This is a genomic window from Pantoea nemavictus, from assembly GCF_037479095.1.
GTDB lineage: Bacteria > Pseudomonadota > Gammaproteobacteria > Enterobacterales > Enterobacteriaceae > Pantoea > Pantoea nemavictus.
On record NZ_JBBGZW010000001.1, the window covers coordinates 1,440,118 to 1,497,788 of the forward strand.

Consider the following 57,671-nt stretch of genomic DNA (forward strand, 5'->3'; position numbering starts at 1 on the left):
ATCAAGTTCAATCGCAAGCCGCTTTTCAATACAAGCAAAATCTAATATGTAGGTACCAACGGCATATTGGCGGCGAAATCGCATTCCGCCACATTGTTGGGCACGCAGTAAAGACCATAACTTCCACTCTGCTGAGGTCATATTATTTCTCAGCTCGCGGCAGCGCTGCACATGATGTCGCATCGTGTTTCATCCTGAAAAGCGCATCCTGTTCTCTAAAATTCCCTGGCTCAATGCTTTCACGACATACTTGAGTAGCAGATTCCAACTGTTATAAAAAAACACAGCAAATCTGTCTCTAATTCGCTTCACTGTTATGTGCTTTACTGGCAGGCAGTGATAATTAGAGGTGAACAATGGACGCGATTAAACAAATTCTGCTCGACGAAATCGCCACGCTGAACCGTGAGGGGCAGCGCGATAACTTGCCGCGCTTTAGCTTTTCCTTCCTCAAAACCCATCCGGGACTCTGGGCCATCATGTACCTGTGCTACGCGCTGTGCGTGGCGCTGATCTTCTCGACCGACATGCTCGGCTGGCCCGCCTTCTGGTTTGCTACGGTGTTTGTGGTGGTGATGAGCGTGCTGATGCTGATGGATATCAATCCCAAATATCGCTTCGAAGATATCGATACGCTGGATTTACGCGTTTGCTATAACGGCGAGTGGTATTACGTGCAGCCGGTTTCGCAGCAGGCGCTGGATAAGATTCTGGATAACCCACAAACGCCCGATCGCGTGCGCAGCGGCATCGATCGTCTGATGAAGCAGAAAGGTGAAGTGGATTTCTACGATGTCTACTACCTCACCTGGGGCCACCAGCAGGCGGCTCAGGTTTAGTGGTTTAGCCCGGCAATCAGTTTGCCCAACGTTTCGACGGCCGCTTCGGCACGGCTATCCCACGGCCAGGCGGTGTTAAAGCGGAAACAGTGACTGAAGCCCTCGCTGCTGGAAAACAGCTGGCCGGGGGCAATGCTGATCCCTTGCTGCAACGCCAAATGATAAAGCTCAGTGGTATTGATCTGCGCAGGCAGCGCAATCCACAGGAAATAACCGCCCGGCGTGTCGCTGATGCTGGCATCAGCAGGCAGCACCCGCCGCAGCGCCTGCTGCGCCAGCTGTTTGCGTTTCGCTAACGTCTGGCGCAGCTTTTTCAGATGCGCATCATAGCTGCGCGTGCTGAGAAAATCGGCTAAGGCCAACTGCATCGGCGCGCTGGTCGACAGCGTGCTCATCAGCTGGATACGCTGTACGCGCTGCGCATGACGCCCAGCCGCCACCCAACCTACGCGAAATCCCGCCACCAGATTCTTAGAGAAACTGCCGCAGTGCAGCACGTTGCCATCACGATCAAAGGCTTTGGCCGGCAGCGGCTTGTCGTGGCCCTCATACAGATCGCCGTACACATCATCCTCAATCATCGCTACGTTGTAGCGCGCCAGCAACGCCACCAGCTGCTGTTTGCGCTCGGCGCTGAGCGTAAAGCCGAGCGGATTTTGCCGATTGGTCATCAGCCAGCAAGCTTTTACCGGCCAGCGCTGTAGCGCCTGCTCCAGCTCATCGAGATCCATGCCGTGTTCCACATCGCTGGCAATGGCGATGGCGTTCAGCTTGAGGCGTTCAATCGCCTGCAGGGCGCCATAAAACGAGGGATTCTCGAGGATCACCCAATCGCCGGGTTCGGTGACGGCTTGCAGGCTCAGGTTGAGCGCTTCCATCGCGCCGTTGGTAATCACAATGTCATCCGGCGACAGCGTAATACCCTGCTGCGCGTAGCGCTGCGCCAGAATTTTGCGCAGTTCTTCATTGCCCGGCGGCAGGTTGTTGAGCGCATCGGTGGGTTTAAGATTGTGCGAGACTTTTACCAGTGAGCGCATCAGCTGTCGCTGCGGGAACAGTTCGGGATCCGGGAAGGCTGAGCCAAACGGCATAATGGCGGGATTGCGCGTGGCTTGCAGCACGTCAAACACAAAGCTGTTGGTGTCGGCCTGATCGGTTTTGGCAATTTCCTGGGTGGGCAGCCGGGGACGACTTTCGGCAGCGCGCGGCGCCACGTAGTAGCCGGATTGCGGTTTCGATACGATCCAGCCCTGACTCTCCAGCACCTCGTAGGCGTGCATTACCGTCATCAGGCTGAGCCCGCTCTGCTCCGCCTGCTGGCGTAGCGACGGCAGTTTTTCGCCTGGCGGCCAGATGCGTGCCTCAATTTGCGTGCGAAGCTGCTCGACCAACTGCTGATATTTCGCCACCCGAACTCCGATGTAGAAGATTTGGCGGCTAGTTTCCCTCACCCTAACCCTCTCCCGCAAGCGGGAGAGGGAATGAGTCGGAAGGGACCGCGTGCTGGATCGGCTCCTTCTCCCGCTTGCGGGAGAAGGTTGGGATGAGGGGAAGCGTCGCCGGACTAAGGCATGCGCTCCAGCTCTAACACTTCCTCGTAAAAATTCGGCAGCTCGTTGATGCGATCCGGCGGCACCGGTTTACCCAGCAAATAGCCCTGCAACGTATCGCAGCCCAGGCCCGTCAGAAACGCCTGCTGATCCTGCGTCTCTACCCCTTCAGCGACCACTTTAAGATGCAGCGACTGCGCCAGCGCGACTATCGCTGACACAATGGTGGCGTCTTCCGAATGCGCCTGCAGTTCATTAACAAACGCGCGATCGATCTTCAGCTCGCTGGCCGGTAAACGCTTGAGATACAGCAAGCTCGAGTAGCCGGTGCCGAAGTCATCAATCGATGCCTTGACGCCCATATTGGTCAGCTCGGTGAGAATACGCACGCTCTCCTCCGGATCGCGCATCGCGGTGGTTTCCGTCACTTCCAGCGTCAGCAGCTCAGCCGGGATTTGGTGCTGCGCCAGCGCATCGGTCACCGTTTCAACCAGGTTGCTCTGTTCAAACTGCAGTGCCGACAGGTTGACCGCCACCGACCAGTGCGGATGCCCCTGTAAATGCCAGGAACGCAGCTGGCGACAGGCTTCGTTAATCACCCAGTTGCCGATACTCACAATCATGCCGGTCTTTTCCGCCATCGGCAGGAAGGTATCTGGCGCCAGTAGACCGCGTGTCGGATGCTGCCAGCGCAGCAGCGCTTCAAAACCGAGGATCGGCCCGCGCGGTGCGCAGTATTTTGGCTGATAGAACAGCCGTAGTTCATGGTTATCCAGCGCTTGCCACAGATCGTTATTCAGCTGCAGCTGGGACTGCGCCAGCATATTCATCGACGGCTGGAAGAAGGTGTAGCCGTTGCGACCGTTGTTTTTGGTGTGATACATGGCGGCATCGGCGTTAAACATCAGTTCGCGCTCGTCTTTGCCATCGCCCGGATAAACCGCAATGCCAATACTCAGCGACACCACCAGCTCGTAGCGCGAGATATCAAAAGGACGATCTACCGCTTTCACCAGCGAATCTGCCACCGCCGCCGCATCGTTGGGATCGTCAATTTCCAGCAGCAGGACAAATTCGTCGCCGCCCATGCGCGCCAGCGTATAGTGCCCTTTCATCTGGTCGGTCATGCGTTCGGTGACGCCGATCAACAGATTGTCGCCGACGTGGTGGCCAAAGGCGTCGTTGACGGCCTTGAAGCCATCGAGATCCATAAACATCAGCGCAAACTGTGATTTCTCACGGTTAGCTTTATTGATGGCTTGCTCAAGGCGATCTTCAAGCAGAATACGGTTGGGCAAGCGCGTCAGGTTATCGTGCAGCGCCAGCTGTGCCAGCTCGCGGTTGGCTTCGGCTAGCGAGTGGGCAAGGATTGAGGTGCGAGCCTGCAGGCGGGCATCCAGCATCGATACCAGCAAGGTAATGCCGAGGATCGCCAGCGTCACCACCGTCACCACCACCGCCAGCCAGTTGCTGTTCACGCCCATGTGCGTCGCGTGGCTCTGCATCGGGAAGTTGGCCGCGACCATGCCGGTGTAATGCATGCCGGCTATCGCACAGCCCATCACCACCGATGCGCCCAGCCGCAGGACGGTAACGCGTCCGTGTCCTTCACGCAGGTTGAACGCCAGCCATAATGCGGCGCCTGAAGCCACCAGCGCGATAGCCACCGAGGCCGCCACCCAGCCCCAGTTCCAGGTGATACCCGGCGAAAACATCAGCGCCGCCATGCCGGTGTAGTGCATGGCCACCACGCCGGTGCCCAGCACCAGCGCACCGCCGCACAGCCGTCGCCATGGCAGCGTCGGGGTTGAGCACACCAGCCACAGCGCAAACACCGAAGCCAGCACCGCCACCACCATCGAGGCGACGGTGAGCGTGGGGTCGTAGCTCATGACCATATCGAGGCTCATCGACAGCATGCCGATAAAGTGCATCGCCCAGATGCCGATGCCCATAGCGAATCCACCGCCGAATAACCAAACCAGCGCCACCTTGCCAGTTGAGGAAGCCACGCGTCCCGCCATATCCAGCGCGGTAAACGAAGCCAGCATTGCCACCAGGATGGAGACGATGACGGTAAACGAATCGTACGAAGTCACTAACATAGTGATTTCCCAAGTTAAAGCCGGGTTAAGTCAGCTGTGGTGTTGTGAAAAGTGAGGAATCTATTGGTTTTATTGTAGGAATTATCGGCAGAATACCTGCCGATCTGAGTCTATGAACGATGAAACCTTCCGATGCGGAAGAAAAGAAAAATGGTTTATCACGCCCTGGCCAGCGGTACGACGCTATTCGGCAACACCAGCGGAAGATTAAGCGCAGCGGTAAATTCGCCGATGCGCTCCGCCGGTGTTGGCTTACCGAGCAGATAGCCCTGCAAGGTATCGAAGCCTAATCCCGTCAGCAAGCGCTGCTGCTCCTCGGTCTCAACGCCCTCGGCTACCATGCGCAGGTTGAGCGTTTGCGCCAGCGATAACATCGCGCTGACCACGGCAGCATCTTCGCTGCCGGCGCGCAGGCTATTGATAAAGGCCCGGTCGATTTTCAGCTCGCTGGCTTCCAGATGTTTCAGATGCAGCAGATTGGCGTAGCCGATGCCAAAGTTATCGATCGCCACTTTTACCCCCAGCCGATGCAATTCGGCAATGCGCTGCTGGCTAAATTGCGGATCGCGCATGGCGATGCTCTCGGTGATCTCCAGCATCAACGTCCCGGCGGGTATCTGATGGTGCAGCAGTGCCTGGCGCACGCTATCGATCAGATCGCGCTGTTGGAATTGCAGGGCGGAAAGATTAACCGACACCGTCCAGTCAGCGTTGCCGGCATCGTGCCACTGTTTTAGCTGGCGGCAGGCTTCGTTAATCACCCAGTTACCCAGCGCGACAATCTGCCCGGTTTTCTCTGCTCGCGCCAGGAATGTGTCCGGCATCAGCAGGCCGCGACGCGGATGCTGCCAGCGCAACAGCGCTTCAAAGCCGATCAATACCGTGCCGCCCGCGCGGAATTTAGGCTGATAGAACAGGCGCATTTCTTGATATTCCAGCGCGTTCCACAGATCGTTGGCCAGCGCCAGCTGATGCTGAGCTACCGCGCTCATCGCCGGTTCAAACACGCACCAGCCGTTACGCCCGCTGTGTTTGGTGTGATACATGGCGGAATCGGCGTTGAACATCATCTCCTGCTGGCTGCGACCGTGCAGCGGGAAGATGACAATGCCGATACTGAGCGACACGCGCAGCGAATAACGATCGAGATCGAAAGGTGCATCAATCACCTGCACCAGCCGCTGCGCCAGTTGTGTCGCCTGATGGAGATAGCATTGCGGACACAGCAACACAAATTCGTCGCCGCCCAACCGCGCCAGTAAAATCTCTTCGCTCAACTCCACACGCAGGCGCTCGGCCACCGCAATCAGCAAGCGGTCACCAACGTGATGGCCCCAGGTATCGTTAACCGCCTTGAAGCCGTCGAGATCCATAAACATCAGCGCGAAGTTCTCATCCTGCAGCGTCGCCTGTTTGATCTGCGCAGTGAGTTCTTGTTCCAGCATCACGCGGTTCGGCAGCGCGGTCAGATTATCGTGCAGCGCCAGCTGGCGCAGTTCACTGTTGGCGCGCTTGAGTTTGGCCGCGAGACGCGCCGCGCGCAGCTGCGCATCCAGCATCGAAATCAGTAACATCAGCCCCAGAATGGTCAGCGTAATTATAGTGACCCACACCGCCAGCCCCTCTTCACTGGCGCCGTGATGCTGCATCATAACCGGCATGCTGAATTCTGCCGCCGCCATGCCGGTGTAGTGCATGCCCGCAACGGCAATGCCCATCACCAGCGCCGCGCAGGCGCGTAATAGCAGCAGGCTTTTGCCCTGACGCAAATGGAACGCCAGCCACAATGCCGCGCCAGACGCGGCATAGGCAATCACCACCGACAGCAGCACCAGCGGCATATTCCAGTAGATGGGGGTTTCAATCATTAGCGCGTTCATGCCGAGGTAGTGCATGACAATCACGCCGCTACCGAGGATGAGGGTGCCGCGCAGTAAACGCCGGCGCGTGAGATGGCTGCCCTGCACGCCCTGTGCAAAGGCAAAGATGGCGGCAACAATCGCCACCAGTAGGGAGATGGCGGTGAGCTGCATGTCATAGCGCATGGTCATCGGCATTTTCATCGCCAGCATGCCAATGAAGTGCATCGCCCAGATGCCGATGCCCATGGCGGTACCGCCGCCGATTAACCACAATTTTGCCAGCGTGCCGCGTGATACGGCCACGCGTCCGGCGCTGTCCAGAGCGGTAAAAGCGGCGATGAAGGCCACAATCAGTGAAACGGTAACCAGAACGCTATCCCAGGTAACCAGCAGCATGTGCGCTCCTAAACTCAACCCGCTGCGCAGCAGGTTCGGTGTCGTCAAATATCAACAAGGATGATAAAACGCCGATCAAGCGTGCTTAATGACCGCCTGTGGCGAAGTTCAACAAAAAGCCGTTCCAGACAAATCTGGAATGGTGGGGCTGGTTTTTTTTATATTCATCGTCAGTCTTTAATAGAAAAATTAATAATATCTGATTAATGCACGAACATATCATCGAACCGAAGCGCGTGGTAGAGGGGGGAATCACCGCTTGTTTAGTTTTTTTAACCACTCGCCACCCCTTGTGTTTACTGCGTTATCGGCGAAAAGTGGCAATTGATTAGGGAAAAAAGTGAACATTGGCGCACAAGGCCCGATTTGCTGATCTATAGTAAAGAAAACTGATATAAATCATTAATCCACCATCTAAGAATTTTCTTAGATAGCGGGCGCTTACGCTGTCGGGCTGCATGCGGCTCTTGTTTGATTTCGGATGTATTTGCATAAATGTATAACCAGGTGAAAAAGCACTGACCTTGGATAATCAGTAAGGAATGATTATGAAACTCAAGCTTTTTCTTGTGGCTACCAGCCTAAGCGCCGCACTTGCCCCTACTGCTGTTTTTGCCGCCACCACAACGGGAACCATCAATGCCACCTTGACGCTGACCACCGGTTGCTTAGTCAACGGTCAGTCAGCAACGACAGGGGTTAACTTTGGTACCCTGAACTTTGGTAGCAGCGCAGCAACCTTCGATACCCTGAACGCCACTTTAGTGGGAGCTTCGGGTAACGGCATCTTTGTCCGCTGCACCACCGGACAAACCTTCAACGTGCAGGTCACCAGCAGTAATACCGCACCGGCGACCATTTACGGTACGGTGAGCGGCCAGCCGCGTTACCTGACTCTTGGTTCTGATAATACTCAAGGCATTGCCTATACGCTGTATAGCGACGCCGCGTTTACCACCGCCATCGCTAATAACACCAACATCGCCGCCAGTGGCACCACGGACCCGACGCTCGGGACTAACTACGCCATTTATGGTCGCGTGGTGGGCGGCGGCTTTAACCCGTTGATTCCCGCAGGCACCTACACCGATACCATCAACGTGGCGGTGAATTACTGAGGGAAAGGATAATCAGGGTGGCCGTGGTGCAGCGGTTGATGCACAGTGCAGGCGGCCTCGCCCTGCTGATAGGGAGTGTCTCCGCCTGGGGGTTGCCGACAGCCACCTTTCAGGTCTCAGCATCAGTAGTGGCAGGCTGTGTCGTCTCCGGAACCAATACCGGGGTATTCGGCACGCTCAATTTTGGTACCCAATCTGGCGTGGCTTCCAGCAGCGTCAGCGCTAGCTATGTGCAAAGCACCACCATCAGGCTTGCCTGCACGCCAGGCACCGCCGTCAGCATGAGCATTAACGGCGGCAGCAACTACACCTCTAGCCGCAACCTCAAACACACCAGTAACACCAACACCGTGGCCTATAGCCTCTACACCAATGCCGCGCATACCACGGCGATCCCGGTAAACAGCGCCGTGGCGCTGAGTTACAGCAATGCCAACAACATTACTTTGCCAATTTATGGCCTGTTAACGCTGCCCGGCCCGACGCGCGCCGGGACCTATACCGACACCTTAACCGTCACGCTCAGTTGGTGACGTCAGTGATAAGAAGGATGATATGAAGATGAACCTGCGCGCCCGATTACTGTTGCTGCTTGTGGTACTCACGCCCGCGGTGCACGCCGCCAACTCGCTGATGGTCTGGCCCATCGATCCCGCCATCAATCCCGACGAAAAAGCCAGCGAGCTGTGGCTGGAGAATCGTGGCAATGCCACCACCATGATGCAGGTGCGCATCTTCAGCTGGCAGCAAATTAACGGCCAGGAGCAGTATCAAACCCAGCAGCAGGTGGCGGCGAGCCCGCCGATGGTGCGTCTTGAGCCGGGACAGCGCCAGCTGGTGCGCTTAATTAAACAAACCCCGCCGACTGCCGGACGTGAAATGGCGTATCGCGTGGTGCTGGATGAGATCCCCACGCCACGCACGCCAGGCGAAAACCAGGCGGGCCTGACTTTCCAGATGCGCTATTCGGTGCCGTTATTCGTGTATGGCGACGGCGTCACGCGCGATACGGCAAAACCGCAGCTGAGCTGGCAGGAAGTGAACAGCGGCGGCAAACGCTGGCTGGAGCTGACCAATCGCGGCAGCGGTCACGCGAGGTTAAGCAACGTCACCATTGGCGGACGCAAAATGGGCAATGGCTTGTTCGGCTACGTGCTGGCGAACAGCAGCAATCGCTGGCCGTTAACCAGCAGCGTGAGCGGTGAGCTGGCAGCAGATATGAATAAAGGCCACTGGAGCAGCGCTGCCGCGCGTTGATGAAGTTAACGCCGCATCCCTGCGCGCTGGCGGTGGCCAGCGTGCTCTGTATCAGCCCAATTACCAGCAGCGCGGAGACCTTCTCCGAGCTGCCACCGCCGCCTGCGCTGGAGAATAACGCCAGCGGCCAGCAATACATGCTGGAACTGGTGGTGAACCAGGGCGAACGTGGCGACATCGTCCCGGTGGAGCGCAAAAATGGGGCGTTCTGGGTGCGTCGTGGCGATCTGGAGCGCGCCGGTATTCCGGCCGGGAAACTGCAAGGGCAGCAGATCGACGTCAGCAATCTGAGCGGAGCGAAAGTGGAGTATGACGAACGCCGTCAGCGCCTGTTATTGACGGTGCCGCCCGCCTGGCTGCCGGGCCAGACTATTGGCCAACAGCTAAACGCGCCGCGCTTTCCCGGTCGCGCCAGCAACGGCGCCCTGCTCAACTATGACTTCTACGCTACGCGCACCGATAACGCCGGTTCGCGCCTCTCCAGCTGGAACGAACTGCGTCTCTTCGGCCCGGCTGGGCAGTTTTCAACGAACGGCGTGTACGTACAGCAACTGGAAGGCGGCGTCTCCGGCCAGCAGGAAGGCTACATTCGCTACGACACCTGGTTTAGCAACGAAAACGAGAACGCGGCAATCAGCTGGCGCGCCGGGGATTTGGTCACTGATGCGCTGAGCTGGAGCAACAGCGTGCGCCTCGGCGGGGTGCAGATTGGCCGCGACTTCAGCGTGCGTCCGGATCTGGTGACCTATCCGTTGCCGGCCTTTTCGGGCCAGGCGGCGGTGCCTTCGTCGGTCGATCTGTTTATCAACGGCTACCGCAGCGCGCAGGCGGATGTTCAGCCCGGTCCGTGGTCGCTCACTAACGTGCCGTTTGTGAACGGTGCGGGCGATGCGGTGATCACCACCACCGATGCGGTAGGACGGCAAATCACCACCACGCTACCGTTTTACGTCTCCAGCAGTTTGTTGAAACAGGGCTTATCCGATTACTCGTTCTCTGCCGGTGCGATACGCGAAAACTACGGCATTAAGAATTTTGATTACGGTGCCGCCGCCGCCAGCGGTTCTTACCGTTACGGCCTAACCGACTGGCTAACGCTGGAGAGCCATGCGGAGGGCAGCGACAGCGTGGCGATGGGCGGCGCGGGGGGATTGGTCAAGCTTGGCAGCCTGGGCGTGGTCAACGGCGCGTTGGCGCAGAGCCAGATGGCGGGCAGTGCCGGCACGCAATACAGCTGGGGTTATCAATACAACAACAGCTGGTTCAGCCTTGGCACGCAGCACACCATTCGTAGTGCCGAGTTCGGTAATCTCGCGCTGGTTGGCAGCCGTGGCGACAGCACCAATACCAGCTACTCGCTGTCACGCCGCAGCGCGCAATACACTGCCAGCGTGTCGCTCAGCGATTATGGCAGCCTTGGGCTGGCCTATTTCGATATCTCCGGCGGCAATGGCGATCGCACGCGTTTGATGAACCTGTCGTGGAGTAAAAACCTGTGGGGTAACAGCAGCCTGTACATCTCCGCCAGTCGCGATCGGGATCAGGGCGACTGGAGTGGCGCGATTTCTCTGGTGATTCCGTTTGGCGAACAGAGTAGTGCTTCGGTCAGCATGGAGCGCGACCAGCAGGGCAACAACAATCAACGCCTGTATGTGTCACGCGCGATGCCAACCGACGGCGGCTTCTCCTACGATGCCGCGTGGGCCAATCAAGGCAGCGACAGCGGGGATTATCGTCAGGGCAGCCTGCGCTATCGCAATAACAAAATCGATACCTCGGCCGGCTTTTACGGTGATAACGACAACACCACGCAGTGGGCCGATTTCACCGGTTCGGTGGTGTTAATGGATAACCGCGTGTTCGCTGCCAACGATATCAATGACGCCTTTGTGGTGGTGAAGACCGATTATCCCGACGTGACGGTGCGCTATGAAAACCAAACCATGGGCCGCACCGATAACGAGGGCTATCTGCTGGTGCCGTCCATCAGCAGCTATTACGGCGCCAAATACGATATCGATACGCTCGATCTCCCCGCCGATCGCACTGCGCCAAAAGTGGAACAGCGCTTTGCCGTGAAACGTAAAAGCGGCTATCTGCTTAACTTCCCGGTTGAGCGGTTACGCGCGGCCAGCGTGGTGTTGCATGACAGCAATCATCAGCCGCTGCCGATCTCCAGCCAGGTGTTACGTCCGAATCAAGCCACTGAATACGTTGGCTGGGACGGCATTGTGTGGATGGAAGATCTCGGCGCTAACAATCCGATTCACGTGGTGACGCCGGATGGGCGCAGCTGTGATACGCAGCTGGCGATTGCCGACGGCCAGCCAAAAGCGCTGGAAACCTACGGGCCGCTTACCTGTGCGCTGCCACCGCCACCGCAGGGTGCCGCGGTGAGCAGCGCGGATAATTCACAGTCAGGAATTTCACCATGAGAACGCTTCTGCTTCTGCTGGCGCTGTTGTTACTGCCTGGCGTTGGCTATGCCGCCTGCGGATTATCCGCACCGACCGCCACCTTCGGCTCTGTCACTACCTTTTCGGTTGGCTCAACCGTTAATCCCACATCCAGCACCACCAACGTCAACTGCGGTACCGGCGGCTTGTCTCTGTTGGGAACGGATTTCATTACTTATGCCTTCACCACCGCCACCAACCTCAGTGGCACGCGCGCGGCGCTAAAAACCTCGAGCGGCGGTACCGACAGCATTCCGATTCAGATGTGTATCGACAGCGCCTGTGCGACCGAATTACAACAGGGTGGCAGCTATCGCTGGAACTCATCATCGCTGCTGGCATTGGGGAACAGTCTCAACTTCAATATTCCGCTCTACTTCCGCACCGTGCCCGGCCAGGTGATTGCGGCGGGCACCTACACCACCACCATTACACTCACGGTGAGTTATAACGTCTGCGCAGGCGTGAACCTGCTGGGAGCCTGTGTGGGGACGCTGCAGACCAGCGCCGGCACAGCAATGCCAATTACCGTAAACCTGGTGGTCACCAATGACTGCACCACTATCACCGCGCCCAACGTCAGCTTTGGCAGTGCGCCGTTAGTCGGCAGTTTTTCAACGGTGCAGCAGACGATTAACGTGGTGTGTTCGAAGGGCAGCACTTACACCGTGGGCTTAAGCAACGGCAGCTACTACAGCGGCACCACGCGGCAGATGGCGAGCGGAACTAATCGGCTGGCGTATGACATCTACAAAGGTACGACGACGACTGCACGCTGGGGGCCGACCGGCACCGATCGCTGGAGCAGCACGACGTCGACCTCGTTAAATACGGATACCGTGACGCGCAACTTTACCTATACCGCACAAATTTTGACGACGCAGAATACGCCGGCAGCGGGGAATTATACCGATAGCGTGGTGGTGGATGTGTCGTTTTAGGTTTTGGGTTTTGGGTTTTGGGTTTTGGGTTTTGGGTTTTGGGTTTTGGGATAGTGCGTGCTGTCCCTCATCCCAGCCTTCTCCCGCAGGCGGGAGAAGGAGCCGATCGAGCGGTTTGTAGATTTGGTTATTACCTGACTATCCCCCTCTCTCGCTTGCAGGGGTTTACCTAACTATTCCCTCTCCCGCTTGCGGGAGAGGGTTAGGGTGAGGGGAACGATGCTCAGCCCGGTACTGCTTCACCCTACGGCCAATCAGCAGCGTACCCACCAGCCCGCACACCGCCGCGAATGACAGCCATACGCCCGGCATGGCTTTATCGCCAGTCGCATGAATCAGATAACTCGACACCGCAGGGGTAAAACCGCCGAACAGCGCCGTCGCCAGGCTATAGGCCAATGAGAAGCCGGTGGCGCGCACTTCTGCCGGCATAATCTCTGCCAGGTACACCACCATCGCCCCGTTGTAGCTGGCGTACAGGAATGAGAGCCACAGCTCGGCTTCAACCAGGTGGGCAAAGGTCGGCGATCCGACCAGCCAATGCAGCACCGGCCAGGTGGTGAGAATCATCAGGATAGTGCAAATAATCAGCAGCGGACGGCGCCCGACGCGGTCCGACAATGCGCCCATCACCGGCAGCCAAAACAGGTTCGAGATGCCGACAAACAGCGTCACCAAAAAGCTCTCTTTATCGCTCATCATCAATACCGTTTTACCGAACGTCGGGGTAAAGGCAGTGATCATGTAGAACATCACGGTGGTGGTGACCACCATCAGCATGCCTGCCAACACCAGCCCCCAGTTCTGGCCGACTGAGCGCATAATCTGGCTCATTGAGGGATGATGCTTACGCTGGCTGAAGGCTTCGGTCTCCTCCAGCATACGGCGGATGTAAAACAGGAACGGCACAATCATACAGCCCACAACAAACGGGATACGCCAGCCCCATTCGGTCACCGCGTCTTTCGCCAGCAGATGGTTTAAACCCAGGCCCAGCAGCGCCGCAAAGATCACCGCCACCTGTTGGCTACCTGATTGCCAACTGACATAAAAGCCCTTGCGCCCCTTTGGCGCCACTTCCGCCAGATAAACTGACACGCCGCCTAATTCAACGCCCGCCGAGAAGCCCTGCAGCAAGCGGCCGAGCAGAATCAGAATCGGTGCGGCGGCACCCAGCGTGGCATATCCCGGCACCAGCGCGATGGTCAAGGTACCGATGGCCATTAAGCCCAGCGTCAGCAGCAAACCTTTGCGTCGACCATGATGATCGATGTAAGCCCCGAGGATAATCGCGCCCAACGGACGCATTAAAAAGCCCGCGCCGAAGGTCATCAGCGTGAGCATCAAAGAGGCAAAAGGATCATCACCGGGGAAAAAGGTTTTGGCGATCGCCGTAGCGTAATAGCCAAACACCATGAAATCGTACATCTCAAGGAAGTTACCGCTGGTAACGCTAAAGATAGTTTTGGCACCGCCCTGCGGCGACTTTTGTAAAGAGTGACTTGCGCTCATATTGTCCTTCCTGGTTTTTCTTCCGTTTTAACGTGCTGAGCCAGGAATAAACGTGATCTTCTTCACCATTGCAGTTTACAAAAACATGATCAATGGTAACCAAAAATTAACAATCATATTTCATAAGCTATAGGAATAATATTAAAATTATTATTGATTGGCGAATTCAACCCTAAAAGAGCTATCGCCTTTTTAATTTATCAATTTCATTATTAATCATAAGCTAACTGAAAATACGTGGCGAAATGACCTATTGCTTTTAATGTGAAATTAATTAGCCCTATAAATAAGATTCTGCTCGATTCCGAGACAAGTCCCGTAGGATATTCGTTACCCGCGCTTTTATTCTTGGCCCGCTTAACGGCAATTCGGCCGTGGCTAATTCCGGTGGAGAACACTCATGCCAACACCTCTCAGCTTTGATCCTATCTCAGGTGGTAAATCAATTCGCGTCGGTACGCCTTATCAATTCTGGCAAGGTAATTTGCCCGATGAAGCCGGTACCGTGATTGAATTCATCATTAATGAACGTATCTTCAGCACCACAGTCGGCGAGGATGGTAATTGGTCATTTCAGCCGCCGCTGTTTTTCAATGAAGGCAGCCATAACGTCACCATGCGCGGTTTTGATCTCGCTGATAATCATGGAGAACCGCACCAGTTCTCACTGGAGGTCGACCTTTCAGCCCCCTTTAAACCCGCGATTACTTCAGCGATAGATGATGTCGGCAAGGTTACCGGCGGAATTGGCAATGGTCAGATCACTGATGACACAACCCCTACGCTAAAAGGCTATGCCCAACCCGGTAGCATTGTGCAACTTTATGACTTTGAGCAATGGGTAGGCAGCACCGTAGCGCTACAGAATGGTGAATGGACGATCAAGGCACAGCTTGGCAACGGCGAGCATCAGCTGAAAGTGACCGCGACTGACGAGTTTGATCGCGTCAGTGAATCTTCAGATCGCTACGTATTACAAGTCGATGATTCACCGGGGATTCCCGCTACCATCAGCTATGCCATAGATGACGTGGGTACCGTACAGGGCAAACTGAACTCTGGCGCAAGCACCGATGACTTCGCGCCAATTATTGTCGGTCGGGCTGAGCCAAATAGCATGGTTTATCTGTATGCGCAGAATAGCCACGGCGGCATCGGCTATAAAGGCAGCGTGCTGGCAGATGCTAATGGTGACTGGTCCATTCAGTCGCGCTCAATGATCAGTGGCGACGGCCTTTACACCTTCCATGCAACCTATGTGAATAGCATCGCCGATTACCGTCCCGATTTTGCGCTCAATATGAAAGCGCTGAAGGACATCGAGCCAACCATTGAATTTGCCCACGATGACGCCGGGGCGATGACCGGTGCGGTTTATCACCGTGGCACCACCGATGATAAAACGCCGACGCTAGAGGGCAAAGGCGCGCCAGGAAGCGTGGTAGAAATTGAGTACAAGCTCAGTAACGGTAGCTGGCAAAGTGCGGGCAGTGCAACGGTTGATCAGCAGGGAAATTGGCAGGTTAAGTCCACTGAGCTGAGCAATTATGGCGAGTGGGCGTTTCGTGCGCGCGGCGTGACTGCAGGGCAAACCAGTGACTGGAGCGATAACTTCGAGCTGATCATGATCCCAGGTGCCCCGCTGGCACCGAGCATCAATTTTGCCAACGATGATGTGGGTCTGGTGCAGGATCCTGTTTTCCACAACGGCACCACTGACGACAACACACCTACGCTGCAAGGCACGGGTACACCTGGCCAGATCATTGAAATTGAGTTTGGTCTGCAGGGAGAAAGTCTGCGCAGCAACGGCACTGCACGCGTGGGCGAAGACGGTAAATGGAGCTTTACCTCGCCGCAGCTGGATCAACCGGGCATCTGGGAATACCAGGCTCGCGCCTCCACCGGGGAGATGAAAAGTAACTGGAGCGATAAATTCCACATCAACCTTGTTGAGGAGGCGCAGATCAGCAGTGTCGAGCCAGAAGAGAACAGCAACCTAACGCTGCAGCAGTTGCTGGTCGAGGAAGGCGAAGGTCTGTTTATTGACAGCTCGCAGCTTGAGCTTCAGGACACTACTGCCGTGGCGTTACAGTTGGAAGATATTCTGCCGCAGGGAACAGAGGCCAGCGACTGGATGCAAGAAACTGCTACGGCCAATACTGCTGCGCAATACCACGTTTATAGCCATGACAACAGCGAACTGCTGCTGCAGGATGGCGCTGGCTCTTACGCCGCCTAACACTGCTTCTCAGTAAGGCAGCCATAAAAAAGGGTCGCTGTGTAAGCGACCCTTCTATTCAAGACATCAACATATGAAACGAAATTACTTCTTCACCGTTTCCATGCCCATCAAACCAATCTTCAGGTAACCGGCTTCACGCAGCTGATCCATCACTTCCATCAGGGTGGCGTAATCAACTGATTTATCCGCCTGGAAGAAGATGGTGGTGTCTTTCTTGCCTTCGGTTTGGGCGGTCAACGTATTCACCAGCGTCTCTTTGGTCACCGCATCGTTACCGATGTAGATCTGCTTATCTTCTTTAATCGACAGATAAACCGGTTTTTCCGGACGCGGCTGTGGCGCGCTGGTCGACGCTGGCAGGTTAACGCGCACATCGACCGTGGCTAACGGTGCGGCGACCATAAAGATGATCAGCAGAACCAGCATGACGTCGATAAACGGCGTCACGTTGATTTCGTGCATTTCGCCATCGCCTACCGAGTCATCGTTTAAACGCATCGCCATAATACTTATCCTACGCGCAGTTTCTGTGCCGCCGCTGGACGGTTGGCTTCTTTCGCCGTATCGACGTTGCCGAGGTCAAGATCGCGGCTCTGCAGTAACATGACCTGCGCGGCGACGTCGCCCAGCGACGCTTTGTAGCTGGCAATCATGCGCGCGAAGACGTTATAGATAACCACCGCAGGAATCGCCGCAACCAGACCAATGGCCGTGGCCAGCAGCGCTTCAGCAATGCCGGGTGCTACTACAGCAAGATTGGTGGTTTGTGTTTTCGCGATACCGATGAAGCTGTTCATGATGCCCCAAACGGTACCGAACAGGCCGATAAATGGCGCAACGGAACCGATGGTGGCCAGGAAGCCATTACCGCGGCCGGCATGACGGCTGAAGGCGGCAACGCGGCGATCGAGACGGAAGCTGGTGCGCTCTTTAATGCCGTCCAGATCTTCAGTGCCGGCTGACAGCTCCAGTTCATTGTGCGCATCGTTGAGCAACACAGCGCTGTGGCTGTTGCCTTTGAAGTTTTCAGCAGCACGGTAAGCATCGTTTAACGATCGGGCTTCGCCCAGCGCCTGCTGCTCGCGCTTCAGGCGACGTTTCGCCCCGCTCAGCTCAGCAAACTTACCGAAGAAAATCGCCCAGGTGACGACGGAAGCCAGTAACAGGCCAATCATCACAATCTTTACCACGATATCGGCATGCTGATACATGCCCCAAACGGAGAGATCCGTTTGCATCAAATCACTGGCTACCACGCTGCATCTCCAACTTCTGTTGCACAGTTCACGATTGAAGCGCGGATCATAGCAAAAAACACCACCGAAGTGATAGTGGTTCTCATTACTATTTACAAAGGAAAGATGCCTGTCATTTCCACAATTTAGCCGATGTTATGCGCAATACTGGCCTCACTCTGATAATCGGCATTCAGGCTCAACCCGCCATAGCGATTCGTGGTAACGTGAATGTTTTGTGGGAAATGTCAGGAAAGGCAGTGATGGCAACGAAAAAAATAGACACCAGGCTGGTCACCGCGGGACGCAGCAAACGTTACACTCAGGGCTCAGTAAACAGCGTGATTCAACGCGCTTCCTCACTGGTTTTTGACAGCGTCGCCGACAAAAAACGCGCCACCGCCGGTCGCGCAACAGGCGAACTGTTTTATGGCCGTCGCGGCACCCTCACCCATTTCTCGCTGCAGGATGCGATGACCGAGCTGGAAGGCGGCGCGGGCTGTGCGCTTTATCCGTGCGGCGCGGCGGCGGTATCCAACGCCATTTTGTCCTTTGTCGAAGCCGGCGACCACATTCTGGTGAGCGGCGCGGTGTATGAACCGACCCAGGATTTTTGCTCTAAAATTCTCAGCAAGCTGAATGTCACCACCACCTATTTCGATCACTGCATCGGCAGCGAAATTGGCGAACTGGTGCAGCCGAATACGCGCGTGGTGTTCCTGGAATCTCCGGCTTCGATCACCATGGAAGTGCAGGATATCCCGGCCATCGTTGCCGCCGTGCGCGCGAAAGCGCCTGACGCGATTATCATGATCGATAATACCTGGGCGGCGGGCGTGTTATTTAACGCGCTGGAGCACGGCATCGATATTTCGATTCAGGCCGGCACCAAATACATCATTGGTCACAGCGATGCGATGATTGGCACCGCGGTAGCCAATGCGCGTTGCTGGCCACAGCTGCGCGAGAATTCGTACCTGATGGGCCAGATGGTTGACGCCGATACCGCTTATATGGCGAGCCGTGGCCTGCGCACGCTGGGCACGCGCCTGCGTCAGCACGAAGAGAGCGGATTGCAGGTCGCCGAGTGGCTGGCCGCGCAGCCGGAAGTGGCGCGCGTTAATCACCCGGCGCTGGCGCAGTGTAAAGGCCACGCATTCTGGCAGCGCGACTTCAGCGGCAGCAGCGGTTTGTTCTCCTTTATCCTGCATGAAAAATTAAGTCGCGAGCAGTTGGCAAATTATCTCGATCACTTTCACCATTTCAGCATGGCCTATTCGTGGGGCGGCTATGAATCGCTGATTCTGGCGAATCAGCCTGAGGAATTGGCGGCGATTCGTCCGGCGGGCGGCGTTGATTTTGATGGCACCTTAGTGCGTCTGCATATTGGTCTCGAACACGTTGATGACTTGCTGGATGATTTGAAAGCTGGCTTTGCGCGCTTAAAAAACTAAACAGAAACTCAACCACGCTGTGGCGGCGATGAGAGATCAACGAATGCAGTGCCACAGAAGGTTAAAATTAGAATCCTTGTGACTCGATGGAATAGCTGATGGGTGTTTTACATGAGATTGTCCAGGCGCTTTGGCATCAGGATTTTGCCGCGCTAGGTAATCCGGATGTCGTGTGGATTGTCTACGGCGTGATGTTTTTGACGCTGTTTCTGGAAAACGGTTTATTGCCCGCGTCGTTCCTGCCGGGCGACAGCCTGCTGTTACTGGCCGGCGCGATGGTGGCCAAGGGCGTGATGGATTTCGTGCCGACCATCGTCATTTTAACTACCGCAGCCAGTCTCGGCTGTTGGTTGAGCTACTTACAAGGGCGCTGGCTGGGCAATACCAAACTGGTGAAAAGTTGGTTATTACACCTGCCGGCACAATATCACCAGCGCGCGTGGACGATGTTTGACCGCCATGGCTTGATGGCGCTGCTGGTTGGCCGCTTCCTCGCCTTTGTCCGCACGTTGCTGCCCACCATGGCCGGCATTTCTGGACTGAAAAATGGACGTTTTCAGCTATTTAACTGGCTGAGCGGCCTGTTGTGGGTTGGGATCGTGGTGACGCTGGGCTACGGCATCAGCCATGTGCCCTTTATCAAACGCCATGAAGATCAGGTGATGGCGATCCTGATGATCCTGCCGATTGCCCTGCTGTTTATCGGTCTTGCCGGCAGCATTGTGGTGGTGTGGAAAAAACGCCGCCAGAAAGTCTCCTGATTACGACGCGGCGTCAAACGGTAATAACGGTACGGTTTGACGCACGCGGCTCGCCTCTTCTCCCGGCGTCACGCCGAAATAACGCTTAAACTCGCGCGAAAATTGCGAAGGACTTTCATAGCCGACGCGTACTGCCGCGGCGCTGGCCTTCATGCCATCCTGCAACATCATCAGGCGCGCCTGATGCAAGCGATAGCGCTTGAGATATTGCAGCGGCGACGTTTGCGTCACCGCTTTAAAGTTGTGATGAAACGCCGAGATGCTCATGTTCACTTCGGCGGCCAGCATGTCGACGCTCAGGCTTTCAGCAAAGTGATTTTCGATGCGACGCAGCGCGCGGGCAATCTGGCTGAACTGCGTCTGACGATTGACCAGCGACAGCAGCGCACCGCCAATCGGCCCGATTAACACGTAATAGATCATCTCGCGCACCAGCTGCGGCCCCAGTACGCGGGCATCGCGCGGATTGTTCATCACATCCAGCAAGCGCTCGGCAGCGCACAGCATCTCGTCGCTCATAAAGGCTGAATGAATGCCGGAGGTTTGCGCCTGCGGCTGGAACTGCTCGTCATCGCCAATATCCAGCAACAAATCCTGCAGGCTGGCGATATCAACACTCAAACACATGCCCGCCAGCGGCTCTGCCAGCGTGGCTTCGGTTTCACACTCCACCGGCAGCGGCACGGTGAGCATCAGATATTTAGTGGCGTCGTAGTGAAAAACGGTGCTGCCGAGGTAACCGGTTTTGCGCCCCTGAAACAGAATCACAATCCCAGGTTGATACATCATCGGCGTACGCGGCAGGGTTTCGCAGGCATAGATAAGCTTGACGTTTTCCACCGTGCACAGCGGCTTACTCAGGTCGCTCATCAACGCAACCACACGCTGCGCCAGCTGGCGACAAAGGGCGTCGTTTGACATGTTTTTCTCTCAGGCAGCAAAAAAAGCAGTTTGCCGTAACGCTGCTTAAAACTCCATCAGACTGGAGAATCAGGCAAGATTCTTGCAGAAATTGCCCAGGCAAAAGTGCTGCATGCTTGCCACACTGATCCGCAGGCAAGGTTTGTTGACTAGACTTAAGCACATCTTTTCTACGGTAAGTCACTGCAACGGATAAGGAGCAATTATGGCAGAGCAACCCATTATTAAATTACGCGACGGCAACATGATGCCGCAGCTTGGACTTGGTGTCTGGCAGGCGAGCATTGACGATGCACGTAACGCTATTCTGGAAGCCTTAAAAGTGGGCTATCGCTCCATTGATACCGCCGCCATCTATAAAAATGAGGAGGCGGTTGGACAGGCGCTGCAAGAGACCGATGTCGCGCGCGAAGACATTTTTATCACCACCAAGCTGTGGAACGACGATCAGACCAACTGGCAGCAGGCGATGGAAACCAGTCTGAAGAAGCTGCAGCTGGAGCAGGTCGATTTGTATCTGATGCATTGGCCGTGCCCGGAGAAAGATACCTATGTCGACGCCTGGAAAGGGATGATTGAGCTGCAGCAGCAAGGCTTAACCAAAAGTATCGGCGTATGTAATTTCCATGAGGCGCATCTCAAACGTTTAATCGATGAAACCGGAGTGTCGCCGGTGGTGAACCAGATTGAACTGCATCCGATGCTGCAGCAGCGCACGCTGCATGCGTGGAATGCGCTGCACCAGATTCAAACCGAATCCTGGAGCCCGCTGGCGCAAGGCGGTAAAGGCGTGTTCGATCAGGAGATTATCCGCGAGCTGGCGAAGAAGTACGGTAAGACGCCGGCGCAAATCGTTATTCGCTGGCATCTGGATAGCGGTTTGGTGGTGATTCCGAAGTCGATTACGCCGGAGCGTATCCGCGAGAATTTCCAGGTGTTTGATTTTAGGTTAGATAAGACTGAGGTGAGTGAAATCAGTAAGCTGGATAGCGGTAATCGTCTGGGGCCGGATCCGGAAGCGTTTAACGGCTAGGTTGGTGCGGTCTTCCCCTCACCCTAACCCTCTCCCACACGTGGGAGAGGGAATTGTTAGGTGCCAAATCTGCTCGATCTGCTCCCTCGCCCGCTTGCGGGAGAAGGCTGGGGTGAGGGCATTACAACGCTGGATTCACCAGCATCTGCCCCGCCGTACCGCGATCCGCCATCTCTAACGTTTGGCTGTAATAGACAAACGGGAAATGCTCTGACGAACTCTGCGGGAAACTCACCAGCAGCTCTACGCTACCATCAACCCACACGGTATCTTTCCAGCCGCGATCTTCGCCCATCGGCTGCGCGCCATTCACGTTCTTAATCAGGAACATCACGCCCTGAATATGCAGCGACTGCGGGCGATCGGCGTGGATGATCCAGCGTTCAAAGGTGCCTTGTTGCACGGTGGTGTCAATGCGGTTCATGTCCCACAGCACGCCGTTAATGCCCGGCTCGCTGTCACCAATGCGGAACTCACGCGTGCGCACCGCTACGCCATCAAGAATCTGATCCGCCAACAAACGCATCGGCAGGTTATCCGTCACCAGCGGCAACAAACCGGTTGGGCGCAAGCTCAGCACCAGCGTGTTGGTCAGAATTGAGGACGGCTCAAACAGACCGCGCAGGCGATCCATCAAGCCCGCCGCCGTTCCGGCGGTAATCGATACTTCATCGCCCTGCGACATATCCACCAATATTTCACGACGTTCGCCCGGCGCCAGCGTCAGCAGCTGTACCGCAACTGGCGCAGGCAGGAAACCCTGATCGCTGGCAATCACCGTGAAGGGACGATTGTCGGAGAAGCTGAGATCGAAGCGGCGCGCGTTGGAAGCATTCAGTAAACGCAAACGTACCCAGCCGCGTGAGACTTCGACATACGGATTTTGCACGCCGTTCACCAACAGCACATCGCCAACAAAACCGCCGCTGGAGGGTGGGTTGTAAACCGGCGTGGCGAAGTTATCGAGCCGCTTATCCTGAATGATCAACGGGAAATCATCGACGCCGTAATGTTTCGGCAGCGGCAGCGATTTGCTGACATCATCTTCAACCAGCCACATGCCGGCCAGGCCGTTATAGACGTGCGGCGCCATGCGGTTTGGCGTGTTGGCGTGATACCACAGCGTGCCCGCGCCCTGGCGAATCGGCAATACCGGTGCCCAATCGGCACCCGCCGACATCATGCGCGGCGCACCGCCCATCAACGCGCCCGGCACCTGCAAACCGCTAACGGTCATTGAAACCGGTTCGTTAAGGCGGTTGCTGTAAATCAGCTTCACATCGTCGCCGCTGTAAACGCGCACCGTTGGGCCGAGATACATACCGTTAAGACCCCACACCGGCACTTTATTGCTGTTGCCGCTGAACGACCAATGGCTGCGCTGCAGGGTCAAAAATAGCGGTTGTCCGCGACGTGATTCAATCAGCGGCGGAATAGGAAGTGGCGTATCGCCCAATGGCGCGGCGGCGCGGGCGGCGTAAGGCATGGCACTGGAAGCCAGCGCGACACCGGCAGAAAGTTGAATAAACTGACGTCTGCTGCAAGACATAAAACTTCAGACCTTTTGAGCGTGGCGTTGAGACGCCGTGTCCATGTTGTTTTAATTGATTATTGGTTGCTGTGTGGCTTGAGAACGGGGCAGATGATTATCTGCCCCTTTTTGCTGGTCAGAGTTTACCGCTTTTTTCACGCTCGGCGACTTCGGCGTTCAATTCTTCCAGTTTAGTCGACATTAATTCACGGCAGTGCGTAGCGAGCTTGCGTACCGACGTGGTGGCAAACTGCGACGTATCGACCGGTGGCAACATCTCGACAATCACTAAACCGTTGTTCCAGCGGTTCAGCTTGATCTTATCGTGGGTGTTGGAAACCACGATAGGAATGATCGGGACACCGGCCGCCACCGCCGCATGGAACGCGCCGGTTTTGAACGGCAGCAGACCGCGACCGCGACTGCGCGTCCCTTCCGGGAACATCCAGAACGAGATGCGCTTTTTGTTGAATTGATCCACCAGCTCACCAATGGTGCCGTGCGCTTTCGAGCGGTTATCACGGTCAATCAATAGGTTACCGGTCAGCCAATAGAGCTGGCCAAAAAATGGAATCCACAGCAGGCTTTTCTTACCGACGGTCACCGTGGTGGGCTGCACAATCTTGGCAGCGGTGATCATGTCGTAGTTGTTCTGGTGGTTGGCGATATAGATCGCGTTGCCATAATGCGCGGCTTCCGGCGGCTTGCGCAGTTCTACTTTGAGACCAAACACCGTCGACAGCCGACCCAGCATATGGCCGAACGTCGCCACGTGACGCGGATTACGCGGTGAAAAAAGACACCAGATAATGCCGATAATACTGACCACAATTGAATAAACAATAACAATAATTGCTCGTAAAATTAGTAACATAGATTCCTCAAATTGGGCATTCCATCGCCTGAATTACAGCGTTACTCTTCACTCGCGTCAGCTTTTGGACGCGCTGGTGCATTCACTTCTACGCTATCAATGCGTTGCAGTCCACGCGCTACACTGCCGCGACGACCGCGATCGGCGCGGACTTTCTGCAGATCTTCATCACGCATAATCAGCTTACGCTTGCCAACGTACAGGGTGATCGACGCGCCTGGCGGCAGAATCAGCAACCATTGTAGTTTGTCGGTGCCCGCTGCAGCATCCGCCGAAGGGATTGAGATGATTTTGTTGCCCTTGCCTTTCGACATCTGCGGCAGATCGCCGACCGGGAACATCAGCATGCGTCCGGCCTGCGTGATCGCCAGCAGCATATCATCACCCGAATGCACCGCCATTGGCGTCATCACTTTGGCGTTTTCCGGCAGCGTCAGCAACGCTTTACCGGCACGATTGCGCGACACCAGATCGGCAAAGGTACAGATGAAACCGTAACCGGCATCCGACGCCATCAGCAGTTTCTGATCGTCAGGCTCCATTAGCACCTGCTCCATCACCGCGCCCGGCGGTAGCGTTAGTTTGCCGGTGAGCGGTTCGCCCTGCCCACGCGCTGACGGCAGCGAAGTGGGATCCAGCGTGTAGCTGCGCCCGGTTGAGTCAATAAAGGCCACCGGCTGATTGCTCTTACCCCGCGCGGCAGCCAGATAGCTGTCACCCGCTTTGTAGCTCAAACCGGCAGGATCGATATCGTGACCTTTGGCGCTACGCACCCAGCCCATCTGCGACAGCACGATGGTGACCGGCTCGGCGCTGACCAGCTCGGTTTCGCTCAGCGCTTTCGCTTCTTCACGCTCGCGCAGCGGCGAACGGCGATCGTCGCCGTAGGTTTGGCTATCAGCCAGCAGCTCTTTCTTCAGCAGGTTGCTCATCTTGCGCTCTGACGCCAGAATCGCCTGCAGCTGGTCGCGCTCTTTTTCCAGCTCCGCCTGTTCACCGCGAATCTTCATCTCTTCCAGCTTGGCGAGATGGCGCAGTTTCAATTCGAGAATCGCTTCGGCCTGGGTGTCGCTGATGTCAAAGCGCGACATCAGCACCGGCTTCGGCTCATCTTCACTGCGGATAATATGGATGACTTCATCAATATTGAGGAACGCTACCAGCATACCTTCAAGGATATGCAGGCGACGCAATACGCGATCCAAACGATAGTTGAGGCGGCGCGTCACGGTTGCGCGACGATAAACCAACCACTCAGTGAGGATTTCCAGCAGGTTTTTCACCGCCGGACGGTTATCCAGACCGATCATGTTCAGGTTAACGCGATAGCTTTTTTCCAGATCGGTGGTGGCAAACAGATGGTTCATCACCTGCTCCACGTCCACGCGATTAGAGCGCGGCACAATCACCAGACGCGTCGGGTTTTCGTGGTTAGATTCATCACGCAGATCTTCCACCATCGGCAACTTTTTGTTGCGCATCTGGTTGGCAATTTGCTCCAGCACGCGCGCACCGGAAACCTGATGCGGCAGCGCGGTGATCACCACATCGCCATCTTCCTTTTTCCACACCGCGCGCTGGCGGATGGAACCGCGACCGCTTTGATAGATCTTACGGATTTCGCTGCGTGGCGTGATGATTTCGGCTTCGGTCGGATAATCCGGCCCCTGCACAACATCCAACAGCTCATTCAGCGTGGTTTTGGGATTGTCGATCAGTTTAACCGCGGCTTCAGCCACTTCGCGCAGGTTGTGCGGCGGAATGTCGGTCGCCATCCCCACGGCAATGCCGGTGGTGCCGTTCAGCAGAATGTTCGGCAGGCGCGCCGGCAACATTTTCGGCTCCTGCAGGGTGCCGTCAAAGTTCGGGATGTAATCGGACGTGCCCTGACCCAACTCACCCAGCAGGATTTCAGCGTATTTAGACAGGCGCGATTCGGTATAACGCATCGCAGCGAAGGATTTCGGATCGTCCGGCGCACCCCAGTTTCCCTGGCCATCCACCAGCGGATAGCGATAGGAGAACGGCTGCGCCATCAACACCATCGCTTCATAACAGGCGCTGTCGCCGTGCGGATGGTATTTACCCAGCACGTCACCCACGGTACGCGCCGATTTCTTGAATTTGGCAGTGGAATTGAGGCCCAATTCCGACATGGCGTACACAATGCGGCGCTGCACTGGTTTTAGACCGTCGCCGATATACGGCAGCGCACGATCCATGATCACGTACATGGAGTAGTTCAGGTACGCGTTTTCCGTAAACTTGTGCAGGGCAAGACGCTCTGCACCATCCTGCGTCAATTCGCTCATTAAGCTCGCATCCTCACTTCGTGGCCCGCAACGGCGGGACATCCGGCGCTCATTTGGCGAGGATATTACCTTATTCGTGCGGTTTAGTCACAAAGAAGCCAGTGCAGCGAACAGATTCGTCTCATATTAAATAACGTGATATTGGTTGGAAATTTAAAAAGGAATGGGAGCTATATCACACTGAATAAGGCAAATAATATGTGAGCAGCTTCGCAATTAACGCCACACCGACAATACCCTATTAATAATGTCCGCTCGCGCGGACAACATTTAGTATTGTTGCTTGCCGATGACTCTCCTAAATTCATACTCCACAAGACCCACATTTTTGCGCTTCTGATTTCTGGCATGGAATAAATATAAACATCAATTCGCCATTAACGTTTTGCCGAAATAAGGGTGACCGCATGCAAATACTGACTTCGCGACAACACCGATTAGTGAAATTGCTGCTGCATCATGCCGCACCGCAGCCCGGTAAAGAGTTAGCGTCACAGCTTGGCGTGTCTGAGAAAACCATTCAGCGCGATTTGCAGTGGCTTGAGAGCTGGCTCAGCAACTGGTCGCTGCAGCTGGAAAAAACGCCGGGACGCGGCGTACGTTTGCGAGTGGATGATATTCAGCAGCGCTTGCTGCTGGAGCAGCAGCTTAACGGCGATGAAAGCAGCCCGGATGCGCTGGGCCATAATAGCCGCCGGGTGAAAATCGCCTCGCAGCTGTTGAGCGACGCACCGCGCGCCACCTCGATCAGCAAGCTTTCGGAGCGCTACTTCATTAGCCAGGCCTCCATCGTCAATGATCTGAAGGTGATTGAGGAGTGGTTGCAGCCGTTAGGTTTGCAGCTGCAGCGCGGCCCCGGCGGCACACACATTGAAGGCAATGAGCAGGCGCTGCGCCAGGCGATGGTGTCGCTGATTAACGATGTGATGCAGCAAAACGTTGCCGGCACGCCGCTGCTACCGCGGCTCGACCCCGGCAGCCAGCAAGCGCTGGTGCACTATTTTGGCGATGAGGATGTGGCTTTTGTGCAGGCACTGCTTCAGCACATGGAGCAGCAATTGAGTTATCCGCTGGGCGATGCGTGGTACCTCAATCTCTGCACCCATATCCTGATCATGATGCATCGCATGGCGCAAGGAAACGCGCTGGCGCTGGAAACCCTGACCAGCGCGCAGGATCTCGATCAACGAATTCTCACCATCGCCAGGCAGATGGTGACCCAGATTGAGCAGCGTATGTGCTGCGCGCTGCCGGCCGATGAGGTGGGCTTTATTTATCAATATATCGTCTCATCCGGCATTGTGGTGGAAGAGCGCGGTGATAATGCACCGCTACATAATCAATTTTCCACTGCTGAATCGGTAAAAATAACCTGTGAATTAATTGATCGTTTCTCATCCTTTATTCAGCAGGATTTAGTGCAGGACCGATTATTATTTGAAGGATTGCTGGTACATATAAAACCATTATTAAATCGACTCAAATACCATATTCATATTCGCAATCCGCTGCTGGAAGATATTCAGCAGGAGATGAAAGAGATATTTTCTTTGACTAAACAGGCGATGCAATTAACTGCACGCAGCCAGGGACTTTCATCGGTGGCGGATGACGAAATAGGTTATCTGTGCGTGCATTTCCAGGCCGCGCTGGAGCGACAAATCGCTCACAAACGCATTCTGGTGGTGTGCTCCAGCGGCGTTGGCACCTCGCATTTGCTTAAGAGCCGCATCCTGCGCGCCTTTCCGGATTGGGAAATTGTTGGCGTCGTCTCGGCCAGTAATCAGGCTGACTTTTGCCAGCGAGAAACGGTGGATTTGGTGATTACCACCATTCACCTTCACGCCGGCGCTGTTCCGGCAGTGTATGTCAGCGCCTTCTTTAACGATGACGATATCCGGCGGGTGACTGACGCCATGATTGGTAGCCAGCTACCTGACGGCGCCTTCTGCGCCTTGGCTGAACATTAATTGCTTGAGGATTCACCATGGATATTTCCCGCATTCTGACGCCGCGCCGCGTTAACCTGGCGCTGACCGCCACCAGCAAAGAAGAAGCGATTCTTGAGCTGACCGATTTGCTCTACCACGACGGCGCCATCAGCGACCGCGCCGCCTTTATTGAGGACGTCTGGCTGCGCGAAGCCGAAGGTTCTACCGGCTTCGAAAACCACATTGCCATCCCGCACGGTAAATCTGCGGCGGTGAAACAAACCACACTCGCCATCGGCCGCACCCAACATGACATTCCGTGGGAAACGCTGGATGGCAGCCAGGTGCGCTGCATCATCCTGTTCGCGGTGCGGCTGGAAGATCAGAACACCACCCATATTCGCCTGTTGTCGCAGGTGGCCAGCGCGCTGGCCGATGATGAGGTGATAGCCCAACTGCTGGTGGAAAACGATGCCAGCAATATCATCCGGCTGTTTAGTCAGTACGCCGAAACCGACCTCTGTTAACCGCCTAACTCTCTGAGGTGACACATGAATATCGTCTGTGTAGCGGCCTGCACGGCAGGCATCGCGCATACCTATATTGCGCGCGAAAAACTGATTAAGGGGGCCCACACGTTGGGCCACACCATCCACGTGGAAACGCAGGGCACCATCGGCACCGAAACGCCACTGACGGCGGAGGAGATTGCCGCCGCTGACGTGGTGATCCTCGCCGTCGACGTGAAGATTAAAGGCGAGGAGCGCTTTCAGGGCAAACCCATTGTGCGAGTGAAAACCGAAGTGGTGATCAAGTCACCGGTTAAATTCCTCGAAAAAGTGGCGGATTCACTGGCGCGCGCCTGAGGAGATCCAGCATGAGTGATAACAAACGCCAGTACGGCCAGGAGATCAAAGGGCATCTGCTCACCGGCATCTCCTGGATGATCCCGCTGATCGTGGCCGCCGGGATCTGTATCGCGCTCGGCCAGGTGATCGGCGGGCCGGATGTCGGCAAACAGACCGGTAGCCTCGCCTGGATGCTCAATCAGATTGGCGGCTGGGGCATGGGCTTGATCGTGCCGCTAATCAGCGCAGCAATCGCCTACTCGATCGCCGATCGTCCTGGTTTTGCGCCCGGCCTGATCGTCGGCTTTATCTGCGGACAGATCGGCACCGGTTTTATCGGCGGCATTCTCGGTGGCTTCCTCGTGGGTTACACGGTGCTGCTGCTGCGTCGCACCATCAGGCTGCCGAAATCAATGCAGGGCTTAATGCCGATTATGGTGCTGCCGGTGCTCAGCACCATCATTGCGGGGCTGCTAATGATGACCTTTATCGGCCAGCCGATTGTCTGGCTGCAAAAGGCGCTGATTGCGCTGCTGGAATCGATGCAGGGCGGCTCGAAGTTTGTGATGGGCGCGATTCTGGGCGCGATGGCCACCTTCGACTTCGGCGGACCAGTGAATAAAACCATGTCGCTGTTCGCCGACGGCATGCTGGTTGACGGCATTTACGGGCCGGAAGCGGTGAAGTTTGTCGGCTCGATGATCCCGCCGTTCGGCATCACGCTGTCGTATCTGCTGAGTCGCAACAAGTACACCAAAGCGGAAAAAGAGGCGCTGAAAGCCGCCTTCCCGATGGGCATCTGCATGATTACCGAAGGGGTGATTCCGATTGCGGCGCGTGACCTGTTCCGCGTGGTTGGCAGCTGCGTGGTGGCCTCCGCCCTCGCCGGAGGGCTGATTATGGTGTGGGGCGTGGGCGCACCGGTGCCGCACGGCGGGATGTTTGTGGTGCCGCTGTTCACCAAACCCTGGCTGTTCTGCTTAGCGCTCGGCATTGGTACCACGGTGTGCGGGGTGATGCTGGCGGTGCTGAAAAAACCGGTCACCCAGGCAGATGAAGAGTTCGATGACGTGGAAGCCCCAGGCGTCCGCGATGAAGAGATCAAATTCACTCTGGAATAAGGAGCCACCATGTTTGCCATGATGAATGACCTGATTCAGGCCGCTGCCCAACAGCGCTACGCGGTGCTGGCGATTAACTGCTTCAACCTTGAAACCGCGCGCGCCGCCATTCAGGCCGCCGAACAGCAGCGCGCCCCGCTGATCCTCAATGTTTATCAGGGGCATAGCGCGCACTTTCCGCCAGCGATCGCAGTGCCGTTAGTCCAAGCGCTGGCCGATACCGCCCGCGTGCCAGTGGCGCTGGCACTCGATCACGGCAAAGCGTTTCCGCTGATTGGTCAGGCGTTTCGCGCCGGTTTTACCGGCTTGATGATTGATGCCTCATCGGAGCCACTTGCCGAGAACATTCGCCAGACCGCCGCGGTGGTAAAGATGGCGCACACCGCCGGCGTTTGCGTGGAAGGCGAGTTAGGGCATATCGCCCATGCGCCCACCTACGCGCTGGCGGATGCTTCGGTAAAGATGACGCAGGTGGCGGATGTGCTGCCGTTTATCGAGCAGACCGATATCGATCTGCTGGCGATTTCAGTCGGCACGGCGCACGGGCTTTATCCGGCGGGCGTAAAGCCAAAGATTGATTTCCAGCGCTTGCAGGAGCTGCAGGCGGTTTCCACCCGACCGCTGGCGCTGCATGGCGGTTCGGGCACGCCGGCCGAGGATATTCGCCGCGTGAGCGAGTTTGGCGTCGCCAAGATTAACGTCGGCGCGGCGGTGTTTGATGCCGGGAAAATGGCAGTTGAACAGGCGCTGAAACAGCACCCCCACGCCGAGCTCGCCGATCTCCTTGCGCTGATGGAATCCGCCTGCCGCGAAGTGGTGGTTGAGTATCTGAGCTGGTCGGGCTCGGCGGGCAAGGTTTAGCAACGGCGCTGGCTGGCGGTCGCCATTAATGGCGACCCAACATTGTACGGTGCGCATTTAGGCGCACCCGGTTTTAAAAATCACCTTATCACTCTCCATCATCGGGTCGGCGCGCGCGTCGGCTCCGGTAAACATCACGCTGAGGAAAAATTAACATGTTGATTTCAATGAAAGAGATGTTGGCACCGACTCGTGAACACCGTTATGCGATTGGCGCTTTTAATGTGGCGGACAGCTGCTTTATCCGTGCGGTAGTGGAAGAAGCCGAAGCCACAAACACGCCCGCGATAATTTCCATCCACCCGAGCGAGCTGGAGTTTGTCACCGATGCGTTCTTTGGCTATGTGCGTGAACGCACGCTAAAAAGCAAAGTGCCGTTTACCCTCCACCTCGATCATGGCGCGTCTATCGCCCAGGTGTTGCGCGCCATTCAGTGCGGTTTTACTTCGGTGATGATCGATGGTTCGCTGCTGCCCTATGAAGAGAACGTGGCGCTGACCAAAGAGGTGGTGAAGCTAGCGCACGCGGTGGGGGTGTCGGTGGAAGGTGAACTCGGCACCATCGGCGATACCGGTACTTCTGTGGAAGGCGGCGTGAGTAAGGTGATCTATACCGAACCGGCGCAGGCGGAGGATTTTGTGCAGCGCACCGGCGTGGATACGCTGGCGGTGGCGATTGGTACCGCGCACGGTATCTATCCCAAAAATATGAAGCCGGAACTGCAGATGCATATCCTGCGAGACATTTCACAGCGCGTGACCATTCCGCTGGTGCTGCACGGCGGTTCAGCCAATCCGGATGCGGAGATCGCTGAAGCGGTGACGCTTGGGGTGGGTAAAATCAATATTTCCAGCGATATGAAATTTGCCTATTTCGATAAGCTGCGTGAAATTCTGGCGCGTGAGACCTGGTGGGATCCGAACGTGATTTATCCGGATGCGATTACTGCCGCGAAAGCGGTGATTCGCTACAAAATGAATCTGTTTGGTGGATTGGGTAAAGCGAGTTTGTACTGATCGTTATGCTACCTTGCGCAATAAATTGCGCCGCTACAGTAAGTGCACGTATTGAGGCTTGTGCCCAAACAGTGCACAAAACCGTAGCGGCGCGATTTATCGCGCATTTTTTTTACTTAATCACCCCTAACCACTGTCCGGCAATCTGTGCATATTCGCCGGTGGCGGTGCTGAGATGCAGCCACTGATCGACATACAGCTTCCAGCTCATATCATCGCGCGGGATCATGTACGCCTTCTCTCCGTACTGCATCGGCTTATCCGGATTGATCGCGCACAGCGTTGGATAGTGCTTTTGCTGGAATAGCGCTTCAGACGCATCGGTGATCATCACATCGGCTTTGTTATCCACCAGCTGCTGGAAAATGCCGACGTTATCGGCAAGGTGCAGCGTCGCCTGCGGCAGATGGCTGTGGACGAAGGCTTCATTGGTGCCGCCGGCCGGTTCAATGACCCGCACGCTGGCCTGGTTGATTTGTTCAACCGTTTGATATTTCGCTTTGTCATCGCAGCGCACCAGCGGAATTTTACCATCCACGCCGAGCGGTTGGGCAAACCAGGCAATCTGCTGACGCTTCAGCGTTACCGATACGCCGCCCAAGGCGATATCACACTGCTTCGCCACAAAATCATCACTCAGGGTTTTCCATGTGGTCGGCACCCATTGCACTTTTGCGCCAAGGCTGGCGGCCAGCGATTGCGCCATGCTGATGTCCAACCCTTCATATTGGCCATCGCTGCGCAGATAGCTGTAAGGTTTGTAATCGCCGGTGGTACAGACTTTTAAGGTTTTGCTGGCACGGATTTCATCAAGGTGGGATTTCGCCTGAGCAGCGCCGGTCACCAGAAGTAATGCACTCAGTATCGCGGTTTTCATGGCTTCTTCTTTTTCGAGTTGATGTTGGTATGCGCGCAGATTGTTTCATAAGCCGCCGCATTATTGCTGTATTCGCAAAAGTGTTGTGATCAATCACGCATTTTTCTCTCTCCCGCACGCGCGTAGAGTGTGCGCCATCAACGAGAAACGGAGCGAAACATGAGCAATATTTTAATTATCGACGGCGGAAAAACCTTTGCCCATTCGAAAGGCGAGCTGAATCATACGTTAACCGACGTGGCGGCCAGCCAACTGCGCGATCTCGGCCATCAGGTGCAAGTCACCCTTGCCGATAGCGATTACAACGTGACTGATGAAGTGCAGAAATATCTCGACAGCGATGTGGTGATTTATCAGATGCCAGGCTGGTGGATGGGCGAACCATGGACGGTGAAAAAGTACATCGATGACGTCTTTACCGAAGGTCACGGTTCACTGTATGCCAGCGATGGCCGCACGCGCAGTGATGCCGGTAAAAAGTACGGTTCGGGCGGCTTGATTCAGGGCAAAAAATACATGTTGTCTTTGACCTGGAACGCCCCGCTGGAAGCGTTTAACGATCCAGAGCAGTTCTTCGAAGGCGTCGGTGTAGATGGTTTGTATCTGCACTTCCATAAAGCCAACCAGTTCCTCGGGATGGAAGCTCTGCCGACCTTTATCTGTAACGATGTGATTAAGATGCCGGATGTGCCACGCGATATTGAGCGTTATCGGACTCATCTCAGCCAGATCTTTGCTTAACTGTAAGCACCCAGGGAAAAGAGGAAGCATTATGTTAACCGTCGTCGCAGAGATTTGTGTGAAGCCAGGCCGCCGTCAGGTGGTGCTGGATGCTATTAATAAACTGATTCCAACCGTGCTGGAAGAGGATGGCTGCCATCAGTACGATGCGCTGGTGGATCATCAAGCGCAGGTGCCGTGGAAACAGAATTCGCCAGACTCGATTTTTATGCTGGAGTTGTGGGAATCACTGCGCCATCTGGAGCAGCATCAGCAAATGCCGCATATGGATGCGCATCGCGAAATCATTAAAGATGAAGTGGTTGATGTGAAAATTTTGGTGCTGGAAGACGCAAAGAAATAGGTCAGTGGTTCATTTTTTGTATCCGCATCAAGCATAAAAAAACCCCAATCTTTCGATTGGGGTTTTTGTTTAGCAGCTAATCAGAGATTAGTGCTGTTGCTCCTGGTTCAGGTTGTGCTGTACCAGCACTTCCGCATCACCACCGTTGTTCTGGTAAACGTCATACTCAACGCCTGCCACGGTTACGGTGCCGTTCGCCTGGCTCCAGTTATTCACATCTTCACCTTTCGGCAGGATGTCTTCCAGCGTCACTTCCTTACCGGCTTTCTCTGCTACCACCATCTGCGTTTTGCCGTTGTCGATGAACAGTGAATCATTGCTGTTAGCAATAATGTCGTTCAGTGACATGTGCATCAGATCTTCTTCTTCCAGTTCATTGATGCTAGCTGGAACAGGTTTTGGTCTCTCTGGCGGAGTGATATCGACTTTAACCTTAAAGTCTGCATCAATCGCCAACTCGTTACCCGCTTTATCAAAGAAGCTTGCGGTAAAGTGGTACCAAGCCTCAGGCAGTTCCTCCGTATCCAGCCTCCACACCCCGTTCTCTACCGTGGTACTGCCGATGATGTTGGTACGTTCCTGATCACCATAAACGATTACCACGTCACCATCGGTACCGGTACCGCGCATGATCAAGGTCTGGTCATTGACTTCACCAGGTCCAGCCGTCGCATCCCTTTCTACAGGCAGCTTAGTAACTGGATCTAATTTATTGTCAGCATGAACGCTGTCAAAGGTACCTGAGGTCGGTATTGAGGTATCGACAATGAAATCAGCTACATCAACGATTTCGCCACGTTTACCTGAGCCACTCACTGGCTGCACTTTGATGCTATGAGCAGTTTCTGCAAGCTGTGGCAGCTCAAATGACCACTCACCGTTTTCAACGTTGGCACGACCGATTTCATCTTCACCATCGTAAATGATGACCTGTGTGCCATCCTGACCTTTACCCGTCAGAACAGGCTTGTCATCGTCGGTCTCAGTACCATTTTCGATCGGACCGGTAATCAAGCCAACGTTATCGGTCAGAACCAAATCGGTTAATGCACCTGGCTCTTTGGTATCAATAATCAACTGAATCGGATCCGATTTATCAGATTCATTACCCACTGGATCGGTGATGACAACGATAACTTCGTAATCACCATCAGGGATTGGCTCTTCTGGACGAATGGTCCATTCGCCACCTTCACCGACGATGGTAGAACCAATGACCGTGTCATTACCGTCTTCATCGCGAATGATGATTTTTACGATATCGTCTTTGTCAGCATCCTCTCCACCAAACTCAGGACGGCTATCGTCAATCGGTTCACCCGGCGCAACAATCGAGCCTGCGTTGTCACCTTCGTGATCGATGATGGTCGGTTCAGAAGGCTTCGCTGGTGGTGTGGTATCAACCACGATATTCACCGGATCAGAATCGCCGGAGCTCTTGCCCGTTTCTGGATCTACAACGCGAACCACTAACTGATGGGGGCCGTCTTCAAACTTATCATCCTCAGGGATTTCAAACTCCCACTCGCCGTTTTCAACGACCGTTGAGCCAATAGGTTTGCCGTTATCAGAGATAATGATGATTTCACCATCATTACCCTTACCACGCAGAACCGGGGTTGCATCGCCGGTGGCGTCACCGTCGTTAATGACGACATCGGCTGGACCGTTATTGGCAATCACTTCGTCAATTTGCGTTGGTGGCAGCATTTTTGAATCAACTACCAGCTGGAAATTATCGGAGCCAGCGGACTCGGTACCGCCTTTCGACACCGCATCAATACGCAGGTTGTGGGTACCGTCGTCCTGATCTGGCAGGACGATTTCCCACCGGCCTTGCTGGTCAACGATGGTGCTGGCAATGACTTTATCACCTTCCCAGATACGCACTGTGGAACCTGCTGTGCCTGCGCCTGACATAATTGGCGTTTTGTCATCAGTGGCCTTACCGGATTCCACCAGTCCTACAGTTCCCTCATCATCCCAAACCTTTTCCACTTTCGGCACAACCGGTATTGAGGTATCTAATTTGATAACGAAGTTATCGGATTTAGGGCTCATGCGATCGTGGCGATCTTTATACTCCGCAGTAAATGCATGCGTGTCACCATCCAGTTCTGGCGTGGTGAAGGTCCAGCGGCCATCTGCGCCTACGGTCAAGGAGCCAATGGGAGCACTTGAGTTGATATCGTAGATATAAACTGTCGAGCCTGGCGCAGCCACGCCGCTGATGGTTGGGGTTGTGTCATTGGTGTAGTGACCTGATGTCAGCCAATCCGTTGCACCGTTATCATCAATCACGCGCATAATTTGCGGTTTTTCTGGTAAAGAGCTGTCGATCACATAGATCTGTTGCAACGGCTCACCCCAGTTATCGCCCAGATCGCAGTAGCGCACCTGATAGACATAAATGCCGTCCGGCAGCTCCGGGAATCCGTTGAAACTCCATTTGCCCTCAGCGTCAGCATAGAAAGTGTGAGCATAATCACCAATGGCGACCTGCACCTTGACGAATGGCTCAGCTGTTCCTTCATACTTTAATGCACCAGTGCTTGAATAAGTGCGTGGTGTGGTAAGGGAATCCTTGCTCTCTTCAAAAGTGCCCACTCCAGCAGTCTCGTTTGCGACTTCAGAGGCTTCAGCCACTCCCTTTTCAGCAAAGACCACAGCGCCACCGCTGATCGTCATATTGAATGGGGTTGACTTGACGCTGGTATTGGTAGCCGCATCCTGCGAAGTGACGGTCAGGATATGGTCGCCATCGCCCAGTTCAGGAGTGATGGTCCATGCACCCATTTTGTCTGCACGCGCTTCGCCAATCGGCGTGGTGCCGTCTTTATCATAGAGATAAACCATGGATTCCGGCTCAGCCACACCCGAGATGACAGGTTTACGTTCATCACTGGTTTGGCCCGGCGTCAGGTTACCCATATCGCTACCGGTATTGTCCACAACACGCCAAATCTCAGGCGCTGCAGGTGGGGTGTTGTCAATGTTTAAAATGTACAGCAAAGGGTCGCCATCGTTACCGCCGGCATCAAAGGTTCGCACCTGAATAACGTGTTCACCTTCCGCCCATTTACCACTTTCCCATGCTAACGTTGGATCATAGCTCCACTTACCATCGGCACCCAGCTCAATGGTCTTGGAGTAACCATCAATGACGATTTCAGCCGTGCCATAGGGCTCGCCGGTTAACTGATCTTCCCATTTGTAAGCGGAGTTTTTAGTATTAATAATAATCGCTGGATATTCCGGCGGTGGGGCATCGTTAATAATATGTTTCGTCATGATTACATTCCTTTTAAGATGTGGTTATCGGACTCCGGATTTCCCTCCGGAACGAAATGATCTTCTCCTGATTAGCGCAATTCGTTACACAGGACATGTCTCAAATCCCGAACGTTAATAATTTCACAATCAGAAATTAATACTTAAAATAAATGGCCTCCAAATAATACCGGAAGGCCTTTAGTTAATAATAAGAAAATAACAAGCGTGTTATTTGTTTTCTACACTGATAATAACGCGACGCTCACTTGCATAGCAGGCGACCAGCTCTTTACGTGTCCCCTGACACTGTTTAGATACCTGGCTTTCTCCCATACTTTGAGAAGAAATATTGGCACTGGACAGGCCATTATTGACCAGTAATTTCTTAATCGCATCAGCACGACGCTGGCCCAATTTCATGTTGCTCTCTTCATCACCAATAGGATCGGTGAAACCAGAAACAACGATATGCGCCTGCATGTTGGATTGCTGCTTCAGCATGGCAGTAAATTGTTGAATAGCCCTGCGGCCTTCATCGGAAATATCATCACTGTTGGCGCTGGCAAATTTAAACAGCAGGTCGGATGAAAATGTATAGTTATCATAAGACTGTGTTGTGCCTTGCTGACAAGCAACAACCGATGAAGCACGGGACAATAAATGCGTTTGCTGGCGGGTACCAACCAATTGCTGCTGCGCGTCTGTGGTACTGGTCACTAATGGACGACCCGATCCATCCAGGCTCGCGCGAATATAGTAGGTTTTTCCGGCTGCCAGGTTATCGCGCCACGGTTGCTGCTGCTTGCCCTGATACGATGGCGCATCATTGGTAAAACTTCCCAGCGAATGCACGCCTGGATTTAAACAGAAAGTACTGTATCCACCGGCAAGCAGTGAGGTCTGGAATTCACCATCCACATAAATATTTGCCGGTGAATTACTTACAGCATCTGCTGGACGATAATAAACAATCCGTACTTGATCAGCCGCTGCGGCAGGCATTGAACGCCAGGTCTGACCAAAATTATTTTGGGCTTGTACATTGCATACCGTCATTACTGACAATGAAGCAAATGCAGCCAATATCATCATAGATTTATTTTTCATAATAACTCCGGAAAACAGGTATCAAAGGATACCTGTTTCTCTTTATCTCAATAATTAGTCGTGTGATATCTGATCAAGGAGCTCATTCATTTGATGAGCACTATTATTCGCTGAACTATTCGCAGCCAATACACCCGAGTCACTATTTCCGCTGGCATCAGCGCTGAACGAAATATCATTTAGCAACATTGCTTTCAAATCGTGAAGTAGAACACTCTCTTCCTGCTGATCGCTAAACAGAGAATGACCTTGATCTGACAGCAAATCGGATAAGCCTAATTCATCAAAATCGGCACCATCAATTTTAGGGATTGGTCGCGGCGGCGGCGTAATATCGATTTCAAAATCAAAAACAGGTGTTTTTGCGGTTACGACGCCATCAGCATCCTTGAAAGCGGCCTCAAGCTTGTACTTATCTTCAGCCAGTTCCGGGAAGGTAAAACTCCATTTACCATCAGCACCTATAGTCGTGGAGTAGTAGGTGTGGCCTTTAGAACCGGTAACCCACAGATAAACGGTATCCCCTGCAACTCCCTTACCTTCAATAATTGGCGTGGTGTCATTAGAGATATGATTACCTACCAAGAATTTCGTGCCTGCTGGATTATTATCTTTGAACAGGGCCTCAATGCTACCGGTTACGGGCACGTTCGGATCGGGGATCACTTCACCCGGATTTACGGGACCTTCCGGATCTTTAATATCGATAATGACTTTATCAGACAGCTCAGATTCGTTACCGGCGGGATCCTTTACGATAATCTGGAATTCATGCTCGCCGTTATCAATAGGTTTTTCTGGAGTGAAAGTCCATGAGCCGTCATCGCCAACAATGGTGCTACCAATTGGCTTGCCGTTATCGATGATGGTGATGATTTCACCCTTCTCACCTTCACCGCCAAAGGTAGGCGTTCTGTCTTCCGTTTCGTTGCCATTCTCGATGGGCTTACCATCGTCATCGCTGATTTTACCGATGCCTTTATTTTCTGGGGCAGTGGTATCAATCTCAACAATATACGGGTCCGATGGTCGGCCTTTATTACCTACTTCATCAACCACCACAGCGCTGAAATCATGCTTGCCTTCGGATAACTCCGGGCTGATAAATTTCCAGTTACCTTCACTGTCGGTTTTCGCCGTACCTACCAACTTGCCATCTTTCCAGATTTCGACGGTAGAGCCCTTTTCAGCTTTGCCAGACAAAACGGGCGTTTTGTCATTGGTCACGCCACCGTTGCTAATCTCTTTCGCTGGATTAGCGCTATCGTCGAGCATCTTATCGATGGTGCCGTGATTGGGTGCGGTCAGATCAACGATAAATTTCCACGCTTCGCTTTTCTCACTTACCACGCCCTTTTCATTACGTTCACGCGTAGTGATGCTGTGCTCGCCAGCGCCCAGCGCCGTGCCTGGCGTAAATGACCAGGTGCCGTCTGCACCGACGGTCGTTTCACCAATTTTCTTCTCGCCATCCCAAATCTCGATGACATTACCTTTAGAACCCGTACCGTTAAGCGTTGGAGTCACATCATCCGTTCTGCCACCTTTGGCGATTGGACCTGTGATGCTGCCTACGTCATCGAATAGCCCTTTCACGACCGGAACATGTACGTCTCTGCCGCCGCTACCGCCGCCGCCTTGTCCGTTATCACCGCCGCCGTTACCGCTGTTACCGCCGTTATTGCTGTCCTGGTACTGCTCTTTCGCCGCCACATAGCCAAGGCCAGCCGCCGCCGCAATGGCAGCTAAACCACCCAGCGCAATCAGCGCAGGTGACCATTCAAAGCCGGAGGCCAGATCAAAGCCGCCTGCGGTATCAACATAAGCTCCTTCGCCTAAGGCCAGCGAGCTGGTTTCGCCATCAGCCAACGCGACAGCATCATGATCGGAATCGCCATCGGTAGCGACGTACTCATGCATTTCGCCATCTTCGGCTTTACCGACCAGTGCGCCAGATTTGGCAAAAAAGTCTTCGATAATCAGATCGGGATCGTTAGCGTCAGAGCCTTCCAGCATCACTAACAGATTCTTTCCTACGCGCTTGACGGTAATGTTTTCTGGCGCAACACCGTCATTATTTTGGGTCAGCAAATATTTGCCATTAGTAATGGCCTGGACTTTTGCCGCCTTGCCATCTTTGCCGGTACGTAATACTTCGGCCTTGGTTATTGTTTTTTTATCAATAACAGCAACACTCACGGGCGAAACGTTCATGGTTAATCCCTTCCGTACATTAAATTTTGATTGCTCGATTGCGGACAAGCGCAGCAATCTCCCTGGCTTAACCCACGGATGTGGGCTCAAAGTGAGCGTCATAATCCGGAAAGAGAGATTTCCGAGACATAAGAAACGTCCCGTTAAGAAATAAATAATTCCAAACGTTGCCCAAAAAGGGATTAACTCATTAACTAATTGAATTAATGGTTATTTAATGAAAATACCGGAGAATAAACATGGTGAGGGATGAGTCAGGAAGAGGACTAAAGCAGATGGTTTTCCTGAATTTTTTCGCGCAAAAAATCCAGAAAACAGGTAATGCGGGAGGTGAGAGATTGGTTGCGGTAATACACAGCGTGGATGGGTAAGCGCAGTTCGCGAGTGTCATCGGGTAGAACCTGCACCAGGCGGCCACTGACACGATCTTCGCGGCTGACAAAATCAGATAAGCGCACAATGCCTTGTCCGGCTAACGCCAGCTGGCGCAGCGTCTCGCCACTGGATGCGGAAAGCGTTGGCTTGATGCGCAAGAATTCACCTTCACGCTGCCACACCGGCCAGACGTTATGGGCATCAAGTTGACTGAAACCCAGCAGTTGATGATTTGCCAGCGCCGCAACATCTTCAGGGACACCAAACTTTTCCAGATAGCTGGGACTGGCTAATAGGCGGATGGCGCTGCTGCCGAGCACACGCGCACGTAGGGTTGAATCTCGCAGTTCGCCGATGCGGATGGCGATGTCGGTTTGCTGTTCCAGCAGATCGATCACAATGTCATCCGTGTTCAGTTCCAGCTGAATCTGCGGATAGCGCTGGCGGAACTCCGCTACCAGCGGAACAATCACGTGCAGCGTGAAAGGCGTATTAGCGTTGACGCGCAGCCGTCCTGAAGGAATATCCCGACGCTGGGCGATGTGCTCTTCTGCCTGCTCAACGGAAGCCAGAATCTGCCGCGCATGGTCGAGAAAAATCAGCCCTTCTTCGGTGAGCGCCAGACGTCTGGTGGTGCGATGCATGAGCGTGGTTTGCAGCTTGCCTTCCAGACGACTCAACGCACGGCTGATACCGGAGCTGGTTTGCTCTAACTGTTCCGCTGCCGCAGTGATCGAACCGGTATCTACCACCGCCACCCATGCGCGTAACTCTTCCAGCGTGATTTTCACTCTTCCATCTCCCTGAGAACAAGACCTGTCTTAGCGCCTGAGCAGCAACTTTTGCCGTAGATTACGCCACTTTCACCAGCGGCAGGATAACATAATGCGCCATAAACCTCGGATGAGTAACGAGCTACGTCAGCAGCAGGCAGTAACTCAGCTGCTGCAGCAAGGACGACAGGATGAAGCCTGGCGCAAGATCCGTGCGCACCTGACGCTGGTACCTTACGATAGCTGGTTTCTGCATGAGGCCGCACGTCTGGCGCGACGCAACGGTGAACTGGAGCTGGCGCAGCGCTACTATCAGCGCGCGTTAAAAGTGACGCCGCAGGATGCCGGATTACTGAATGGCTTAGGTTTAACCCACTATGACGCTGGGCGTTTCTCTGAAGCAGAATCCTGTTACCAGGCTGCGCTTAAGGCACATACCCATTACGCTGCCTGTCACAATAACTACGCCATTCTGCTGCATAAACAGCATCGTTATCACGCCGCACTCGCACAATATCGCCTGGCGCTACATATCAAGCCGGATTATACCAAAGCCCGCTACGGCATGAGCACCTTGCTGGCGCATATGGGCCAGCTGCCGGAAGCCGAAAGTCTGATGCAGCAGGTGCTGCGTGAACGACGCAGCGATCGCCGCTGCCGTAATGCGCTTGGCATGGTGCAGCTGCAACAGGGCAATTTTTCCGCCGGCTGGCGCAATTATCAGGCTCGTTACGCGTTAGATAATCCCGATCGTTTCTTTTCCTTACCTACGCTGCCGTTTCCTTACTGGCAGGGCGAAGATCTGCGCGGTAAAACCCTGCTGGTGCGCACCGAGCAAGGACTGGGAGATGAGATTCAGTTCTGTCGTTTTCTCTCACGGGTGAAAACGGAAAAGCAGGCTGACAAGGTGCTTATGCTGGGCAGTAACGCCCTCAAACCCTTGATGGCGACGCTAGCACATGTTGATGGTTATCTGGTTAGGGAAGATAAACAGCATTCACTGCCCAAAGTCGATTATTGGTGCTCGCTGTTAGATTTACCGCAGCACTTCCTCGACTCGCCACAGCCTTTTGGCGCCGAACATCCCTATTTGTTCAGCTCAACTGAGCAGCAGGAACAGTGGCCGATTGCAGGAACTGGCAAAAAAATCGGTGTCGTGTGGAAAGGATCGAGCGGACATAAAAATGATATCCAGCGCTCGCTTGCACACTTGTCACAGCTTGCGCCGTTGTTTGATCTGCCGAATACGCATTGGATTAGCCTGCAAAAAGGCGCGGGCGAGGAGGAGGTTATTGATTTCCCGCAGGTGCAACCTTATGGCGCTCGCTTCTCCAATTATCAGGATACCGCTGCGGTCATTTCACAGCTGGATCTGGTCATTGGGGTGGATACCTCGGTGATTCATCTGGCGGGTGCGCTGGGCAAACCTTGCTGGGTATTGCTACCGGCATGGGCTCGCGACTGGCGCTGGTTGGCGGGTCGCGAGGATTCACCGTGGTACCCGCAGATGCGACTGTTTGCCCGTGGGCAGGATGAAGAGTGGAGCGACGTGATCGCACGCGTAAAACACGCCTTACAGCCATAAAATCAGGGACGCCTTGGCGTCCCTGATTTTTACACTTCGAGGTCGGCTAAGTCGCCTTTCTCTTGCAGCCAGTTACGGCGATCTTCCGAACGTTTCTTCGCCAGCAGCATATCCATCACACGCAGCGTTTGATCGACATCCTCGTCACTGACCGTGAGCTGGACCAGACGACGCGTGTTGGGATCGAGCGTGGTTTCGCGCAGTTGCAGCGGGTTCATCTCACCCAAACCTTTAAAGCGCTGCACATTAGGCTTACCTTTCTTGCGCTTGAGCTGATCCAGCACGCCCTCTTTCTCATCTTCATCCAGCGCGTAATAGACTTCTTTGCCGAGATCGATGCGGTAGAGCGGCGGCATCGCTACGTAGACATGGCCGTGCTGCACCAGCGAGCGGAAATGCTTCACAAACAGCGCGCACAACAAAGTGGCAATGTGCAGACCATCGGAATCCGCATCCGCCAGAATACAGATCTTGCCATAACGCAGCTGACTCAAATCTTCGCTATCGGGATCGATACCGATCGCCACTGAAATATCATGCACTTCCTGCGAGGCCAGCACTTCGTCTGAAGAGACCTCCCAGGTATTGAGGATCTTACCTTTGAGCGGCATGATCGCCTGATATTCGCGATCGCGCGCCTGCTTGGCCGATCCGCCTGCAGAATCCCCTTCGACGAGGAACAGTTCAGTTTTGTTCAGATCCTGCGCGGTACAGTCAGCCAGCTTGCCAGGCAATGCCGGCCCGCTGGTGAGCTTTTTACGCACCACTTTCTTGGCGGCACGCATACGACGCTGGGCGCTAGAGATCGCCAGCTCGGCCAGCATTTCAGCAGCCTGCACATTCTGGTTCAGCCACAGGCTGAAGGCATCTTTTACTACGGCTGAGACGAACGCCGCACACTGACGCGATGACAAGCGCTCTTTGGTCTGACCGGCAAATTGTGGATCCTGCATCTTCACCGACAGCACGTACGCACAGCGATCCCAGATATCTTCCGCCGAGAGCTTCACGCCACGCGGCAGAATGTTGCGGAATTCACAGAACTCGCGCATTGCATCCAGCAATCCCTGACGCAGGCCGTTGACGTGCGTGCCGCCTTGCATGGTCGGGATCAGGTTGACGTAGCTTTCCGTCAGCAGCTCACCGCCTTCCGGCAGCCACAGCAGCGCCCAATCCACCGCTTCAACGTCACCGGCAAAGCTGCCAACGAAGGGTTTTTCTGGCAGCGTCGGCAAGCCGTCGATGGCTTCGCAGAGATAATCTGTCAGGCCATCCTGATACATCCACGTTTGTTCGGTGTCGTTGACCTTGTCTTTAAAGACAATTTCTACGCCCGGGCAGAGTACTGCTTTCGCTTTTAACAGGTGTGATAAACGGGAAACCGAAAAACGCGGACTATCAAAGAAGCTTTCATCCGGCCAGAAGTGCACGCTGGTGCCGGTGTTACGCTTTCCGACGGTGCCGGTTACGGTAAGATCCTGCACTTTATCGCCGTTTTCAAAGGCGATCTGATAAATTTCGCCGTTACGGCGCACGGTCACTTCTACGCGCTTTGATAAGGCATTAACCACCGAGATCCCCACGCCGTGCAGGCCGCCCGAGAACTGATAGTTTTTGTTGGAGAATTTACCACCCGCATGCAGGCGACAAAGAATCAGCTCAACCGCAGGCACGCCCTCTTCAGGATGGATATCCACCGGCATACCACGACCGTCATCAATAACTTCCAGCGACTGATCGGCATGAAGAATCACTTCCACGCGTTTGGCGTGACCGGCCAGCGCCTCATCGACGCTGTTATCGATCACTTCCTGGCCCAAATGGTTTGGGCGCGTGGTATCGGTGTACATCCCCGGACGACGACGCACCGGTTCAAGGCCGGTCAGGACCTCAATGGCATCGGCATTATAGCTTGATTGGCTCATCGTATATGTCTGATTGGCAATAGGAAAATGGCCCCATCTCACAGCGTTACTGAGGATTTAATCCCAGAAAATCAACTATTTGTGCGAAATGGCGTTCGAATCCGATATAGGCATGATTGCCGCCCTCTTCAACCGTCTGGCGGCATGCGCTGTAATACTCCAGCGCCTGGCGATAGTCGAGTATTTCATCGCCGGTTTGTTGCAGCAGCCAAAGTAAATCGGGCGCTTCGAGAGGGTCAATCTGCATCACTTTCAGATCGTAAATGTGGCGAGACTCTAACACATATTGCTGGCCGGTGTAGGGATTACGATTTTCTCCCAGGTAATCCACCAGCAGCTCAAACGGCCGCACGGCGGGATTCACCACCACCGCCGGCAACATAAAACATTGCGACAGCCAGGTGGCAAAATAGCCACCGAGCGACGATCCCACCAGACCAAGGGGTTCACCCGCATATTGCATGACCAACTCTTCCAGCATACTGGCGGCTTCAGCCGGGAAGGTCGGTAATTGTGGCACCATGACATGAATATGCGGATGCTGTTCGCTAAGCCATTGCTGCAGCTGCGTGGCTTTCGCCGATTGCGGAGAACTGTTGAAGCCGTGCAGATAAATCAGTGCCGCCATGGCTTAGTAGCCCTCGGAATCAAGATCGGGACGGAACATGTCGCTTTGCAGGCGGTTCACTTCGGTTTCCAGCGTACCGTCAGGCTGCAGGGTAAACCAGCGCCAGCCGGGGGCGAGCGTATCAATAGTGAAGTTGGTGCAATGGGGTTTGAACTGCACGCAGGTGGAGGGTGAAGCCATGACGCGGCGCCCATGCCAGTCGAGATCGAGTTCCTGATGGATATGGCCACACACCAGATTTCGTGCGCGCGGGAAGTGTTGCAGTACCGCTTCCAGCTGATGGGGATTGCGCAAGCTGTGCTGATCCAGCCAGGTACAACCCGACGCCAGCGGATGATGATGCAGCAGCACCAAAGTATGGCGCTCCGGATATTTGCGCAGCGCGGTATCCAGCCATTCCAGCTGATATTCACTTAACATGCCGTGCGGCACGCCGAACACCTGGCTATCCAGCAATACTAACTGCCAGTGTTCGCCTAAAAGAACGTGCTTGTCCGATTTAATGCCCGCATCGGCCAGCGTATCAACCATCGCCGGTTGAAAATCATGATTACCCGGTAGCCAGACGCAAGGCTTTGGCAGACGCGAAATGCCCGCTACAAAGTGCTGGTAGGCTTCAACGGTATGATCCTGAGCGAGATCGCCAGTGGCGATAATCAGATCGTAATGCTGCTGCTGCGCCTCAATGGCATCCAGCACTGCAGCAAAACTCGACCAGGTGTTCACCCCAAGCAGCGATTGATGTTTTCCTGCAAAAAGATGGGTATCCGTGATTTGTAAAATCCTGATACCAGACCCATCTACCGCAGGAAGAGTTAGCAGGCTATCCAAAGCGTTTCCTTAATCTCCACGCCATTGTTGCGTTTCACGCTATCAGCAGACCGGTACAGCCACAGCGCCGTGCGCTAAGCAGTAACGCAACCAATCCGCAAGGAATTGGTTAATCTGATGTTTTTCATCGCGCTGATGCAATTTTTTATTAGGATAATCATAGCGCGCTTTAAATCGGTAGATCTGTTTAGTGGAACACACTTCAGCGACCATCGCATCATGGTAGAGCCGCACCGACATAGAAGGCAGGCTCCAGTAGCTCACCGCGGGTGCCACCTGACGCACTTCAACCAGCGTGGTGTAACGCGTTGATTCTTCTATGGTGAGCTGATAGCTGGCGCCATTCACCTGATAGATCACCGATGCACCTGCCTCGTCATTGCGCGGCAGCAGGCGACGCAGCTGGGCGAAATTGGTTTCGCACAGACGCATCATTTCGGGAAAGTCAGGGGTATAGCGCTGTTTCATTTTAGCTTCCACTCTTGTCGTAGTTTTTCATGGTGCAACGCCAGCCATTGCAGGGCGATGACAGATGCTGCGTTATCAATAATCCCCTCTTCCACCCAGCGGTAAGCCTGTTCGCGGCTTACTACATGGACAAGAATATCCTCATTCTCTTCCTCCAGCCCGTGATTTCCCTCTGCCAGGCTGGCATCCACTTCGCCCACCAGCACCGACAAACGTTCTGACGTTCCGCCTGGGCTGGCTAAGTAATTCACTATCGGTTTTACACGGCCAACCTTGAGGCCGGCTTCTTCTATTGCCTCACGCCGTGCGACATCTTCCGGCGTTTCGCCGGGCTCGATAATTCCAGCCACCATTTCCAGCAGCCAGGGCGTTGGGCTGGAATCAAAAGCCGGGATGCGGATCTGTTCGATCAGCACCACTTCGTCACGTAAGGGATCATAGGGTAGCAGCACGGCGGCGTGTCCGCGCTCAAAAACTTCGCGCACCACTTCACCGCTCATTTCGCCATTAAAACGACGGTGGCGGAAACGGTAGCTGACAATGGAAAAAAAACCATCGTAACGCGTTTCGCGTGCAATAATTTCTACATCGTTTTTTGTGAAAGTCACAGGGGATTTTTTTTCACTCATCATCGTCTGATTCCTTATGCAGATTGGGATGGAGCAAAGAAAAGCCAAGTATACCGCTCCGTCCGAGTGGTTCTTTTTGAATTATTTACGTAAATTAGGGGAAGAAGGCACGTTCAGCCAACTTATCTCTGACGCCGCCTCTGTAGAATCGGCGATTATTTTTTTGGCTTACCTGCAGCACTACCCGTGCATTTTGCTGCAACAAAAGGAATGCAAATGAAAAAACTGCTCCCACTTTTTATTGGACTGAGCCTGGGCGGATTCAGCCTTGCCAGCCAGGCAGAAAACCTGTTGCAGGTCTACCAGCAGGCGCGCCTTAGCAACCCCGATCTGCGTGCTTCCGCCGCTGACCGCGACGCTGCATTTGAGAAAATCAATGAAGCGCGTAGTCCTTTATTGCCGCAGTTAGGCTTGGGCGCAGATTACACTTATAACAACGGTTACCGTGACAGCAGCGGACTTCATTCCAACACGACCAGCGCATCTCTGCAATTAACTCAAACTATTTTCGATATGTCGAAATGGCGTGCGCTGTCGCTGCAGGAAAAACAAGCCGGTATTCAAGACGTCACTTATCAGGTTGCCCAGCAAGACCTGATTCTGAACAGCGCAACTGCCTATTTCAACGTGTTGAAGGCAATCGATACGCTTTCTTACACCGAAGCACAGAAACAGTCGATCTACCGCGAATTGGATCAAACCACTCAGCGCTTCAACGTAGGTTTGGTTGCAATCACTGACGTGCAAAACGCCCGTGCGCAATATGACACCGTGCTGGCTAATGAAGTCACCGCGCGTAACAACCTCGATAACGCCGTGGAATCTCTGCGCCAGATTACCGGCATGGATTATCTGTCGCTGGCTTCACTGAATATCGATCGTTTCAAAACCGCACGTCCGGACGCCGTTGCCAACCTGTTGAAAGAGTCAGAAAGCCGCAACCTGACTTTGCTGTCAGCGCGTCTGAGCCAGGACCTGGCACGTGAGCAGATTCGCTCCGCAGAAACCGGCCATATGCCGACGCTGGGTTTGACCGCTTCAACCGGTATGTCCAACAGTAAATACGGCGGTAGCCGCGCTAACCAGAGCGCAGGCAGCACTGATTCAATCACCGGTTCTAACCAGGTTGGTCTGAGCTTCACCATGCCACTGTACAGCGGTGGCTCGGTCACCTCTCAGGTGAAACAGGCGCAGTACAACTATGTCGCTGCCAGCGAACAACTGGAAGGCGCACACCGTAGCGCTGTGCAGACTGTACGTTCGTCATTCAACAACGTGAATGCGTCGATCAGCAGCATTGATGCTTATAAGCAGGCTGTCGTGTCTGCGCAAAGCTCATTGGATGCGATGGAAGCTGGCTATCAGGTTGGTACCCGTACCATCGTTGATGTGCTGGATGCGACCACTACGCTGTTTAATGCCAAGCAGCAGCTTTCAGATGCACGTTACAGCTATCTGATTAACCAGCTGAATATTAAATATGCGCTGGGTACGCTGAACGAGCAGGATCTGCAGCAGCTGAACAGCACGCTAGGCAAAGAGATAACCACGACGCCAGAAGTGGTGGCGCCGGAGAATAATCAGCAAGCCGCGCGTGTGGATAACGGTCCTAAGGCGTCATCGCCTTCAGCCGCCGCACAAGCCCGTCCAGCTGCCGCGCGCAGCAGCGGAAATCCATTCGGTAATTAATTCCCTAAGGGGCCGCATGCGGCCCCTTTCGCATTCATTCGTATAGCTTCGTAAAGATCCTTTCCCCATCTGGCTTCGCGCTTCATTTTCCACCGCTCATCCCCTATCCTAAACCCACCTTTGGGCACAGGATGAAAATAATGAAACGGACGAAAAATATTCGCCATGCTGCTTTTCGTAAAAGCTGGCAGGCACGCCACTTAACGCCGGTCGCATTTGCCGTTAGCGCAGTGTTTATGCTGGCAGGCTGCGAGCAGAGTGATGAAACGGTATCGCTGTATCAAAACGCCGATGATTGTGCAAAAGCCAACCCAAGCCAGAGCGCGCAATGTACCACTGCGTATAACAACGCTCTGAAAGAAGCCGAACGCACGGCGCCAAAATATAAGACACGCGAAGATTGTGTTGCTGAGTTTGGCGAAAATCAGTGTCAGCAAACACCTGCGCAAGCGGGCGTGGGTACCACCGCTAACAATGCAGAAGCGCAGCAGAGCGGTAGCTTCTGGATGCCACTGATGGCCGGTTACATGATGGGCCGAATGATGAGTGGCGGTGCAGGCTTCGCTCAGCAGCCGCTCTTCTCACCGAAAAATCCAAACAGCCCGGCAAACGGTAAATTTGTTGATGCGGCGGGTAAAAATTACGGCAATGCTACCTCGGGCCGCACCATGAACGTGCCGAAAACGGCAATGGCGCCTAAACCGGCGACCACTTCCACCATTACTCGCGGCGGCTTTGGTGACAGCGTGGCAAAACAAAACACCATGCAGCGCAGCAGTGCCTCCGGCACGGGCAGCCGCTCGCTGGGAGGCTAAGTCGTAGCATGCAACGTATTGCCATCCCCGAACGCCCCAACTGGCGTGAAAAAGCAACCGAGTACGGTTTCCAGTTTCATACCATGTATGGCGAGCCTTACTGGTGTGAAGATGCTTACTATCAGTTCACGCTTGCTCAGGTTGAACAGCTGGAAGAGACCACCGCCGAACTGCATCAGATGTGTTTGCAAGTGGTAGAAAAAGTGGTGAACAGCGATGCGCAGCTCACGCGTTTCTGCATTCCTAAGCACACATGGGATTTCGTGCGTGACTCGTGGAAGCTGCGCCAACCTTCGCTCTATTCGCGCCTTGATCTCGCCTGGGATGGTAAGGGTGACGCTAAGCTATTGGAAAATAACGCCGATACGCCAACCTCACTCTACGAAGCGGCATTCTTTCAATGGATCTGGCTGGAAGATCAAATCCAGGCGGGCAATCTGCCGCAGGGCAGCGATCAGTTCAATAGCCTGCAAGAAAAACTGATTGAGCGCTTCGCCACGCTACATCAGCAGCATGGTTTTAACTGGCTGCACTTCTCCTGCTGTCGCGATACCGACGAAGATCGCGCGACAGTGCAATATTTGCAAGACTGCGCGACTGAAGCCGGTATGCCGAGTGAATTTCTCTATATTGATGAGATAGGCTTGGGTGAAAGGGGCCAGTTTACTGATGTAAACGATCAGGTCATCAGCAATCTGTTTAAGCTCTATCCGTGGGAATTCATGCTTCGCGAGGTGTTCTCTACCAAGCTAGCAGATGCGGGCGTACGTTGGCTTGAACCCGCGTGGAAAAGCATTATTTCCAATAAAGCGCTGTTACCGCTGCTGTGGGAGATGTTCCCTAATCATCCCAACCTGCTGCCAGCTTATTTCGCCGATGATGAAAATGCCCCGCAGATGGACAAGTATGTGGTGAAACCGCTGTTTTCGCGCGAAGGCGCCAATATTCGCATTATTGAAAACGGGCAGGAAATCGCGCGTGCCGATGGGCCATATGGCGAAGAAGGCATGATTATCCAGCAGTTCTACCCGTTACCTAAATTTGGTGATAGCTACACCTTGATTGGTAGCTGGCTAATTGACGATCAGCCTGCCGGCATCGGTTTGCGAGAAGATCGCGCATTGATCACTCAGGATCTCTCCCGCTTCTATCCACACACCTTTATCGATTAAAGGCTGCGCCGCCCGCGATTATCGGGCGGCTGCGCTTTTTAGCCAATCTGGACCGACAGCATACTGATAGCGCCCATCTCCATTCCTTCCACCGGAATCGTGATCGCCTCATCCATAGCGCGTGCACCCAGGATATACAGCAGCGGTAAATAGTGTTCAGGCGTTGGATTGGACTGCTGCGCATCGGGATGCTGCATAAAGTTCACCAACGGATGATCTGCTGCATCGCCCTTGAAGTTTAAATTTTCACGGACGAACTGATTAAAATTCTCTGCCCACGAATACGCGGTTTCAGCACCCTGCCAGCGCAACATACGCAGATTGTGCACCACGTTACCGCTGGCAACGATCATCACCCCTTCGTCACGCAATGACGCCAACTTTTGGCCCAGCTGATAGTGCCATTCGGCAGGTTGAGTACCATCGATGCTGAGCTGCACGACCGGAATATCGGCGTCTGGATGCATTTTTGCCAGTACGCCCCAGGATCCATGATCAAAGCCCCACTCCTGATCGGCATGAACAGCAATCGGCGAAAGTAAATCAATCACCTGTTGAGCCAGTTCAGGCGAACCTGGTGCTGGATAGCGCACATCAAACAATGCCTGCGGGAAACCGCCGAAGTCATGGATAGTGCGTGGATTTTTCATCGCCGTCACCGCCGTGCCGCGTGTATACCAGTGCGCTGAAACAGCAAGAATAGCGCGTGGGCGTGGCAATATCTCGCCCAGCTGCTGCCAGGCTTGGGTATAGCGATTATCTTCCAGTACGTTCATTGGGCTACCGTGGCCAAGGAAAAGCGCGGGCATGCGAGCGTGACTCATAATTAATCCTCTGACGAAGTGTTGCTTTGTTAATCGCTACGATACGCGCTTTGGCGCTGGGATTAACGCTGATAAGCGTGATGATCTTCATCAGGGAATTTGAATAAAAAATAACGCATAAAACTCAGTACTCTTTAAAAGATAAAGAAGGGACTTAAGGAACTTCGTTGAAAAAGCCGATGCAAGATTTGTCGCAATATGGTGCCAGCTCTTTTGATAAATCAGTGATATAGCTTACACGTAAGACCGAGCCAGACCGGTCTTGTTACATCCATTGAATCCTGTTTCTAAACTCCACGCGATTTTAGAAAAATGAGCAATGGAAAGTTATGTTAATTCAGGGAGCAATATTGTGTCTGGCGCTGAATATCTACCATGAAGCGCGTGGAGAGCCGATTAAAGGGCAAATCGCCGTTGGCACGGTGACCATGAATCGGGCCAACTGGGATGTCAAAGAGATCTGTCCCGTGGTGTACGCACCTAAACAGTTCTCCTGGACGTCTCTAAAGAAAGATCCCTATCGTCATCCACCTAAAGAGGACAAAAGCTGGCAACGCGCCAGAAATTTGGCAAAGAAAATTGTGGAAGGGGAATTACAGGATGTAACGAAAGGAGCAACCTTTTTTCATGCCCATAGCGTTAAACCCGCATGGCGTCACTCCTTCGAACGCACGGTTGTCATTGGCAATCATGTTTTTTACGCCAGCCGTTAAGCCATAAAAAAAGAGGCCGGATATTTCATCCGGCCTCTTTCTTCTCAATCACTTCAGTTAGCTGGCCTGACGCGTTTCACGCTGACGACGATATGCAACCAGATCTTCAATAGTGACTACCGGCATATCATGTTGTTTCGCAAACACGATTGCTTCTGGCGCATGCGCCATGCTGCCGTCATCATTAGTGAGTTCGCACAGTACGCCTGCCGGCTTAAATCCAGCCAACGTTACCAGATCGATGGTAGCTTCAGTATGTCCACCACGTGATAAAACCCCGCCTTCACGCGCACGCAGCGGGAAAACATGGCCCGGTCGGTTTAAGTCCGAAGGCTTAGCGCCATCTGCTACCGCAGCACGAATAGTGGTGATGCGATCGGCGGCAGAAACGCCGGTTGTCACGCCGGTCGCGGCTTCAATCGTCACCGTAAAACCGGTGCCGTAAGCGCTGGTATTTGTTTCCACCATCATCGGTAGTTCAAGCTGCTGACGGCGTTCTTCAGTGATGCAGAGGCAAACAATACCGCTGCCGTGACGGATGGTTAATGCCATCTGTTCAACGGTCATGGTTTCTGCCGGGAAGATCATATCACCTTCGTTTTCACGATTTTCATCGTCAAGCACCATTACACCGCGGCCGTTGCGCAGCGCATCAATGGCGCGTTCTACACGCTGTTCAGGCGTGCCAAATTCAGAAAGAAGCGTCTGATTCATGGTAAAAAACCTTATAAAATATGAGTTACCAGAACCAGGGCGTGCTTAGGAGTGCGTACAAAACACATGGCAAAAACGTGACGCGGGCGAAGCCCGGCTGATGTCGTTACCCTCTCCCATCCGGACTCTAACCGTCGGCTCCGGAATTACACCGGATCTGCTGACCTTTCACTTTGCAGAGAAAGCGCTCGCGGGCTTTCAGCCGAAGCTGATTTACCGCCGGTGGGGAATTTCGCCCCGCCCTGAGAATAAGCGGGTAAACTATAACGCCAATCATCTGGTCGGGCAATCGACAAAAGTGCAAATGCTTTTGCATTTCCTGCGTTGCTGATTTCAGGTTTAACCTTTTCGTTTCAGGCATTACACTTAATACTTATTGAGTCCGAACACGCGCTGCTATCGGCCACCGTAACCAGGAAATAATCATGATCGACACGAAAAAAATTGAACAACTGGCTCGCCAGGTACATGAAGCTATGCCGAAAGGTATTCGCGATTTTGGCGACGATGTCGAAAAGAAAATCCGTCAGGTCCTGCAGGCGCAGTTGACGCGTATGGACCTGGTTAACCGTGAAGAGTTTGATGTGCAGACACAGGTTCTGCTGCGTACCCGCGAGAAATTAGCCGCACTGGAACAGCGCCTGGCGAAATTAGAGAGTGAAAGTCCTGCGGCACCAGCCCCAGCGATTATCACGCCAGATCCTGCTGGTAAAATCGATACGCCACAGTGATTTTTTGGGCGGGAGCCCTCTCCCGCCCGCTAGTCTTTAATGGCTTCGAATGGTTTTAATAATGTTGCTTGTTGAGATGCCATCTTCAAAGTTGAGCACACGCACGTCGCCGCCGTTCGCCCACACTTCTTTGCTTCCCGCGATATCCTCAGGCTTGTAATCGCCACCTTTCACCAGCAAATCCGGCAGCACTTCAGCAATCAGACGTTGCGGCGTATCTTCTTCGAACAACACCACCCAATCGACCGCTTCCAGAGCACCGAGCACAATCATGCGGTTTTCCTGCGGATTGACTGGACGCGTTTCGCCTTTCAAACGTTTGGTAGAAGCATCGCTGTTAACAGCCACAATCAGTCGATCGCCCAGCTTGCGCGCATTCGCCAGATATGAAACGTGTCCCGCATGCAGGATGTCAAACACGCCGTTGGTCATAACCACCTTTTCACCGCGCTGACGCGCATGAGCAACGGCAGTTTTCAGCTCAGCTTCGGTCATCACACCAAATCCGGTTTCCGGACGCGCATGGATCGCGTTCTCCAGCTCAACCGTGCTGACTGTTGAGGTACCCAGCTTGCCGACCACCACGCCAGCTGCAGCATTGGCGAGGAAACAGGCTTCTTCAAGGTTGTCACCTGCCGCCAGCACGGCAGCCAGCACGCCAATTACCGTATCGCCCGCACCAGTAACGTCATACACTTCCTGCGCCTGCGTTGGCAGATGCAGCGGTGCTTTGCCCGGCTGCAGCAGCGTCATGCCGTTTTCTGAACGCGTCACCAGCAGTGCGGAGAGTTCGTAATCTGCGATTAACTGCATACCACGACTAACAATTTCGTCGACGGTTTTACACTTGCCCACTACCGCTTCGAATTCAGATAAATTTGGTGTCAGCAGCGTCGCACCGCGATAACGCTCGAAATCGGTGCCTTTGGGATCAATCAATACTGGCACTTTGGCTTCACGTGCCAGCTGAATCATCGTCTGGACGCTGTTTAGCGCACCTTTGCCGTAATCAGACAGCACCAGCGCACCAATCTCAGTCAGCGATTGACGCATACGATCGTGAATCGGCTGCGGGTCAATCTGCTCAAAACCCTCTTCGAAATCGAGGCGAATGAGCTGCTGATTGCGCGACAATACGCGTAGTTTAGTGATGGTTGGATGGCTTTTTACCGCCACAAAATCGCAGTCGACATTCACCTGCTGTAAAGTTTCACTCAGCACGCGCGCTGCATCATCTGCGCCGGTAAGGCCAATTAAGCGTGAAGCGGCACCGAGCGCAGCAATGTTCATCGCAACGTTAGCCGCTCCGCCTGGACGCTCTTCAATGGTATCCACCTTGACCACCGGCACCGGTGCTTCCGGAGAAATACGGCTGGTAGGGCCATACCAATAGCGATCTAACATGACATCGCCGACGACCAGCACAGTGGCCTTGCCAAAAGTGGGCAGTGTTACTTTCATTCCAGAGACTCCAGACTACGGTCAAAATTATGCGCGGATAATAACATATAAGCTTTGTGGCTCACCGTTCCGCGCGATCAGATTCGGCAGCGCTTAACCAACGCTGCCAGCTGTTGTTTACCACCGCTCGCTCTGCGGCAAAGGCATCAGGGGCGACATGTCCCGGCAACTCCTGCAGCGCAAGGTGATGCAGCGCATCACGCAGCGTCACGTAGGCATGCGTCAACGCCTGCGCTTCCTCTTCCGGCATAATGTTATGCCGTGCCATCAGTTCAAAAATACGCACGTTATCGGACCAGCGCGTTAACGCCGGTTGCTCGGCGGCGTAGCCTAAGACAAGGTATTGCGCGATGAATTCAATATCAGTGATACCGCCCTCATCGGTCTTAATTTCCCAGCGGCCTTTATGTTTGTTACTGAGATGGGAACGCATTTTTTCGCGCATTTCGCGCACTTCTGTTTGCAACACGCCCGCCTCACGCGGCAGGCATAGAATGCCCCGTCGGATATCGTCAAAGCGTTCACACAGCGCGGGTTCGCCGAACACAATGCGCGCTCGCACCAACGCCTGATGCTCCCAGGTCCAGGCTTCGCTGCGCTGATACTCATCGAAGGCAGCAAAGGTACTCACCAGCATGCCTGCGGCACCTGAAGGACGTAGGCGCGCATCAACTTCATACAAAATGCCGGACGACGTTCGCGTACTAAATAGATGCATTACACGCTGCGCCAGGCGCAGGTAGAACTGCCGGCCATCAATAACGCGTTCACCATCGGTTTCAGCATCATCTGGACAGTCGTGCAGGAACACCAAATCGAGATCCGAGCTATACCCCAGCTCCCAGCCACCGAGTTTGCCGTAACCGACAACCGCAAAACCGCGCTCGCTATCGCTGGTGAGATGCGATGGACGACCATAACGCTGCACCATCATTTGCCAGGCTTGCTGCACCACCGACTCGATAATCGCCTCAGCCAGCCAGGTTAAGTGATCGCTCACTTTCATTACCGGTAAAGTTTCAGCAATATCGGCAGCGGCGATGCGCAGATGCTGCGCCTGTTTGAACTGGCGCAAAGCTTCCAGCTGTTGCTCTTCATCATCGGTGGGAATACGCAGCAGATACTGACGCAGCTCGTCGCGGTATGCATCGGTAGCGGTGGGTTGATAAAGCGTGGCAGGATCAAGCAACTCGTCGAGCAAGAGCGGATAGCGCGCCAGCTGGCTGGCAACCATCGGCGATGCAGCGCACAGGCGAATCAGATGACGCAGTGCGCCATGGTATTCGGTTAGCAGCTCAAGATAGGTACTGCGCGTCAGCACCCCCAGCAACAGCGGTGTCAGTCGGTTCAGCAGGACATCCGCATCATCCCGTGGGCAGACTTCACTAAGCAGGCGCGGCATTAGCTGATCGAGTGCCAGACGACCACGTGGGCCGATAGTGCGACGGCTAACATCCTGGCGGAAATTGTTAAGCGCATGGTAAAGCGCATGACGTTGCGCATCCGCTAACTGCGGTACGACGGGGATGAGATCGCTCTCTTCCAGCGCGTCCTGCCATAGGCCAGCAAATTCGGCCAACTGTGGCTGATCGTCCACATCCGGT

At 54.3% G+C, this 57,671-nt stretch carries 49 protein-coding genes and 1 riboswitch (2 of these 50 only partly in view); of the genes, 24 read left to right on the forward strand and 25 right to left on the reverse strand.

Features of this window, described 5'->3' with window-relative positions:
- Positions 1–183: the 5' portion of an endonuclease domain-containing protein gene (locus tag WH298_RS06495; RefSeq protein WP_180822495.1), read on the reverse strand. Its footprint begins 153 nt before the window's first position; 183 of the gene's 336 nt are visible here — the first part of the coding sequence; the start codon lies at positions 181–183; its stop codon lies off the left edge, out of view.
- A 173-nt stretch (positions 184–356) separates the two neighbouring features.
- Between WH298_RS06495 and WH298_RS06500 the strand changes: the two genes are divergently transcribed.
- Positions 357–839, forward strand: coding sequence for a YlaC family protein (locus tag WH298_RS06500; RefSeq protein WP_009128093.1), 483 nt, complete (start codon positions 357–359; stop codon positions 837–839).
- On the opposite strand, the gene WH298_RS06505 is transcribed toward WH298_RS06500, so the two are convergent.
- From WH298_RS06505 to WH298_RS06515, 3 genes are all read right to left on the reverse strand, one after another.
- Complete coding sequence (locus WH298_RS06505; RefSeq protein WP_180823698.1) at positions 836–2,248, reverse strand: aminotransferase class I/II-fold pyridoxal phosphate-dependent enzyme; 1,413 nt, start codon at positions 2,246–2,248, stop codon at positions 836–838. The two genes, WH298_RS06500 and WH298_RS06505, sit on opposite strands and share 4 nt — an antisense overlap.
- A 155-nt stretch (positions 2,249–2,403) precedes the next feature.
- Positions 2,404–4,494, reverse strand: a complete 2,091-nt coding sequence (locus tag WH298_RS06510) for a putative bifunctional diguanylate cyclase/phosphodiesterase (RefSeq protein ID WP_009128090.1) — start codon at positions 4,492–4,494, stop codon at positions 2,404–2,406.
- A gap of 158 nt (positions 4,495–4,652) precedes the next feature.
- The gene (locus tag WH298_RS06515) at positions 4,653–6,752 is read right to left on the reverse strand and encodes a putative bifunctional diguanylate cyclase/phosphodiesterase (protein ID WP_180822496.1); all 2,100 of its coding nucleotides are present in this window, start codon (positions 6,750–6,752) and stop codon (positions 4,653–4,655) included.
- 548 nt (positions 6,753–7,300) lie between these two features.
- Here WH298_RS06515 and WH298_RS06520 point away from each other — a divergent pair.
- From WH298_RS06520 to WH298_RS06540, 5 genes are read left to right on the forward strand one after another with little or no spacing between them, the layout of a single operon-like run.
- On the forward strand, positions 7,301–7,870 hold the full coding sequence (locus tag WH298_RS06520) for a spore coat protein U domain-containing protein (RefSeq protein ID WP_009128086.1): 570 nt from the start codon (positions 7,301–7,303) through the stop codon (positions 7,868–7,870).
- A gap of 38 nt (positions 7,871–7,908) precedes the next feature.
- Complete coding sequence (locus tag WH298_RS06525) at positions 7,909–8,403, forward strand: Csu type fimbrial protein (RefSeq protein ID WP_180823699.1); 495 nt, start codon at positions 7,909–7,911, stop codon at positions 8,401–8,403.
- Between the two features lie 28 nt (positions 8,404–8,431).
- Positions 8,432–9,127 carry a fimbrial biogenesis chaperone gene (locus WH298_RS06530; RefSeq protein ID WP_049850640.1) on the forward strand — a complete coding sequence of 232 codons (696 nt, stop codon included), beginning with the start codon at positions 8,432–8,434 and terminating at the stop codon, positions 9,125–9,127.
- A complete protein-coding gene (locus WH298_RS06535; RefSeq protein ID WP_180822498.1) occupies positions 9,127–11,562 on the forward strand; it encodes a fimbria/pilus outer membrane usher protein in 2,436 nt (811 codons plus the stop codon). The genes WH298_RS06530 and WH298_RS06535 overlap by 1 nt, the downstream gene beginning before the upstream one ends.
- Positions 11,559–12,524, forward strand: coding sequence for a Csu type fimbrial protein (locus WH298_RS06540; protein WP_180822499.1), 966 nt, complete (start codon positions 11,559–11,561; stop codon positions 12,522–12,524). The genes WH298_RS06535 and WH298_RS06540 overlap by 4 nt, the downstream gene beginning before the upstream one ends.
- A 165-nt stretch (positions 12,525–12,689) precedes the next feature.
- On the opposite strand, the gene tcuC is transcribed toward WH298_RS06540, so the two are convergent.
- Positions 12,690–14,036 carry an MFS transporter gene (tcuC, locus tag WH298_RS06545; RefSeq protein ID WP_180822500.1) on the reverse strand — a complete coding sequence of 449 codons (1,347 nt, stop codon included), beginning with the start codon at positions 14,034–14,036 and terminating at the stop codon, positions 12,690–12,692.
- Between the two features lie 400 nt (positions 14,037–14,436).
- Here tcuC and WH298_RS06550 point away from each other — a divergent pair, with 400 nt between their 5' ends.
- Positions 14,437–16,278: an Ig-like domain-containing protein gene (locus WH298_RS06550; protein ID WP_180822501.1), complete on the forward strand. Its 1,842-nt coding sequence runs from the start codon at positions 14,437–14,439 to the stop codon at positions 16,276–16,278.
- An 84-nt stretch (positions 16,279–16,362) separates the two neighbouring features.
- Here the strand turns inward: WH298_RS06550 and exbD are convergent, their stop codons facing one another.
- Together exbD and exbB are read right to left on the reverse strand one after the other, a co-directional pair.
- Positions 16,363–16,785 (reverse strand): TonB system transport protein ExbD, encoded by a 423-nt coding sequence (exbD, locus tag WH298_RS06555; RefSeq protein ID WP_009127738.1) that lies wholly within the window; start codon positions 16,783–16,785, stop codon positions 16,363–16,365.
- Between the two features lie 5 nt (positions 16,786–16,790).
- Complete coding sequence (gene exbB / locus WH298_RS06560; protein WP_071531065.1) at positions 16,791–17,519, reverse strand: tol-pal system-associated acyl-CoA thioesterase; 729 nt, start codon at positions 17,517–17,519, stop codon at positions 16,791–16,793.
- Between the two features lie 260 nt (positions 17,520–17,779).
- On the opposite strand from exbB, the gene metC reads away from it, so the two are divergent.
- Both metC and WH298_RS06570 read left to right on the forward strand, forming a co-directional pair.
- Positions 17,780–18,970, forward strand: a complete 1,191-nt coding sequence (gene metC, locus WH298_RS06565) for a cystathionine beta-lyase (protein ID WP_049850634.1) — start codon at positions 17,780–17,782, stop codon at positions 18,968–18,970.
- A 98-nt stretch (positions 18,971–19,068) separates the two neighbouring features.
- Positions 19,069–19,731: a DedA family protein gene (locus tag WH298_RS06570; RefSeq protein WP_009127733.1), complete on the forward strand. Its 663-nt coding sequence runs from the start codon at positions 19,069–19,071 to the stop codon at positions 19,729–19,731.
- Here WH298_RS06570 and WH298_RS06575 read toward each other — a convergent pair whose 3' ends face one another.
- On the reverse strand, positions 19,732–20,652 hold the full coding sequence (locus WH298_RS06575) for an AraC family transcriptional regulator (RefSeq protein ID WP_009127732.1): 921 nt from the start codon (positions 20,650–20,652) through the stop codon (positions 19,732–19,734). It abuts the gene before it with no gap.
- Between the two features lie 205 nt (positions 20,653–20,857).
- On the opposite strand from WH298_RS06575, the gene dkgA reads away from it, so the two are divergent.
- Positions 20,858–21,685, forward strand: coding sequence for a 2,5-didehydrogluconate reductase DkgA (gene dkgA / locus WH298_RS06580; RefSeq protein ID WP_009127730.1), 828 nt, complete (start codon positions 20,858–20,860; stop codon positions 21,683–21,685).
- Positions 21,686–21,806: 121 nt separating this feature from the next.
- On the opposite strand, the gene ftsP is transcribed toward dkgA, so the two are convergent.
- The 3 genes from ftsP to parC all read right to left on the reverse strand — a co-directional run bounded on the left by ftsP (position 21,807) and on the right by parC (position 26,402).
- Complete coding sequence (gene ftsP, locus WH298_RS06585; RefSeq protein WP_009127728.1) at positions 21,807–23,234, reverse strand: cell division protein FtsP; 1,428 nt, start codon at positions 23,232–23,234, stop codon at positions 21,807–21,809.
- A 118-nt stretch (positions 23,235–23,352) separates the two neighbouring features.
- Positions 23,353–24,090: a 1-acylglycerol-3-phosphate O-acyltransferase gene (locus WH298_RS06590; protein WP_009127726.1), complete on the reverse strand. Its 738-nt coding sequence runs from the start codon at positions 24,088–24,090 to the stop codon at positions 23,353–23,355.
- Positions 24,091–24,131: 41 nt separating this feature from the next.
- Positions 24,132–26,402 (reverse strand): DNA topoisomerase IV subunit A, encoded by a 2,271-nt coding sequence (gene parC / locus WH298_RS06595; RefSeq protein ID WP_180822502.1) that lies wholly within the window; start codon positions 26,400–26,402, stop codon positions 24,132–24,134.
- A 407-nt stretch (positions 26,403–26,809) separates the two neighbouring features.
- On the opposite strand from parC, the gene WH298_RS06600 reads away from it, so the two are divergent.
- The 6 genes from WH298_RS06600 to WH298_RS06625 all read left to right on the forward strand — a co-directional run bounded on the left by WH298_RS06600 (position 26,810) and on the right by WH298_RS06625 (position 32,179).
- The gene (locus WH298_RS06600; protein WP_180822503.1) at positions 26,810–28,372 is read left to right on the forward strand and encodes a BglG family transcription antiterminator; all 1,563 of its coding nucleotides are present in this window, start codon (positions 26,810–26,812) and stop codon (positions 28,370–28,372) included.
- 17 nt (positions 28,373–28,389) lie between these two features.
- Entirely contained in the window at positions 28,390–28,860 is a 471-nt protein-coding gene (locus WH298_RS06605) for a PTS sugar transporter subunit IIA (protein ID WP_009127719.1), read from the forward strand.
- Positions 28,861–28,884: 24 nt separating this feature from the next.
- The gene (locus tag WH298_RS06610) at positions 28,885–29,199 is read left to right on the forward strand and encodes a PTS fructose transporter subunit IIB (RefSeq protein ID WP_180822504.1); all 315 of its coding nucleotides are present in this window, start codon (positions 28,885–28,887) and stop codon (positions 29,197–29,199) included.
- Positions 29,200–29,210: 11 nt separating this feature from the next.
- On the forward strand, positions 29,211–30,302 hold the full coding sequence (locus WH298_RS06615) for a PTS fructose transporter subunit IIC (RefSeq protein WP_049850628.1): 1,092 nt from the start codon (positions 29,211–29,213) through the stop codon (positions 30,300–30,302).
- Between the two features lie 9 nt (positions 30,303–30,311).
- Positions 30,312–31,163: a class II fructose-bisphosphate aldolase gene (locus WH298_RS06620; protein WP_180822505.1), complete on the forward strand. Its 852-nt coding sequence runs from the start codon at positions 30,312–30,314 to the stop codon at positions 31,161–31,163.
- 155 nt (positions 31,164–31,318) lie between these two features.
- Positions 31,319–32,179, forward strand: coding sequence for a ketose-bisphosphate aldolase (locus tag WH298_RS06625; RefSeq protein ID WP_009127711.1), 861 nt, complete (start codon positions 31,319–31,321; stop codon positions 32,177–32,179).
- A 112-nt stretch (positions 32,180–32,291) separates the two neighbouring features.
- Here the strand turns inward: WH298_RS06625 and WH298_RS06630 are convergent, their stop codons facing one another.
- Positions 32,292–33,056 carry a transporter substrate-binding domain-containing protein gene (locus WH298_RS06630; RefSeq protein ID WP_180822506.1) on the reverse strand — a complete coding sequence of 255 codons (765 nt, stop codon included), beginning with the start codon at positions 33,054–33,056 and terminating at the stop codon, positions 32,292–32,294.
- A 159-nt stretch (positions 33,057–33,215) separates the two neighbouring features.
- Between WH298_RS06630 and WH298_RS06635 the strand changes: the two genes are divergently transcribed.
- Together WH298_RS06635 and WH298_RS06640 are read left to right on the forward strand one after the other, a co-directional pair.
- On the forward strand, positions 33,216–33,797 hold the full coding sequence (locus tag WH298_RS06635) for an NAD(P)H-dependent oxidoreductase (RefSeq protein WP_180822507.1): 582 nt from the start codon (positions 33,216–33,218) through the stop codon (positions 33,795–33,797).
- A 31-nt stretch (positions 33,798–33,828) separates the two neighbouring features.
- On the forward strand, positions 33,829–34,140 hold the full coding sequence (locus tag WH298_RS06640) for a putative quinol monooxygenase (RefSeq protein ID WP_049850625.1): 312 nt from the start codon (positions 33,829–33,831) through the stop codon (positions 34,138–34,140).
- Between the two features lie 87 nt (positions 34,141–34,227).
- Here WH298_RS06640 and WH298_RS06645 read toward each other — a convergent pair whose 3' ends face one another.
- The 4 genes from WH298_RS06645 to WH298_RS06660 form a co-directional block, all read right to left on the reverse strand.
- Entirely contained in the window at positions 34,228–37,431 is a 3,204-nt protein-coding gene (locus tag WH298_RS06645; RefSeq protein ID WP_180822508.1) for an Ig-like domain-containing protein, read from the reverse strand.
- Between the two features lie 210 nt (positions 37,432–37,641).
- Positions 37,642–38,520, reverse strand: a complete 879-nt coding sequence (locus WH298_RS06650; RefSeq protein WP_180822509.1) for an OmpA family protein — start codon at positions 38,518–38,520, stop codon at positions 37,642–37,644.
- Positions 38,521–38,574: 54 nt separating this feature from the next.
- Positions 38,575–40,782, reverse strand: coding sequence for an Ig-like domain-containing protein (locus tag WH298_RS06655; protein ID WP_238344417.1), 2,208 nt, complete (start codon positions 40,780–40,782; stop codon positions 38,575–38,577).
- Positions 40,783–41,000: 218 nt separating this feature from the next.
- The gene (locus WH298_RS06660) at positions 41,001–41,900 is read right to left on the reverse strand and encodes a LysR substrate-binding domain-containing protein (protein ID WP_180822510.1); all 900 of its coding nucleotides are present in this window, start codon (positions 41,898–41,900) and stop codon (positions 41,001–41,003) included.
- A 94-nt stretch (positions 41,901–41,994) separates the two neighbouring features.
- On the opposite strand from WH298_RS06660, the gene WH298_RS06665 reads away from it, so the two are divergent.
- Complete coding sequence (locus WH298_RS06665) at positions 41,995–43,467, forward strand: tetratricopeptide repeat protein (protein ID WP_180822511.1); 1,473 nt, start codon at positions 41,995–41,997, stop codon at positions 43,465–43,467.
- Positions 43,468–43,496: 29 nt separating this feature from the next.
- Here WH298_RS06665 and parE read toward each other — a convergent pair whose 3' ends face one another.
- From parE to nudF, 5 genes are read right to left on the reverse strand one after another with little or no spacing between them, the layout of a single operon-like run.
- Positions 43,497–45,392, reverse strand: coding sequence for a DNA topoisomerase IV subunit B (gene parE, locus WH298_RS06670; RefSeq protein WP_009127691.1), 1,896 nt, complete (start codon positions 45,390–45,392; stop codon positions 43,497–43,499).
- A gap of 46 nt (positions 45,393–45,438) precedes the next feature.
- Positions 45,439–46,020, reverse strand: coding sequence for an esterase YqiA (gene yqiA, locus WH298_RS06675; RefSeq protein WP_009127689.1), 582 nt, complete (start codon positions 46,018–46,020; stop codon positions 45,439–45,441).
- A gap of 3 nt (positions 46,021–46,023) precedes the next feature.
- Positions 46,024–46,851, reverse strand: a complete 828-nt coding sequence (cpdA, locus tag WH298_RS06680) for a 3',5'-cyclic-AMP phosphodiesterase (protein ID WP_180822512.1) — start codon at positions 46,849–46,851, stop codon at positions 46,024–46,026.
- 42 nt (positions 46,852–46,893) lie between these two features.
- Positions 46,894–47,319, reverse strand: coding sequence for a DUF1249 family protein (locus WH298_RS06685; protein ID WP_008103400.1), 426 nt, complete (start codon positions 47,317–47,319; stop codon positions 46,894–46,896).
- Entirely contained in the window at positions 47,316–47,951 is a 636-nt protein-coding gene (nudF, locus tag WH298_RS06690) for an ADP-ribose diphosphatase (protein ID WP_049850617.1), read from the reverse strand. Before nudF ends, WH298_RS06685 begins: the two co-directional genes overlap by 4 nt.
- 213 nt (positions 47,952–48,164) lie before the next feature.
- Between nudF and tolC the strand changes: the two genes are divergently transcribed.
- The 3 genes from tolC (at position 48,165) to WH298_RS06705 (ending at position 51,624) form a co-directional block, all read left to right on the forward strand.
- The gene (gene tolC / locus WH298_RS06695) at positions 48,165–49,637 is read left to right on the forward strand and encodes an outer membrane channel protein TolC (RefSeq protein WP_180822513.1); all 1,473 of its coding nucleotides are present in this window, start codon (positions 48,165–48,167) and stop codon (positions 49,635–49,637) included.
- Between the two features lie 140 nt (positions 49,638–49,777).
- Positions 49,778–50,452 (forward strand): DUF1190 family protein, encoded by a 675-nt coding sequence (locus WH298_RS06700; protein ID WP_009127679.1) that lies wholly within the window; start codon positions 49,778–49,780, stop codon positions 50,450–50,452.
- Between the two features lie 8 nt (positions 50,453–50,460).
- On the forward strand, positions 50,461–51,624 hold the full coding sequence (locus WH298_RS06705; RefSeq protein WP_180822514.1) for a glutathionylspermidine synthase family protein: 1,164 nt from the start codon (positions 50,461–50,463) through the stop codon (positions 51,622–51,624).
- Between the two features lie 38 nt (positions 51,625–51,662).
- On the opposite strand, the gene ygiD is transcribed toward WH298_RS06705, so the two are convergent.
- Positions 51,663–52,448, reverse strand: coding sequence for a 4,5-DOPA-extradiol-dioxygenase (gene ygiD, locus WH298_RS06710; protein WP_180822515.1), 786 nt, complete (start codon positions 52,446–52,448; stop codon positions 51,663–51,665).
- 329 nt (positions 52,449–52,777) lie between these two features.
- Here ygiD and WH298_RS06715 point away from each other — a divergent pair, with 329 nt between their 5' ends.
- On the forward strand, positions 52,778–53,161 hold the full coding sequence (locus WH298_RS06715; RefSeq protein WP_009127672.1) for a cell wall hydrolase: 384 nt from the start codon (positions 52,778–52,780) through the stop codon (positions 53,159–53,161).
- A gap of 57 nt (positions 53,162–53,218) precedes the next feature.
- On the opposite strand, the gene ribB is transcribed toward WH298_RS06715, so the two are convergent.
- Positions 53,219–53,875: a 3,4-dihydroxy-2-butanone-4-phosphate synthase gene (ribB, locus tag WH298_RS06720; protein WP_180822516.1), complete on the reverse strand. Its 657-nt coding sequence runs from the start codon at positions 53,873–53,875 to the stop codon at positions 53,219–53,221.
- Positions 53,876–53,979: 104 nt separating this feature from the next.
- Positions 53,980–54,129, reverse strand: a riboswitch (FMN riboswitch).
- A gap of 171 nt (positions 54,130–54,300) precedes the next feature.
- Between ribB and ubiK the strand changes: the two genes are divergently transcribed.
- A complete protein-coding gene (ubiK, locus tag WH298_RS06725) occupies positions 54,301–54,606 on the forward strand; it encodes a ubiquinone biosynthesis accessory factor UbiK (RefSeq protein ID WP_008103418.1) in 306 nt (101 codons plus the stop codon).
- A gap of 36 nt (positions 54,607–54,642) precedes the next feature.
- Here ubiK and hldE read toward each other — a convergent pair whose 3' ends face one another.
- Together hldE and glnE are read right to left on the reverse strand one after the other, a co-directional pair.
- Positions 54,643–56,067, reverse strand: coding sequence for a bifunctional D-glycero-beta-D-manno-heptose-7-phosphate kinase/D-glycero-beta-D-manno-heptose 1-phosphate adenylyltransferase HldE (gene hldE / locus WH298_RS06730; RefSeq protein ID WP_009127668.1), 1,425 nt, complete (start codon positions 56,065–56,067; stop codon positions 54,643–54,645).
- A 61-nt stretch (positions 56,068–56,128) separates the two neighbouring features.
- On the reverse strand, positions 56,129–57,671 hold the 3' portion of the coding sequence (gene glnE / locus WH298_RS06735; protein ID WP_180822517.1) for a bifunctional [glutamate--ammonia ligase]-adenylyl-L-tyrosine phosphorylase/[glutamate--ammonia-ligase] adenylyltransferase. The gene runs 1,316 nt beyond the window's last position; only the last 1,543 of its 2,859 coding nucleotides appear in the window; its start codon lies beyond the right edge, outside the window; its stop codon occupies positions 56,129–56,131.

Coding starts and splice junctions, on each gene's coding strand:
- WH298_RS06550 (WP_180822501.1), top strand. CDS start 14,437: ATGCCAACACCTCTCAGCTTTGATCCTATCTCAGGTGGTAAATCAATT.
- tolC (WP_180822513.1), top strand. CDS start 48,165: ATGAAAAAACTGCTCCCACTTTTTATTGGACTGAGCCTGGGCGGATTC.
- exbB (WP_071531065.1), bottom strand. CDS start 17,519: ATGCAAACGGATCTCTCCGTTTGGGGCATGTATCAGCATGCCGATATC.
- WH298_RS06620 (WP_180822505.1), top strand. CDS start 30,312: ATGTTTGCCATGATGAATGACCTGATTCAGGCCGCTGCCCAACAGCGC.
- parE (WP_009127691.1), bottom strand. CDS start 45,392: ATGAGCCAATCAAGCTATAATGCCGATGCCATTGAGGTCCTGACCGGC.
- yqiA (WP_009127689.1), bottom strand. CDS start 46,020: ATGGCGGCACTGATTTATCTGCACGGCTTCAACAGTTCTCCGCAATCG.
- WH298_RS06515 (WP_180822496.1), bottom strand. CDS start 6,752: ATGCTGCTGGTTACCTGGGATAGCGTTCTGGTTACCGTTTCACTGATT.
- WH298_RS06525 (WP_180823699.1), top strand. CDS start 7,909: ATGCACAGTGCAGGCGGCCTCGCCCTGCTGATAGGGAGTGTCTCCGCC.
- nudF (WP_049850617.1), bottom strand. CDS start 47,951: ATGATGAGTGAAAAAAAATCCCCTGTGACTTTCACAAAAAACGATGTA.
- WH298_RS06510 (WP_009128090.1), bottom strand. CDS start 4,494: ATGTTAGTGACTTCGTACGATTCGTTTACCGTCATCGTCTCCATCCTG.
- WH298_RS06640 (WP_049850625.1), top strand. CDS start 33,829: ATGTTAACCGTCGTCGCAGAGATTTGTGTGAAGCCAGGCCGCCGTCAG.
- hldE (WP_009127668.1), bottom strand. CDS start 56,067: ATGAAAGTAACACTGCCCACTTTTGGCAAGGCCACTGTGCTGGTCGTC.
- WH298_RS06575 (WP_009127732.1), bottom strand. CDS start 20,652: ATGTCAAACGACGCCCTTTGTCGCCAGCTGGCGCAGCGTGTGGTTGCG.
- parC (WP_180822502.1), bottom strand. CDS start 26,402: ATGAGCGAATTGACGCAGGATGGTGCAGAGCGTCTTGCCCTGCACAAG.
- WH298_RS06590 (WP_009127726.1), bottom strand. CDS start 24,090: ATGTTACTAATTTTACGAGCAATTATTGTTATTGTTTATTCAATTGTG.
- WH298_RS06520 (WP_009128086.1), top strand. CDS start 7,301: ATGAAACTCAAGCTTTTTCTTGTGGCTACCAGCCTAAGCGCCGCACTT.
- ygiD (WP_180822515.1), bottom strand. CDS start 52,448: ATGAGTCACGCTCGCATGCCCGCGCTTTTCCTTGGCCACGGTAGCCCA.
- WH298_RS06615 (WP_049850628.1), top strand. CDS start 29,211: ATGAGTGATAACAAACGCCAGTACGGCCAGGAGATCAAAGGGCATCTG.
- WH298_RS06610 (WP_180822504.1), top strand. CDS start 28,885: ATGAATATCGTCTGTGTAGCGGCCTGCACGGCAGGCATCGCGCATACC.
- metC (WP_049850634.1), top strand. CDS start 17,780: ATGGCAACGAAAAAAATAGACACCAGGCTGGTCACCGCGGGACGCAGC.
- WH298_RS06645 (WP_180822508.1), bottom strand. CDS start 37,431: ATGACGAAACATATTATTAACGATGCCCCACCGCCGGAATATCCAGCG.
- WH298_RS06705 (WP_180822514.1), top strand. CDS start 50,461: ATGCAACGTATTGCCATCCCCGAACGCCCCAACTGGCGTGAAAAAGCA.
- ftsP (WP_009127728.1), bottom strand. CDS start 23,234: ATGTCTTGCAGCAGACGTCAGTTTATTCAACTTTCTGCCGGTGTCGCG.
- WH298_RS06665 (WP_180822511.1), top strand. CDS start 41,995: ATGCGCCATAAACCTCGGATGAGTAACGAGCTACGTCAGCAGCAGGCA.
- WH298_RS06600 (WP_180822503.1), top strand. CDS start 26,810: ATGCAAATACTGACTTCGCGACAACACCGATTAGTGAAATTGCTGCTG.
- WH298_RS06630 (WP_180822506.1), bottom strand. CDS start 33,056: ATGAAAACCGCGATACTGAGTGCATTACTTCTGGTGACCGGCGCTGCT.
- ubiK (WP_008103418.1), top strand. CDS start 54,301: ATGATCGACACGAAAAAAATTGAACAACTGGCTCGCCAGGTACATGAA.
- WH298_RS06625 (WP_009127711.1), top strand. CDS start 31,319: ATGTTGATTTCAATGAAAGAGATGTTGGCACCGACTCGTGAACACCGT.
- exbD (WP_009127738.1), bottom strand. CDS start 16,785: ATGGCGATGCGTTTAAACGATGACTCGGTAGGCGATGGCGAAATGCAC.
- WH298_RS06540 (WP_180822499.1), top strand. CDS start 11,559: ATGAGAACGCTTCTGCTTCTGCTGGCGCTGTTGTTACTGCCTGGCGTT.
- WH298_RS06530 (WP_049850640.1), top strand. CDS start 8,432: ATGAACCTGCGCGCCCGATTACTGTTGCTGCTTGTGGTACTCACGCCC.
- tcuC (WP_180822500.1), bottom strand. CDS start 14,036: ATGAGCGCAAGTCACTCTTTACAAAAGTCGCCGCAGGGCGGTGCCAAA.
- dkgA (WP_009127730.1), top strand. CDS start 20,858: ATGGCAGAGCAACCCATTATTAAATTACGCGACGGCAACATGATGCCG.
- ribB (WP_180822516.1), bottom strand. CDS start 53,875: ATGAATCAGACGCTTCTTTCTGAATTTGGCACGCCTGAACAGCGTGTA.
- WH298_RS06700 (WP_009127679.1), top strand. CDS start 49,778: ATGAAACGGACGAAAAATATTCGCCATGCTGCTTTTCGTAAAAGCTGG.
- WH298_RS06635 (WP_180822507.1), top strand. CDS start 33,216: ATGAGCAATATTTTAATTATCGACGGCGGAAAAACCTTTGCCCATTCG.
- WH298_RS06685 (WP_008103400.1), bottom strand. CDS start 47,319: ATGAAACAGCGCTATACCCCTGACTTTCCCGAAATGATGCGTCTGTGC.
- WH298_RS06715 (WP_009127672.1), top strand. CDS start 52,778: ATGTTAATTCAGGGAGCAATATTGTGTCTGGCGCTGAATATCTACCAT.
- WH298_RS06605 (WP_009127719.1), top strand. CDS start 28,390: ATGGATATTTCCCGCATTCTGACGCCGCGCCGCGTTAACCTGGCGCTG.
- WH298_RS06650 (WP_180822509.1), bottom strand. CDS start 38,520: ATGAAAAATAAATCTATGATGATATTGGCTGCATTTGCTTCATTGTCA.
- WH298_RS06535 (WP_180822498.1), top strand. CDS start 9,127: ATGAAGTTAACGCCGCATCCCTGCGCGCTGGCGGTGGCCAGCGTGCTC.
- WH298_RS06570 (WP_009127733.1), top strand. CDS start 19,069: ATGGGTGTTTTACATGAGATTGTCCAGGCGCTTTGGCATCAGGATTTT.
- WH298_RS06500 (WP_009128093.1), top strand. CDS start 357: ATGGACGCGATTAAACAAATTCTGCTCGACGAAATCGCCACGCTGAAC.